This is a genomic window from Methylorubrum sp. GM97, from assembly GCF_024347855.1.
GTDB classification, from domain to species: domain Bacteria; phylum Pseudomonadota; class Alphaproteobacteria; order Rhizobiales; family Beijerinckiaceae; genus Methylobacterium; species Methylobacterium extorquens.
In genome coordinates, this window is the sequence record NZ_AP025942.1 from 4,594,366 (window position 1) to 4,649,823 (window position 55,458).

49 protein-coding genes and 2 pseudogenes (1 of these 51 only partly in view) are annotated in these 55,458 nt (G+C 70.5%); 30 read left to right on the plus strand and 21 right to left on the minus strand.

The genetic code is table 11. The features are described 5' to 3' along the window. From metC to MSPGM_RS21480, 4 genes are all read left to right on the plus strand, one after another. On the plus strand, positions 1–985 hold the 3' portion of the coding sequence (metC, locus tag MSPGM_RS21465) for a cystathionine beta-lyase (RefSeq protein WP_003606727.1). 203 nt of this gene lie to the left of the window's left edge; the window shows 985 of its 1,188 coding nt (coding positions 204–1,188); its start codon lies beyond the left edge, outside the window; it ends in the stop codon at positions 983–985. Positions 986–1,362: 377 nt separating this feature from the next. Beyond that, positions 1,363–2,535, plus strand: coding sequence for a zinc-dependent alcohol dehydrogenase (locus MSPGM_RS21470; protein WP_012605619.1), 1,173 nt, complete (start codon positions 1,363–1,365; stop codon positions 2,533–2,535). 71 nt (positions 2,536–2,606) lie between these two features. After that, positions 2,607–3,212, plus strand: a complete 606-nt coding sequence (locus MSPGM_RS21475; protein WP_003604873.1) for a hypothetical protein — start codon at positions 2,607–2,609, stop codon at positions 3,210–3,212. 21 nt (positions 3,213–3,233) lie between these two features. Then, positions 3,234–4,328, plus strand: a complete 1,095-nt coding sequence (locus MSPGM_RS21480; protein WP_003604872.1) for a hypothetical protein — start codon at positions 3,234–3,236, stop codon at positions 4,326–4,328. A gap of 238 nt (positions 4,329–4,566) precedes the next feature. On the opposite strand, the gene MSPGM_RS21485 is transcribed toward MSPGM_RS21480, so the two are convergent. Next, positions 4,567–5,163, minus strand: coding sequence for a pyridoxamine 5'-phosphate oxidase family protein (locus MSPGM_RS21485; protein ID WP_003604871.1), 597 nt, complete (start codon positions 5,161–5,163; stop codon positions 4,567–4,569). 425 nt (positions 5,164–5,588) lie between these two features. Here MSPGM_RS21485 and MSPGM_RS21490 point away from each other — a divergent pair, with 425 nt between their 5' ends. After that, positions 5,589–8,849 carry a PAS domain S-box protein gene (locus MSPGM_RS21490; RefSeq protein WP_003604870.1) on the plus strand — a complete coding sequence of 1,087 codons (3,261 nt, stop codon included), beginning with the start codon at positions 5,589–5,591 and terminating at the stop codon, positions 8,847–8,849. 94 nt (positions 8,850–8,943) lie between these two features. On the opposite strand, the gene MSPGM_RS21495 is transcribed toward MSPGM_RS21490, so the two are convergent. Both MSPGM_RS21495 and MSPGM_RS21500 read right to left on the minus strand, forming a co-directional pair. Further along, a complete protein-coding gene (locus MSPGM_RS21495) occupies positions 8,944–11,172 on the minus strand; it encodes a glycosyltransferase family 2 protein (protein ID WP_015857437.1) in 2,229 nt (742 codons plus the stop codon). A 108-nt stretch (positions 11,173–11,280) separates the two neighbouring features. Next, positions 11,281–11,658: a cupin domain-containing protein gene (locus MSPGM_RS21500; RefSeq protein WP_003607822.1), complete on the minus strand. Its 378-nt coding sequence runs from the start codon at positions 11,656–11,658 to the stop codon at positions 11,281–11,283. Positions 11,659–11,729: 71 nt separating this feature from the next. Between MSPGM_RS21500 and MSPGM_RS21505 the strand changes: the two genes are divergently transcribed. The 4 genes from MSPGM_RS21505 (at position 11,730) to MSPGM_RS21520 (ending at position 13,867) form a co-directional block, all read left to right on the plus strand. Next, positions 11,730–11,891, plus strand: a complete 162-nt coding sequence (locus tag MSPGM_RS21505) for a hypothetical protein (RefSeq protein WP_015857438.1) — start codon at positions 11,730–11,732, stop codon at positions 11,889–11,891. Positions 11,892–11,925: 34 nt separating this feature from the next. Next, positions 11,926–12,546: a protein-L-isoaspartate(D-aspartate) O-methyltransferase gene (locus tag MSPGM_RS21510; protein ID WP_015857439.1), complete on the plus strand. Its 621-nt coding sequence runs from the start codon at positions 11,926–11,928 to the stop codon at positions 12,544–12,546. 230 nt (positions 12,547–12,776) lie between these two features. Continuing rightward, a complete protein-coding gene (locus MSPGM_RS21515; protein ID WP_003607575.1) occupies positions 12,777–13,265 on the plus strand; it encodes an Hsp20 family protein in 489 nt (162 codons plus the stop codon). Positions 13,266–13,378: 113 nt separating this feature from the next. Continuing rightward, the gene (locus tag MSPGM_RS21520; RefSeq protein ID WP_209688709.1) at positions 13,379–13,867 is read left to right on the plus strand and encodes a hypothetical protein; all 489 of its coding nucleotides are present in this window, start codon (positions 13,379–13,381) and stop codon (positions 13,865–13,867) included. 62 nt (positions 13,868–13,929) lie between these two features. On the opposite strand, the gene mutL is transcribed toward MSPGM_RS21520, so the two are convergent. Further along, on the minus strand, positions 13,930–15,918 hold the full coding sequence (gene mutL, locus MSPGM_RS21525; protein WP_015857441.1) for a DNA mismatch repair endonuclease MutL: 1,989 nt from the start codon (positions 15,916–15,918) through the stop codon (positions 13,930–13,932). A 70-nt stretch (positions 15,919–15,988) separates the two neighbouring features. Then, complete coding sequence (locus MSPGM_RS21530; protein ID WP_003602406.1) at positions 15,989–17,215, minus strand: acyl-CoA dehydrogenase family protein; 1,227 nt, start codon at positions 17,213–17,215, stop codon at positions 15,989–15,991. Positions 17,216–17,354: 139 nt separating this feature from the next. On the opposite strand from MSPGM_RS21530, the gene MSPGM_RS21535 reads away from it, so the two are divergent. Both MSPGM_RS21535 and MSPGM_RS21540 read left to right on the plus strand, forming a co-directional pair. After that, positions 17,355–19,220, plus strand: coding sequence for an ABC-F family ATP-binding cassette domain-containing protein (locus MSPGM_RS21535; protein WP_003602407.1), 1,866 nt, complete (start codon positions 17,355–17,357; stop codon positions 19,218–19,220). A gap of 398 nt (positions 19,221–19,618) precedes the next feature. Beyond that, the gene (locus MSPGM_RS21540) at positions 19,619–20,647 is read left to right on the plus strand and encodes an alpha/beta fold hydrolase (protein WP_003602409.1); all 1,029 of its coding nucleotides are present in this window, start codon (positions 19,619–19,621) and stop codon (positions 20,645–20,647) included. An 86-nt stretch (positions 20,648–20,733) separates the two neighbouring features. On the opposite strand, the gene MSPGM_RS21545 is transcribed toward MSPGM_RS21540, so the two are convergent. Next, positions 20,734–21,450, minus strand: a complete 717-nt coding sequence (locus tag MSPGM_RS21545) for a dihydrofolate reductase family protein (protein WP_003602411.1) — start codon at positions 21,448–21,450, stop codon at positions 20,734–20,736. Between the two features lie 148 nt (positions 21,451–21,598). Between MSPGM_RS21545 and MSPGM_RS21550 the strand changes: the two genes are divergently transcribed. From MSPGM_RS21550 to MSPGM_RS21570, 5 genes and pseudogenes are all read left to right on the plus strand, one after another. Continuing rightward, positions 21,599–22,051, plus strand: a complete 453-nt coding sequence (locus tag MSPGM_RS21550; protein ID WP_003602413.1) for an OsmC family protein — start codon at positions 21,599–21,601, stop codon at positions 22,049–22,051. A gap of 69 nt (positions 22,052–22,120) precedes the next feature. Then, positions 22,121–22,558 carry a GlcG/HbpS family heme-binding protein gene (locus MSPGM_RS21555; protein ID WP_003602415.1) on the plus strand — a complete coding sequence of 146 codons (438 nt, stop codon included), beginning with the start codon at positions 22,121–22,123 and terminating at the stop codon, positions 22,556–22,558. Positions 22,559–22,926: 368 nt separating this feature from the next. After that, positions 22,927–24,524, plus strand: a pseudogene (locus MSPGM_RS21560) (peptide ABC transporter substrate-binding protein). Beyond that, complete coding sequence (locus tag MSPGM_RS21565) at positions 24,521–25,444, plus strand: ABC transporter permease (RefSeq protein WP_003602418.1); 924 nt, start codon at positions 24,521–24,523, stop codon at positions 25,442–25,444. The pseudogene MSPGM_RS21560 and the gene MSPGM_RS21565 overlap by 4 nt, the downstream one beginning before the upstream one ends. Then, the gene (locus MSPGM_RS21570) at positions 25,441–26,532 is read left to right on the plus strand and encodes an ABC transporter permease (RefSeq protein WP_003602420.1); all 1,092 of its coding nucleotides are present in this window, start codon (positions 25,441–25,443) and stop codon (positions 26,530–26,532) included. Before MSPGM_RS21565 ends, MSPGM_RS21570 begins: the two co-directional genes overlap by 4 nt. 7 nt (positions 26,533–26,539) lie before the next feature. On the opposite strand, the gene MSPGM_RS21575 is transcribed toward MSPGM_RS21570, so the two are convergent. Further along, positions 26,540–26,764 carry a hypothetical protein gene (locus MSPGM_RS21575; RefSeq protein WP_015857443.1) on the minus strand — a complete coding sequence of 75 codons (225 nt, stop codon included), beginning with the start codon at positions 26,762–26,764 and terminating at the stop codon, positions 26,540–26,542. 197 nt (positions 26,765–26,961) lie between these two features. Here MSPGM_RS21575 and MSPGM_RS21580 point away from each other — a divergent pair, with 197 nt between their 5' ends. Further along, on the plus strand, positions 26,962–28,440 hold the full coding sequence (locus MSPGM_RS21580; protein ID WP_015857444.1) for an MFS transporter: 1,479 nt from the start codon (positions 26,962–26,964) through the stop codon (positions 28,438–28,440). Positions 28,441–28,540: 100 nt separating this feature from the next. On the opposite strand, the gene MSPGM_RS21585 is transcribed toward MSPGM_RS21580, so the two are convergent. The 3 genes from MSPGM_RS21585 to MSPGM_RS21595 form a co-directional block, all read right to left on the minus strand. Beyond that, positions 28,541–29,131 carry a hypothetical protein gene (locus tag MSPGM_RS21585; RefSeq protein ID WP_003602427.1) on the minus strand — a complete coding sequence of 197 codons (591 nt, stop codon included), beginning with the start codon at positions 29,129–29,131 and terminating at the stop codon, positions 28,541–28,543. 139 nt (positions 29,132–29,270) lie between these two features. Beyond that, complete coding sequence (locus tag MSPGM_RS21590; RefSeq protein WP_003602429.1) at positions 29,271–29,969, minus strand: DUF1013 domain-containing protein; 699 nt, start codon at positions 29,967–29,969, stop codon at positions 29,271–29,273. Positions 29,970–30,200: 231 nt separating this feature from the next. After that, positions 30,201–31,139, minus strand: a complete 939-nt coding sequence (locus tag MSPGM_RS21595; RefSeq protein ID WP_043766535.1) for a LysR family transcriptional regulator — start codon at positions 31,137–31,139, stop codon at positions 30,201–30,203. A gap of 200 nt (positions 31,140–31,339) precedes the next feature. On the opposite strand from MSPGM_RS21595, the gene wrbA reads away from it, so the two are divergent. Next, positions 31,340–31,939 carry an NAD(P)H:quinone oxidoreductase gene (wrbA, locus tag MSPGM_RS21600; protein WP_003607417.1) on the plus strand — a complete coding sequence of 200 codons (600 nt, stop codon included), beginning with the start codon at positions 31,340–31,342 and terminating at the stop codon, positions 31,937–31,939. Between the two features lie 62 nt (positions 31,940–32,001). On the opposite strand, the gene MSPGM_RS21605 is transcribed toward wrbA, so the two are convergent. The 3 genes from MSPGM_RS21605 to MSPGM_RS21615 form a co-directional block, all read right to left on the minus strand. Further along, entirely contained in the window at positions 32,002–34,149 is a 2,148-nt protein-coding gene (locus tag MSPGM_RS21605; protein ID WP_015857446.1) for a protein-disulfide reductase DsbD family protein, read from the minus strand. 192 nt (positions 34,150–34,341) lie between these two features. Next, a complete protein-coding gene (mutS, locus tag MSPGM_RS21610) occupies positions 34,342–37,092 on the minus strand; it encodes a DNA mismatch repair protein MutS (protein ID WP_043708154.1) in 2,751 nt (916 codons plus the stop codon). A gap of 187 nt (positions 37,093–37,279) precedes the next feature. Continuing rightward, positions 37,280–37,597: a hypothetical protein gene (locus tag MSPGM_RS21615; protein WP_003606190.1), complete on the minus strand. Its 318-nt coding sequence runs from the start codon at positions 37,595–37,597 to the stop codon at positions 37,280–37,282. Between the two features lie 182 nt (positions 37,598–37,779). Here MSPGM_RS21615 and hrpB point away from each other — a divergent pair. Continuing rightward, positions 37,780–40,268: pseudogene (hrpB, locus tag MSPGM_RS21620) on the plus strand (ATP-dependent helicase HrpB). On the opposite strand, the gene MSPGM_RS21625 reads toward hrpB, so the two are convergent. Next, on the minus strand, positions 40,225–40,950 hold the full coding sequence (locus MSPGM_RS21625; protein WP_015857449.1) for a hypothetical protein: 726 nt from the start codon (positions 40,948–40,950) through the stop codon (positions 40,225–40,227). The pseudogene hrpB and the gene MSPGM_RS21625 overlap by 44 nt on opposite strands. A 196-nt stretch (positions 40,951–41,146) precedes the next feature. Here MSPGM_RS21625 and MSPGM_RS21630 point away from each other — a divergent pair, with 196 nt between their 5' ends. Beyond that, entirely contained in the window at positions 41,147–41,518 is a 372-nt protein-coding gene (locus MSPGM_RS21630) for a hypothetical protein (protein ID WP_003606819.1), read from the plus strand. Positions 41,519–41,530: 12 nt separating this feature from the next. Here MSPGM_RS21630 and MSPGM_RS21635 read toward each other — a convergent pair whose 3' ends face one another. Further along, complete coding sequence (locus tag MSPGM_RS21635) at positions 41,531–41,926, minus strand: VOC family protein (protein ID WP_003606818.1); 396 nt, start codon at positions 41,924–41,926, stop codon at positions 41,531–41,533. A 122-nt stretch (positions 41,927–42,048) separates the two neighbouring features. Here MSPGM_RS21635 and xerC point away from each other — a divergent pair, with 122 nt between their 5' ends. Together xerC and MSPGM_RS21645 are read left to right on the plus strand one after the other, a co-directional pair. Beyond that, the gene (gene xerC / locus MSPGM_RS21640; protein WP_003606817.1) at positions 42,049–43,146 is read left to right on the plus strand and encodes a tyrosine recombinase XerC; all 1,098 of its coding nucleotides are present in this window, start codon (positions 42,049–42,051) and stop codon (positions 43,144–43,146) included. A gap of 99 nt (positions 43,147–43,245) precedes the next feature. After that, a complete protein-coding gene (locus MSPGM_RS21645) occupies positions 43,246–43,380 on the plus strand; it encodes a hypothetical protein (protein ID WP_003606816.1) in 135 nt (44 codons plus the stop codon). Positions 43,381–43,461: 81 nt separating this feature from the next. Here MSPGM_RS21645 and MSPGM_RS21650 read toward each other — a convergent pair whose 3' ends face one another. Next, positions 43,462–44,058 (minus strand): histidine phosphatase family protein, encoded by a 597-nt coding sequence (locus tag MSPGM_RS21650; protein WP_015857450.1) that lies wholly within the window; start codon positions 44,056–44,058, stop codon positions 43,462–43,464. Positions 44,059–44,233: 175 nt separating this feature from the next. On the opposite strand from MSPGM_RS21650, the gene MSPGM_RS21655 reads away from it, so the two are divergent. Then, positions 44,234–45,238 (plus strand): polyphosphate kinase 2 family protein, encoded by a 1,005-nt coding sequence (locus MSPGM_RS21655; RefSeq protein WP_003605478.1) that lies wholly within the window; start codon positions 44,234–44,236, stop codon positions 45,236–45,238. A gap of 138 nt (positions 45,239–45,376) precedes the next feature. Continuing rightward, positions 45,377–46,066, plus strand: a complete 690-nt coding sequence (locus tag MSPGM_RS21660; protein ID WP_003605476.1) for an MOSC domain-containing protein — start codon at positions 45,377–45,379, stop codon at positions 46,064–46,066. 3 nt (positions 46,067–46,069) lie between these two features. On the opposite strand, the gene fabI is transcribed toward MSPGM_RS21660, so the two are convergent. From fabI to MSPGM_RS21675, 3 genes are all read right to left on the minus strand, one after another. Beyond that, complete coding sequence (gene fabI / locus MSPGM_RS21665; protein WP_003605474.1) at positions 46,070–46,897, minus strand: enoyl-ACP reductase FabI; 828 nt, start codon at positions 46,895–46,897, stop codon at positions 46,070–46,072. Between the two features lie 233 nt (positions 46,898–47,130). Then, complete coding sequence (locus MSPGM_RS21670; protein ID WP_003605472.1) at positions 47,131–48,075, minus strand: DnaJ C-terminal domain-containing protein; 945 nt, start codon at positions 48,073–48,075, stop codon at positions 47,131–47,133. Positions 48,076–48,226: 151 nt separating this feature from the next. Beyond that, on the minus strand, positions 48,227–48,769 hold the full coding sequence (locus MSPGM_RS21675; RefSeq protein ID WP_003605470.1) for an RT0821/Lpp0805 family surface protein: 543 nt from the start codon (positions 48,767–48,769) through the stop codon (positions 48,227–48,229). A gap of 85 nt (positions 48,770–48,854) precedes the next feature. Here MSPGM_RS21675 and pdxH point away from each other — a divergent pair, with 85 nt between their 5' ends. After that, positions 48,855–49,499, plus strand: coding sequence for a pyridoxamine 5'-phosphate oxidase (pdxH, locus tag MSPGM_RS21680; protein WP_003605469.1), 645 nt, complete (start codon positions 48,855–48,857; stop codon positions 49,497–49,499). Between the two features lie 48 nt (positions 49,500–49,547). On the opposite strand, the gene MSPGM_RS21685 is transcribed toward pdxH, so the two are convergent. Next, positions 49,548–49,931: a response regulator gene (locus MSPGM_RS21685; RefSeq protein WP_003605467.1), complete on the minus strand. Its 384-nt coding sequence runs from the start codon at positions 49,929–49,931 to the stop codon at positions 49,548–49,550. Positions 49,932–50,244: 313 nt separating this feature from the next. Between MSPGM_RS21685 and MSPGM_RS21690 the strand changes: the two genes are divergently transcribed. The 5 genes from MSPGM_RS21690 (at position 50,245) to MSPGM_RS21710 (ending at position 53,632) form a co-directional block, all read left to right on the plus strand. After that, on the plus strand, positions 50,245–50,967 hold the full coding sequence (locus MSPGM_RS21690; RefSeq protein ID WP_041358820.1) for an SDR family NAD(P)-dependent oxidoreductase: 723 nt from the start codon (positions 50,245–50,247) through the stop codon (positions 50,965–50,967). Continuing rightward, the gene (locus MSPGM_RS21695) at positions 50,960–52,105 is read left to right on the plus strand and encodes a hypothetical protein (RefSeq protein WP_015857453.1); all 1,146 of its coding nucleotides are present in this window, start codon (positions 50,960–50,962) and stop codon (positions 52,103–52,105) included. Before MSPGM_RS21690 ends, MSPGM_RS21695 begins: the two co-directional genes overlap by 8 nt. Next, positions 52,102–52,587 carry an NUDIX hydrolase gene (locus MSPGM_RS21700; RefSeq protein ID WP_261925908.1) on the plus strand — a complete coding sequence of 162 codons (486 nt, stop codon included), beginning with the start codon at positions 52,102–52,104 and terminating at the stop codon, positions 52,585–52,587. The genes MSPGM_RS21695 and MSPGM_RS21700 overlap by 4 nt, the downstream gene beginning before the upstream one ends. Then, on the plus strand, positions 52,584–53,039 hold the full coding sequence (locus MSPGM_RS21705; protein WP_003607658.1) for a TIGR02301 family protein: 456 nt from the start codon (positions 52,584–52,586) through the stop codon (positions 53,037–53,039). Before MSPGM_RS21700 ends, MSPGM_RS21705 begins: the two co-directional genes overlap by 4 nt. Positions 53,040–53,377: 338 nt before the next feature. Continuing rightward, positions 53,378–53,632 (plus strand): hypothetical protein, encoded by a 255-nt coding sequence (locus MSPGM_RS21710; protein WP_003604705.1) that lies wholly within the window; start codon positions 53,378–53,380, stop codon positions 53,630–53,632. 198 nt (positions 53,633–53,830) lie between these two features. On the opposite strand, the gene MSPGM_RS21715 is transcribed toward MSPGM_RS21710, so the two are convergent. Next, a complete protein-coding gene (locus MSPGM_RS21715; protein ID WP_015857454.1) occupies positions 53,831–55,396 on the minus strand; it encodes a hypothetical protein in 1,566 nt (521 codons plus the stop codon). Between the last annotated feature and the right edge of the window lie 62 nt (positions 55,397–55,458).

Here is a 55,458-nt window from a genome sequence, read left to right on the forward strand (position 1 = left end):
CGCCCTGTGCGAGGCGTGGAGCGAGATCGCGGGGGCGGCGGGCACGGTGCTGGCGCCGTCCGGCCTCTCGGCGCTGACGCTGGCGCTGATGACCTGCGTCAGCGCGGGCGACCACCTCCTCGTCACCGATTCCGCCTACCGCCCGACCCGCATCTTCTGCGACGGCGTGCTGAAGCGCTACGGCGTCGAGGTCGAGTACTACGATCCGCTGATCGGGGCGGGCATTGCCGGGCTGATGCGCGACAACACGCGGGCGGTGCTCGTGGAGGCACCGGGCTCGCAGACCTTCGAGATGCAGGACGTGCCGGCCATCGCCGAGGCGATGCATGCCCGCGGTGGCGCGGTGGTGATGGACAACACCTGGGCGACGCCGCTGCTGTTCCCGCCGCACGAGCGCGGCGTCGATCTCGCGGTGGAGGCCGGTACCAAGTATCTCAGCGGCGGCTCGGACCTGCTGCTCGGCCTCGTCTCGGCCAACGCCGCGTACTACCCGGCGCTCAAGCGCACCTACGAGCACTTTGCCAATTGCCCCGGCCCCGAGGACATCTTTTTGGGTCTCCGGGGACTGCGCACTATGGGTCTGCGCCTGCGCGAGCACGGCGCCCGCGGCTTGGCCATGGCCGAGTGGTTCCAGGCCCGCCCGGAGGTGCTGCGGGTGCTGCATCCGGGCCTGCCGGACGATCCCGGCCACGCGATCTGGAAGCGCGACTTCTCCGGCGCCTCGGGCCTGTTCGGGGTGATCCTCAAGCCGGTCTCGGAGGAGGCGCTCGCCGCCTTCCTCGACGGGCTCGAACTGTTCGGGATGGGCTTTTCCTGGGGCGGCTTCGAGAGCCTCGTCATCCCCTTCGACCCGACCGTCTACCGCACCGCCACCCGCTGGCCGCCGGACGGCTCGGCGCTCCGCTTCCATATCGGTCTGGAGGACCCGGAAGATCTGAAGGCGGATCTGGAGGCCGGGTTCGCGCGGATGGCGGCTGTGGGCTGAGGGCGAAACTTGATTGGCTTGGCTGCCTGAAGGACTGGTGAGGGTGGAGAGCAGGCATTCAACCAGACGGCCGCAAGGGACCGCATTGCCATCGGAAGCAGACGTTCGCTGTGACGCACAGGCGCGTGCCTAGTGTGGCAACGCCCACTCAAGTGTGCATTTGCGCTACATTATATCATTGCAAATAATGCCAAAGTTTCTGAGGGGCTTTCTGAAGACGTTCAGCCCCGTTAGGGCCCTTGATTACTGTCAAGGTGACACATGCAATAAAAGGTCATGCTCGTTTGGTCTTATGTTATAGAGGCAAATAAAAATTAGATTCAATGTATGGCCTGCAAGTTACTCGCAATAATTCCTATTTGTTGCGGAGAATTCCCATGAGAGCACTGGTCTGGCACGGCACTGAGGACATTCGCTGCGACACGGTCCCTGACCCCAAGATCGAGGACGAGCGCGATGCGATCATCAAGGTGACCACTTGTGCGATCTGCGGTTCGGACCTGCACCTCTACGACCACGTCATGCCCGGCATGGAGAAGGGCGACGTGATGGGCCACGAGTTCATGGGTGAAGTCGTCGAGATGGGAAAAGGGGTCAACGGCGCTCTCAGGAAGGGTGAGCGCATCGTTGTGCCGTTCACGATCATCTGTGGCGAGTGCGACCAGTGCAAGCGCGGCTACTTCTCCGTCTGCGAACGCTCGAACCGCAACAAGCATGTCGCCGACAAGGTCTTCGGACACACCACTGCGGGCCTGTTCGGCTACACCCACCTCACCGGTGGCTACCAGGGCGGACAAGCCGAGTACGTCCGCGTGCCCTTTGCCGACAAGACCCACATCAAGGTGCCGGAGCACCTGAGCGACGAGCAGGTGCTGTTCCTCGGTGACATCTTCCCAACCGGCTGGCAGGCGGCCGTGCAAGCCGACATTCAGCCGACCGATACGGTTGCGATCTGGGGCGCAGGTCCAGTTGGCCAGATGACATTGCGCTCCGCGCTCCTTCTCGGGGCCAAGCAGGTGGTCTGCATCGACAGCGTGCCCGAGCGCCTTGAGATGGCACGCGCGGGAGGGGCCATAACTGTCGACAACGCGCAGGAGAGCGTAGTCGAACGCCTCAATGAGTTGACCGATGGCAAAGGTCCAGAGAAGTGCATCGATGCCGTCGGTATGGAGGCGCATTCGCCGCGCGCTCTCGAACACGCCTACGACCGACTGAAGCAGGCCGTGATGTTGGAGAGCGACCGCGCCGCAGTCCTGCGCGAGATGATCTATGTCTGTCGTCCCGCTGGCATCATTTCGATCCCGGGTGTCTACGGCGGGCTTGTCGACAAGCTGCCGATGGGAGCCCTGATGAACAAGGGGCTGACCATCCGCACTGGGCAAACGCACGTGAACCGGTGGACGGATGACCTCGTCAAGCGCATCGACGACGGGCAGATCGACCCCTCCTTCGTCATCACCCATCGGGTCAGGCTCGATCAAGGGCCCGAGATGTACAAGACCTTCCGCGACAAGAAGGATAACTGCATCAAGGTTGTGCTTCGGCCCTGATTGGCTCCGTAGCTCGTCGCAGTGCGGCGGGCCTGCTCCTCCTCCCTCATTGCGGCACCGAGGAAGTCAGCATGTCCGATGCCATGTCTCAAGGCGACCGCGCGCGCGCGCCTGTACCCTACTCCCTGCCGAGTTACCTCACCTCGGACCCGCGCCGTCGACCGGATCCTGCAACCAAGCAGCTCGCCCACGGCCTAGGCTGGTTCTCGGTCGGCCTCGGTCTGACCGAAGTCGCGTTTGGCAGTGCCATTGCTCGCTGGCTCGGAATGCCGCGCGCGGCCCCGGTCATTCAGGCCTACGGGGTGCGCGAACTCATACAGGGTGCCGGGATCTTGGGCTCGCGCGATCCGACACCGTGGATCTCGGCGCGCGTCGCGGGAGATGCGCTCGATATCGCCACGATCCTGCCAGGGCTTGAAGGCAATAATCCGCGCAAGGACAATGTGCAGATCGCCCTTATGGCTTTGGCCGGCGTCACAGCCATAGACGTGATCTGCGCGCGAAATCTCTCGGAAGCACCTCTCACCCCGTCCCAGAAGGTCCGGCAGGATTACCGCCGCCGCAGCGGCTTTCGCCGTCCCGTGAAGGCAATGCGAGGTGCCGCACGCGACTTCAAGCCGCCACCCGACATCACCGGCCCGGAGGCGATGCGTCCCTGGACGCTGGCCAACGCTTGAGGTTGGAGGGACGCAAGCCCAATGCTGTCGGTCCTCGAACAAGCGTTGGGCGCGCTCGTCATGGGCCTCGTCCTCGCCGACATTTTCCTGACGGTCCTCTACGCGCGCATCGGGACAGGCCTGATCGCGGACAGGGTTGCCCATCTCACCTGGGCAATCTTCCGTCGTGCCGCCGGTAGGTTCGGGCAGAGGCGGGACGCTGTGCTCTCCTTCTGCGGCCCGGTCATCCTCATCGCCTACGTCCTGCTCTGGGCACTGGGGCTGACCCTCGGAGCCGGCCTGATCATCCACCCCGCGCTCGGGACCGCCGTTCGAGCGAGCACCGGGGAGACGCCGGCCGACTTCATGACCGCCCTCTATGCCGGCGGTAGCAGCATGGCGATCGTAGGAGCCAGCGACTTCAAGCCGGTCACGGACGCCTATCGCGTCCTCTATCTCGTGAACTCGCTCGTCGGGATGTCGGCGACGTCGTTGGTTCTTACATACGTCATGCAGGTTTACAGTGCGCTTCGGCAGCGCAACGCGCTCGGATTGAAATTGCATCTCTTGGCGGGTGAAACGTCGGATGCCGCCGAACTCCTGGCGCGGCTCGGGCCACAGGGGCAGTTCAGTTCAGGTTACAGCCACTTAGCCGACACCGCAGCATCCATGGCCGAAATGAAGGAGACGCACCACTTCTATCCTGTGCTGTTCTACTTCCGCTTCCGGCAGCCCTTCTACTCGGTCTCAGCACAGGCATTTATCGCTCTCGACACCGTGTCACTGATCCGCAGTGGGGTCGCAGACCGGCAGGCAGCATGGCTGAAGGAGACCGCCGCCGTGGATGCAATCTGGCGCGTTGCCATACTGCTCGTTGTCACGCTCGAAACGACATTTCTGCCCGGGAGCCTGCCGGCCCCAGCTGATGTGAACAACGCTGAGAGCGAGGCATGGCGCGCCCGCTTTGCAGAGGCTCTTAGGCGACTCTCGGCAGCTGGGGTGGAGACGACACCCGATGAGGCAAGATTGGAGACTTACCTCGCGCTGAGGGCACAATGGCAGCCGCATATCGCACGACTGGCACCCGCGATGGCCTACCGCATCAACGAATTTGAGCCCGGCGGCCAGAAGCGCTGATGATGCGCCGTGGTCCGGGAAGTGGGTGAACTCTTCCCGTGGAATGGGGCGGCACTCTGGAGCGTCGGCTCCCTTGAAGCTCCAGAATTCATTGCAACGACCAAGCCTCTCCGTCTCGCCGGCAGAGGCCCCGGAGGTCCGCTGTACCTCCCTCAGCAGCCCTTCGTTGGTAGCATACTGAATGGCTTCTCAGGGTCGAAAGCGGCCCCTGCAGAACCAATCTGACTGGGTTGGGACCCTAAGGCGCAACCCACGTCCCCATCCAACCCTCGCCCTCCCGGGAAAAAACCGCCCGCCGGTGCCCGCGCCGGTCGAGGTAGAGCAGGTCCAGCCGCTCGGCCGTGAACACCACCGCGCAAAAATTCTCGCGGCCGAGGCGCGCGTCCGGGTCCTCGTCGGGCATGGCGTAGGCGTCGCCCCTGGCGAGCGCGGTGCCGGGGGCGGGTTCGACCCCGTAGCAGACCCGGCTCATGGTTAGCGCGGCGGCCCAGGCGGCGTCGGCGAGCGCGTCGTCAAGGTGCAGGCGTGCCCGCCCCTCGACGCGGAGCTGGAGCTTGGCTCGGCCGTCGTAGACGTGGAGGGCGGCCAGCCCGTTCTCGGCGATCTCCCGCGCCTTGTCCGAGCGCTGGTCGCAGTGGAAGCGCAAGGCGCCCGCCCCGGCCTCCGCCGCGCGCAGGACCACGGTGCGTAGCCGCGGACGGCCCGCCGCATCGACGGTCGCGAGAGATGGCGTGTGGAACGGGCTGTGCCGGTGTCCCACGCCGTCGGCGAGGCAGCGCCAGCCCTCGGCGCGGAAGCCGTCGAGGTCGTCGTAGAAGGAAGGCAGTGCGTCCACGAAAGGCTTTCCTTAGGCGTCATGCCGGGTTGCAGGAAGCCTGACCGGGCGGCTCTTGCCTGCCTCGGATGCTGACGCTGCGGGTGCGCCCGCGCAAGGTGCTTGCAACCGCGCATGCGTCCTCAAAGCCGTCGCAGCGAACCGACGCGAGCAACGGGTCGATCGAACTTCTCGGCCGGCTGCCTTGGCATCGCCACCGGTTCGCGCCATGGCATGGGTCCGGGAGGTTCTCGTTTCAGCTTCCTGCACCCAGCGATGGCACGGCTGGCTGGTTCCCGCGTTGAACGCTGTCGAACATACGGTCCCGCTTTTCCCTTGCCCCATTCCTTGCCCCTGCCCGCCCGCCCGAGACCTCTCCCTTTGCCCGTCCTCCGATCCCTTCCGCGTTCCGGCGGACGGCATCCGTCGTGCCGGAGGCGCACCGCGTGAGCGACGGGCCCTTCTTCCTCGACGGCGGCGGCGAGGCCGGCGCGCTGATCCGAGGGATCGACTGGGCGGCGACGCCGCTCGGGAGCCCGGAGGCGTGGCCGGCGGCGCTCAAGACTCTGGTCGGCGTGATGCTCGGCTCGCAACAGCCCATGCTGATCGTTTGGGGCGAGGCGCACGTCACCCTCTACAACGACGGCTACGCACCGATGTGCGGCGCCCGCCACCCGCGCGCGCTGGGGCAGGCGTTCGACGAGGTGTGGCACGACATCTGGGACCAGGTGGGGCCGATCCTGTCGCGGGCCTATGCGGGCGAGGGCACGCATATGGATGACATCGCCCTCACGATGCATCGCAACGGCTACCCGGAGGAGACCCACTTCGCCTTCGGTTATACGCCGGTGCGGATCGAGGACGGCACGGTCGCGGGCATGTTCTGCGCCTGCTCGGAGACCACCGCCTCGGTGCGGGCCGGCCGGCAGATGCATGCCGAGCGCGAGCGCTTCGCGCGGCTGTTCGAGCAGTCGCCGAGCTTCGTCGCGGTGCTCGACGGGCCCGACCACGCCTTCGCCTTCGCCAACGCCGCCTATCGCCAACTCATCGCCCATCGCGACGTTCTCGGTCGGCCCGTGCGGGAGGCTCTGCCGGAAATCGAGGGCCAGGGCTTCTTCGAGCTGCTCGACGACGTGTTCTCCACCGGCCGCACTCACACGGCGCACGGCGCACCGGTGACGATCCTGCGCGTGCCCGGCGGCATGCCGGAGCGGCGCTTCCTCGATTTCGTCTACCAGCCCATGCGGGACGCGGCCGGGACGATCACCGGCGTGTTCGTCGACGGCTCGGACGTGACCGAGCGGATCACCGGCAATGCGGCGCTCGCCGAGAGCGAGGCGCGCTTCCGCACCATGGCGGACGACGCGCCGGTGATGATGTGGGTGACCGGCCCGGACGGCGCCTGCCAGTATCTCAACCGGCGCTGGTACGACTTCACCGGCCAGAACGAGGCGCAGGCCCTCGGCCTCGGCTGGCTCGAGGCGGTGCATCCGGACGATCGCGGCTGGTCGGGCGACACTTTCCTGCGGGCGAATGCCCGGCACGAGGGCTTCAGCCTCGAGTACCGCCTGCGCCGCCGCGACGGCGTCTACCGGTGGGCGATCGACACCGCGAGCCCGCGCTTTGCCGCCGACGGGAGCTTCCTCGGCTATATCGGCTCGGTGGTCGACATCGAGGAGCGCCGCGCCGCCGAGCTCGCGCTCGCCGAGAGTGAGGAGCGCCTGCGGCTCGCCGTCGAGAGCGGCGAGATCGGCCTGTGGGACTTCGATCCGCGGGCCGGCACCCTGTTCTGGCCGCCGCGGATCAAGGCGATGTTCGGGCTGGCGCCTGACGCGGACGTGACCCTCGACGACTTCGCCGACGGCCTCCACCCGGACGACCGGGCGCGGGTCACCGCCGCCTTCGCCGCCGCCCTCGATCCCGTGGCCCGGGCCTTCTACGACGAGGAGTTCCGCGCGATCGGCCGCGCCGACGGCACGGTCCGCTGGGTCGCGGCCAAGGGGCGCGGCGTGTTTGACGCGGAGGGCCGCTGCCTGCGCGGCGTCGGCAGCGCCATCGACATCACCGCGCGGAAGGCGACCGAGGAGCGTCTCGTCGAGGCCACCCGCCGCCTCGACGCGGTGCTCGACAACGCGACGCAGGCGATCTTCATGATGGATGAGCGCCAGCACTGCGCCTACATGAACCGCGCTGCCGAGCGGCTGACCGGCTACAGCCTGGACGAGACGCACGGCAAGGCGCTGCACGACGTCGTCCACCATACCCGGCCGGACGGCAGCCCCTATCCGCTCCACGAATGCCCGATCGATCAGGCCTTTCCCGAGAACAACCAGGAGCAGGGCCAGGAGATCTTCGTCCACCGCGACGGCTCGTTCTATCCCGTCGCCTTCACCGCGAGCCCGATCCGCGACGAGGGCGGCACGCCGATCGGCACGGTGATCGAGGCGCGCAACATCGAGGGCGAGCTGCGTGCCAAGGCGCAGTTGGAGGCGTTCAACGCGAGCCTGGAGCAGCAGGTCTTGGCCCGCACCGCCGAGCTGATGCGGACCGAGGAGGCCCTGCGCCAGAGCCAGAAGATGGAGGCGGTGGGCCAGCTCACCGGCGGGCTCGCCCATGACTTCAACAATCTGCTCACCGGCATCACCGGCTCGCTCGAACTGCTGCAGACCCGCCTCGCGCAGGGGCGGATCACCGAGATCGACCGCTACGTCAACGCCGCGCAGGGCGCCGCCAAGCGCGCGGCGGCGCTGACCCACCGCCTGCTCGCCTTCTCGCGGCGCCAGACCCTGGACCCGAAGCCCACCGACGTGAACCGGCTGGTGATGGGCATGGAGGATCTGCTCCGCCGCACCATCGGCCCGTCGATCACCCTCGAAGTGGTGGCCGCGGGCGGGCTGTGGTCGGTGCTGGTCGATCCGAGCCAGCTCGAGAACGCGCTGCTGAACCTCTGCATCAACGCCCGCGACGCGATGCCGGATGGCGGGCGCATCACCATCGAGACCGCCAACAAGTGGCTCGACGACCGCGGCGCCAAGGAGCGCGACCTCGATCCCGGCCAGTACCTCTCGCTCTGCGTGACCGATTCCGGCACCGGCATGAGCCCGGACGTCATCGCCAAGGCGTTCGACCCGTTCTTCACGACGAAGCCGATCGGCCAGGGCACGGGCCTCGGCCTGTCGATGATCTACGGCTTCGTGCGCCAATCGGGCGGGCAGGTGCGGATCTACTCGGAGGTCGGCCAGGGCACGACGATGTGCCTCTACCTGCCGCGCCATTACGGGGCGGCGGAAGAGCCGGAGGCGGCGCCGGATCTGGCCGCCGCGCCCCGCGCCGAGCAGGGCGAGACGGTGCTGATCGTCGATGACGAGCCGACGGTGCGGATGCTGGTCACGGAGGTGTTGGAGGATCTCGGCTACACCGCGATCGAGGCCGCCGACGGCCCGGCCGGCCTCAAGGTGCTGCAATCGGACGTGCGCCTCGACCTACTGGTCACCGATGTCGGGCTTCCCGGCGGCATGAACGGGCGCCAGGTCGCCGATGCGGGCCGTGTCCTTCGGCCGGACCTGAAGGTGCTGTTCATCACCGGCTACGCCGAGAACGCGGCGGTGGGCAACGGCCACCTCGAGCCTGGCATGCAGGTCATCACCAAGCCCTTCGTGATGGAAGTGCTGGCCGCGCGAATCAAGGAGATGATCAACTCGCGGTGAGGGGGACAAGTCTCTGTTTTCGTGGGCGGATCGATGCCGAATGCCCCCTCTCCCCGCACGCGGGGAGAGGGAGGAGCTGAGCCGGCGCTCGAAACTAAAACCGCGCCGGATCGAGCTCGAAGGTCGGCGGCAGTGCCTCGAACCACTCGCTGTAATAGGGGTCACGCGGGATTGCCTCCGCCCAGCGCGCGCGGAAGCGGGCCTGCTCGTCCGCCGCGACGGTGCGGGCCCGGTTGCGGCTCTCGTAATGGTAGAGCTCGACCTCCGCGCAGTAGACGCTGCGCAGGCCCCGCTCCCACAGCCGCAGGCAGAGATCGACGTCGTTGTAGTTGACGGCGAATCCCTCGTCGAAGCCCCGGATCGCCTCGAACTCGGCCCGCCGCACCATCACGCAGGCCCCCGTCACCGCGAGGTAGTTGCGGTTGCCCGCGGTCGAGAAGAAGTGGCCGGGGTCTTCCCGCGGGTAGGAGCGGCGGGGATGGTCCGGCGTCGCGTCGATCACCGTGACGCCGACATGCTGCAACTCGCCGGTCTCGAACAGGAGCTTGGGGCCGACCGCGCCGACGCCGGGGATCTGCAGAAGCGCCAGCATCGCCTCGATCCAGTCGGGGCTGATGATCTCGATGTCGTCGTTGAGGAAGATCAGCACCGCGCCCGTGGCCGCACGGCTCCCGAGATTCATCTTGGCGGCGACGTTGAAGACCGGCTGGTCCCAGGTGACGGAGCGGGCATCGTACCGCTCCAGCGCTTCTTTCGTCGTTGGCCGCAGGTCGCCGTTATCGACCGCCACGATCTCGATCGCCTCGTAGGTGGTCCGCTCGCGGATGCTGGCGAGGCAAGCGGCCAGGAGATCGACGGTGCGGCCGCGGACCTCGCTGTCGCGCCCGGCGGTGGGGATCACGATCGAGACCAGGGGCCGCTCCTTGAGCGGCCGGCGCAGGTGGAAGCTGCCGGCAAAGGCGGTGGGGCGCACGCTCGCGAGCCCGCCGGTGCGCCGCGCCCGGTCCTCCAGTGCCCGGACCGCGGCGGCGACCACGTAGCCCTTGTTGTCCATGGCCTGGGCGGTCGAGCCGGGGATTGCGCGCCAGTGGTAGAGCACTTCGGGCACGTGGTGCACGCGGGCGACGTGCTCGGTGTAGCGCAGGACGAAATCGTAATCCTGCGCGCCCTCGCATTCCGCCCGGAAGGCGCCGATGCGGGCGACGATATCCATCCGGTAGAGCGCCAGATGGGCCGTGTACATGCAGGCTTCCAGGGTCTCGGGCGACCAGTCCGGCTTGAAGAACGGCTCGTAGCGCTCGCCGTCCACCGTGATCTTGTCCTCGTCCGAGTAGAGGAAATCGATCTGCGGATCCGCGTTCAGGGCGGCAATGAGCGCGTAGAACGCGTGCGGCGGGATCGCGTCGTCGTGGTCGATCAGCGTGAGCCAGTCGCCGGTGGCCAAGGCGAGAGCATCGTTGCTCGCCGCGACGATGCCGCCGTTCTTCGATCGCCGATGCAGCCGCACCCGCGGCTCCTCCGCCGCCAGCGCGTCCAGCATCGGCGCGATATGGGGCGCGCTCGACGCGTCGTCGCAGAGGCACAGCTCCCAATCGGGATAGGCCTGCGCCCGGATGCTCGCGATCGCCGCCTCCAGATAGGGTTTGGGCGTGTTGTAGACCGGCATGACGATGGAGATGCGCGGCCGCACGCGAAAGCCCGCGATCGCCGCCCGCATCGCCTCCAGGCTCGGCAGGGCCGGGCGCTCGATCGTCTCGATCCAGGCGGCGTAGGAGGCCGCCGCCGGGCGCGGCCGGGCGCTGTCCCAGAATGCCCGCCACAGGGCGGCGGGCGGGCGGCTGACAGCGAGGCGCCCGAGGCGCCCGAGCAAGGCCCCGCCCCTCCTCTCCTCCTCCGGCAGCCGCGCCCGCAACCGGCGGGCGACGGCGAGGGCGGCGGCGGGGCCGCGCAGCGGTTCGAGGGTCGCCCGCGAGAGGCGGAACCGCCCGCTCGCGGCGAGCGGATCGAGCCGCAGGCCCCGCACCCGGCGCGGCAGGCGGACGAGGTCGTCGATCCCCCCGTCCTCCCGTAATTCGAGCCGGACCGCCTCGTCCTCGCGAAAGCCCGAGCCGTCATCGACGTAAAGGAGCGGTACCGGCTTCGTGTGGCCCAGCCCTTCGAGGTCGGCACGGATGCGCACCCAGCCCCCCGCGAGCCGGAACGGAAACAGCCGTCCGCCGCGGGGATGGGTCAGCCGGAATTGCGGATCGGAGCCGGTGGAGCGCCAGACGCCCTCCCCCTCCGGCTCGATCTGTCCCTTCGGTTCGATGCGGCACGCGATCATGAGGCAACGCGTTAGAGCGCCTTCCGACGCAGTGGCAACCGGTTCGTTGGAATGCGCGTCGAATCAAAGATCGAGAGCCACCGGCCTGATGCAGTCCGGTTGGCGGCGTCAGCGCGGCGCGCAGTGAACCGCGAGCCAGATCGTCGGATTCTGGGTGCGTTCGACGCGATGCCGGCGATGCGCCGGGATCAGTAGGTGATCGCCCGCCGACAACAGACGCGGCGCGGGCTCGTCGGCGAAGCGGAGTTCGGCGCTGCCCTGAAGCACCGCGACCCACTCGTCCTCGTCCTGATCGTACCAGAAGCCCGGCGGGCTCGCTTGGCCCGTCGAGACGATGCGCTCGACCCGCAGGCCGGGACGCGTCAGCAGGGTCTCGAAGCGTTCTTCATCCGCATGCGCCGGCAAGCCGGCGAACAGGTTGGGACAGGGGATCATGTCGATGTCGCTCTCCCGGCCGACGAGGCGCCGCCGGACCTGGTCGGACACCGCGCGGCGTTCTTGCGCGTTGAAGCAGGGAAGGCCGCGCGTCCCGCGCCGCCGCAGCTTGCGACGGATCGATGCCCGAGACCAAACCCGCCCCGCTCCCCCCGGCCACCGAGGATGCCGGCCTGCCGACGCCGCCGAGCCCCGGCCGCCTGCCGCCGCCGAACCTGCCGCCCTCGCCCTCCACGGAAGACGGCGCGTCCGATGCCGGGACGGACGGCGCCGACACGGAGTGAGACGGTGCCGGACCACGCCGCGGCCCGAACCCGGATGGTCGAGACGCAACTGGTCGCCCGCGGCATCCGTGACGCGGCCGTCCTCGATGCGATGCGGGCCGTGCCGCGGGAGGCCTTCGTGCCGGACGCTCTGGCGGGGGAGGCCTACGACGACGGGCCGCTGCCGATCGGGGCGGGGCAGACGATCTCCCAGCCCTACATCGTCGCCCTGATGATCGAGGCGCTGGCCCTGCGGCCCGGCGACCGGGTGCTGGAGGTCGGCGCCGGTTGCGGCTACGCAGCGGCGGTGCTGGCGCGGATGGGCGCGCAGGTCTTCGCCATCGAGCGCCACGCGGCGTTGGGCGAGGCCGCTCGCGCGCGCCTCGCCGCACTCGGGCTCACGGTGTCTCTGCGCGTCGGCGACGGCCATGCGGGCTGGCCGGAGGCCGCGCCCTTCGACGCGGTCCTCGTCTCTGCGGCGGGCTCCACGATCCCCGAGGCGTTGAAGGCCCAGCTCAAGCCTCGTGGCCGCCTCGTCATCCCGGTCGGCCCGCCCGGCGGGCAGACGCTGCTGCGGCTGACCCGGCGCGGGCGGGACCGGTTCGAGAGCCGCGATTTCGGCCCGGTCTCCTTCGTGCCGCTGCTGCGAGGCGTGGGGACGGCGGACCCCGTGTGACGCGCAGGGTCTCCCGCCATGTCTGCAATGCGTTGCGGTGAACGGGGTCCCCCTTTGAGCCCGCGCATCGCCCGCCGATCGAAACCCGCCAGAAATTTCAAAAAATTGGGAACCGGACTCCTTTGGCCGCGTTACGCGCGTGCGAGGCCCAAATCGGGCTCGCTTATGGGGCGCCGGATGCAGGTGTCCGGCGGCCCTCGTCATCACGTTGCTCCAAGGAGGATGTGGTCATGAGGACCTTCGACTTTTCTCCCCTATACCGGTCCACCGTCGGTTTCGACCGGTTGTTTTCCCTGCTCGACCAAGCCGAGACCTCGGCTGCATGGCCGCCCTACGATATCGAGAAGGTGTCCGAGGATGCCTACCGCATCACCATGGCGGTCGCGGGCTTCGCGCAGGACGAGATCGAACTCACCCAGCACGACACCACGCTCCTCGTCACGGGCCAGAAGAAGGCCCAGGAGGGCGAGCGCCAGTATCTGCACCGGGGCATCGCTGGCCGCACGTTCCGCCAGAGCTTCAACCTGGCCCAGCATGTGCGGGTCACGGGCGCCAGCCTGGATAACGGCCTGCTGACGGTTGAGCTGAAGCGTGAGGTGCCGGAGGCGTTCAAGCCGCGCCGGATCGCCATCGGCGGCACAGGGACCGCCATCGGGCAGGACAACGCGTCGGCCGAGAAGACGCCGGCTCAGGTCGAGGACCTGTCCAAGGCCGCTTGACCCTCGGCGCACGCCACACACGAGCCAGCATCCCCGGAGGCTGCGCGCCTTCGGGGACCGCTTCCTTTTCGCACGAAAACCCCGTGCTTTCAGGGAGATGACCCGTGACGACGATGGACACGCATTCCGCCCATTCCGGCCCCATGAACCCGGCCGGCACCCCGGCCGCCTCGTTCGAGGCATGGCAGGCGCTCGTCGCCCCCGGCGACGTGTTCCGCCATCCGCGCGAGGTGCTGGCCCACCCGCTCTTGTCGCGCGCGGATAAGCGCGCGATCCTGGCCTCCTGGGCGTCCGATGCCTGCGCCCTCGAGAATGCGCCCGCTTTGCGCTGCCTTGCCGGCTGCAGGGCCGAGCCGGTGCCGGTCGATACCGTCCTCGCCGCGCTCGGCACGCTCGACCGGGGGCCTCCCTCGGCGAGCACGGCCCATTCCGGCAGTCCGGCCTGGCCCCGGCGCCCGCGGCGCGCATCGAACCGGCACCGGTTTTTTCGCCCCGGTCGCCGGGACGATGACGACGATCCGCCGCCCTGCCCGGCGGCGGTGATGCCCCGCCCGCGCACACCCCCGAGCGCGGCGGCCCTGGCCGTCGCCATCCCGGCCTGACCGCGGGGCGGCGTCCTGCCGGCTTTACGCTCGAGCCCGGCGTCTTCCTGAGGAGGACGCCGTCACCGCCGCCCGAACAGCCGCTCGATATCGGCGAGTCCGAGGCTCACGAAGGTCGGGCGGCCGTGGTTGCACGAGCCGGAGAGCGGCGTCGCCTCCATTTCGCGCAGCAGGGCGTTCATCTCCTCGGGCTTGAGGCGGCGGCCGGCGCGGATCGAGCCGTGGCAGCTCATCCGCGAGAGGATCGCGTCGAGGCGTCGGCTCACCGGATCGGGATCGCCCGCGCCGGCCGGGCCACCCTCCTCGACACCGCTGGCCGCCAGCGCGTCGAGCACGTCGAGCACGAGCCCCTTTACCGAGCCGCCCGCCAGCGCCGACGGCACGGAGCGCACCAGCACGGCGCCGGGGCCGAACGCCTCCAGGGTGAGGCCGAGCCGCTCCAGCTCGGGCGCCGCCTCGACGAGGCGGTCGGCCTCCTCGGGCGCCATCTCGACCACGTCGGGGATCAGGAGCCCCTGGGCGAGCACGCCGCCGCCGGCCCGCTCGCGCTTCAGCCGCTCGTAGACGAGCCGCTCGTGGGCGGCGTGCTGATCGACCAGCACGATCCCATCGCGGGTCTGGGCGACGATGTAGGTCTCGTGGATCTGCGCGCGGGCGGCACCCAGCGGGTGGGTCTCGGGATGGGTCTCGGCCTCCGAGCCCGCCTCCGGATCGGGCCGCAGGTCGGCGCCGGGCGGGGCGAGGTCGGCGGAGAACAAAGCCTGCGGCGTCTCGGCAAAGCCTGGATGGTCCTCGGTGAAGGCCGGGCGCGGCGCCGGGCGGTAGCCCGCGGGTGCGGCCACCGAGGGGCCGGAGAACAGGCGGCTCGCCGGGCGGGGGTTCAGGGCGCTGGCAGTGGAGGCGCCCGAATGCACGGCGAACCGGCCCACCCCCGCCGCCATCGGCGGGGCGCCCCCCATGCCGGTGCCGGCCCGCAGCGCGTCGAGGGCGGCCTGAGTGCCGGTGCTGGAAGAGCGCGCCCCGGCTCGGCGCAAAGCCTCGTGGATCGCGCTGACGATCAGCGCCCGCACCAGCCCCGGCTCGCGGAAGCGCAGCTCGGTCTTGGCCGGGTGCACGTTCACATCGACGAGGGCGGGATCGCAGATGAGATGGAGCGCGAGCACCGGGTGGCGGTCCGAGCTCATGGTGTCGGCATAAGCCCCGCGCACGGCCCCGAGCAGGAGCCGGTCGCGCACCGGGCGCCCGTTGACGACGAAGTGGATGTGGCTCGCCGCCCCGCGGTGGAAGGTCGGCAGGCCGACATGGCCGGCAAGCGCGAAACCCTCGCGGGCCATGTCGACGGGCACGGCATTGCCGGGGAAATCGGGGCCGAGCACGGCCCCGAGTCGGCGTAGCAGGGCCGCCGGGCCCGGCTCGCTCTCGGCGGGAAACACCGTCGGGCTGCCGCTCTCGGTCCGCAGGGTGAAGCGGATCTGCGGCTGCGCCACCGCGAGCCGGCGCAGGATTTCGGAGACGGCGGCCGTCTCGGCCCGGTCGGTCTTCAGGAACTTCAGCCGGGCCGGGGTCGCGGCGAACAGCTCGGTGACCTCGATGCGGGTGCCGCGCGAGGCGGGCGCCGGGCGCACCGGCCCCTTGACGCCGGAATCGAGGGTGAGGCTCACCCCCTCGCCGTCGGCGGTGCGCGAGGTGATCGTGAGCCGCGAGACCGCGCCGATCGAGGGCAGCGCCTCGCCGCGAAAGCCGAGCGAGCCGATCCGGGTCAGGTCGCCGTCGGGCAGCTTCGAGGTCGCGTGGCGCTCGACCGCGAGTGCGAGGTCGTCGGCTCCCATGCCGATGCCGTCGTCGATGACGCGGATCAGGCGGCGCCCGCCACCCTCGATCGCCACCTCGATGCTGCGCGCGCCGGCATCGATCGCGTTCTCGACCAGTTCCTTGACCGCCGAGGCCGGCCGCTCGACCACCTCGCCCGCGGCGATGCGATCGACCAGGATTGGATCGAGGCGGCGCACATGCGCGGGCGGCGGATCGCGAAGTTCGGGGGCGGCGGACATGGCCCGCGAAATATAGGCGGCCTGCCGCCCGCCCGATAGGCGCGCGGACCCGGTATCCTCACCCCCCGGTTCACCCCCGCGGCAGCATCCGGTCGCTGATGATGCGGCGCTGGATCTCGCTGGTGCCCTCGAAGATCGTGGTGAGGCGCGCATCGCGCCAATAGCGCTCGACCCGCCGCTCGGTGGTGTAGCCGTTGCCGCCGTGCAGCTGCATCGCCTGGTTCGTCACCCGCACCGCCATCTCGGTGGCCAGCAGCTTTACCTGAGCCGATTCGCTCTCGGCGGGCAGGCCCTCGTCGAGGAGGTGGGCGACCTGTTGCCAGTAGGCGCGGGCCTGGGCCACCTCGGCGGCCATGTCGGCGAGCGCGAAGCGCAGGGCCTGGAACTGGCCGATCGGCTGGCCGAACTGCTCGCGCTCCTGAAGGTAGGCGGTGCAATCCTCCACCGCGGCGCGGGCCACGCCGACCGCGCGGGCGGCGGTGTGGACGCGGGCGATGTTGAGGCCGCGCTGCACCGAGGCGAAGCCGCCGGAATCCGCGTCCGCCCCCTCGTCGCCGTAGAGGCCGGTGAGCCGGTCGCGCTCAGGCACCCGCACGCCGTCGAGGTTCAGCTCGAAGGTGAGGAAGCCGTGATAGCCGATCTTGTCGATGACGGTGCCGGTCATGCCCTTCGGGAAGGTGCCGGGCTCCTTGACCACGAGGAAGGGCTCGAGGCCGGCCGAGCGCGGCTCGCCGGGCTCGGGGTCGCGCACGCGGGCCAGCACCTCGATGAAGTCGGCGCCTTGAGCGAAGCCGGCCCAGCGCTTGGTGCCGGTGAGCACCCATTCGTCGCCCTCGCGCACCGCGCGGGTCTGCACGCCGGCCAGATCCGAGCCGGCGGTGGGTTCGGAGAGTGCAATCGAGCCGATCCACTGCCCCTTGGCGGATTTGGCCAGCAGCGCCCGGCGGCTTTCGTCGTCGAGCGTCTGGGTGCCGAGGCCCTGGCCGCGGGCCAGGATCGAGCCGGTGGAGAGCCACGCTCGGGCGAGTTCTTCCGAGATCAGGCAGTACTCGAACACGCCCAGCCCCATCCCGCCATACTCGGCGGGGATGGTGATGCCGAACCAGCCCTTCTCCGCCATCGCGTCGATGAGCGAGCGGGGCATCTCGCCCTTCTGCGGGTCGAGTTCGTCGGCGAGCGGCAGGATCACGTCGCGGGCAAACGCCCGGGCCTCCTCTTGGAGCGCGGCGCGGCGGTCGGTGCGCCAGGGCGAGAGCAGCTCCGGCGGGCGCGGCGCCTTAAATTCTGGCTTGGCCATGGTTCCTCCGCGTCTTTTTTGCCGTTGTTCGTCCGAGCCGAACGCTCAAGCTGGCAAAACGTTCGCGCGGGCCCCGCGGAAGGCCTGCGCGGGGCCGCCGCTCTTGCGCTGAAGCTCGCCCGCCCCCAGAACGCGGCTCATGCTGCGCGTCAACGATCTCACCTACCGCATCGGCGAGCGGGTCATCCTCGATTCGGCGACCTTCGCGATTCCCGACCGGGCGCGGGTCGGGCTCGTCGGCCGCAACGGGGCGGGCAAGACCACCCTGTTCCGGGCGATCCTCGGCGAGTTGCCGACCGATGCCGGCGCGGTCTCGCTGCCCAAGGGCATGCGCATCGGCGCGGTGGCGCAGGAAGCGCCCGCCGGCCCCGAGACCCTGCACGAGGTCGTGCTCGCCGCCGACACCGAGCGCTCTCGGCTGATGCAGGAGGCGGAGCACGCCGACGGGCTGCGCCGCGCCGAGATCGAGACGCGGCTCGTCGATATCGGCGCCCATTCTGCCCCGGCCCGCGCGGCGGCGATCCTGCACGGCCTCGGTTTTGACGCGGCAGCGCAGGGCCGTCCGTGCTCGGACTTCTCCGGCGGCTGGCGGATGCGGGTGGCGCTCGCTGCGGTGCTGTTCTCCGAGCCCGACCTGCTGCTTCTCGACGAGCCGACCAACTACCTCGATATCGAGGGCACGCTCTGGCTCTACGACTACCTCGAGAAGTACCCCCGCACGGCCGTCATCATCAGCCACGACCGGGAATTGCTCGACACATCCGTCGATCACATCCTGCACCTGGATCGGGGCAAGCTCACGATCTACCGCGGCGGCTATACCAGCTTTGCCCGTCAGCTCTCCGAGAAGCGGGTGCTTCAGGCGAAGGCGAAGGCCAAGCAGGAGGTCGAGCGGGCGCATCTGCAGAGCTTCATCGACCGCTTCAAGGCCAAGGCGACCAAGGCGCGCCAAGCTCAGTCGCGGATGAAGCGGCTCGCCAAGATGGAGCCCATCGCCGCGCTCTTGGAAGACGACGTGCCGGTGATCCACCTGCCGAGCCCGGAAAAGCCGCTCTCGCCGCCGATCGTGGCGATGGAGCGCGTCCAGGCCGGCTACGGCGAGCGCATCGTGCTCTCGGGGCTCAACCTGTCACTGGCCCCCGACGACCGGGTGGCGCTCTTGGGCGCCAACGGCAACGGCAAGTCGACCTTCTGCAAACTGATCGGCGGGCGGCTGCCCCCGCTCGCGGGCGAGATGCGGCGCTCCTCCAAGATGGAGGTCGCCTATTTCGCGCAGCACCAGCTCGACGAGCTGCGCCCGTCCGAGAGCGCGGTGGCGCATGTGCGCGACCGCATGCCCGACGCGCCCGAGGCCAAGGTGCGCTCGGCCGCCGCTCGGCTGGGCTTCCCGGCGTCAAAAGCCGACACGCCGGTGGAGAAACTCTCCGGTGGCGAGAAGGCGCGACTGTTGATGGGGCTCGCCGCCTTCGACGGGCCGCACTTGCTGATCCTCGACGAGCCGACCAACCACCTCGATATCGAGAGCCGGCAGGCTTTGGTGGAGGCGATCAACGATTACGAGGGGGCGGTGATCCTCGTCTCCCACGACCGCTTCCTGATCGAGGCCTGCGCCGACCGGCTCTGGATCGTCGGCGACGGCTCGGTGAAGTCCTTCGACGGCGACATGGACGATTACCGCCGTCTCGTGCTCGCCGGCCCGGAGCGGGTGGACACGTCCGGCGAGGGCACCGGGGGGCAGAAGGCCGAGGCGCGCCGCTCGGCGGTGGAGCGCCGCGCGGCTCTGGCGCCGCTGCGCAAGCGCCTCGACGGCATCGAGGCGCGCATGGCCAAGCTCTCGGCGGCGATCGAGAAGATCGACGCGGCCTTGGCCGACGGCACCGCCTTCCTCAAGGACGCGGCCAAGGCCGGCGACATCGCCCGCATGCGTGCCGAGGCGGCCGAAGCCCTGGCCAAGGCCGAGGAGGAATGGCTGGAGGTGAGCGGCGAGATCGAGGCGGCGGCCTGAGGCTAGGCCGCGAACCTGTCCCAAGCCCGCCAGTTCGAGCGCGGCTTATGGGCAGGGCCATCGCTCCTCATGCTGAGGTGCCGAGCGATCGCCCGGCCTCGAAGCACCCCGGAACGGTCGATCCCCCAGCGCGGCTCGATCGGGCAAGCGTCGCGGCGTGCTTCGAGGCTGCTCGCGCAGCATGAGGAGCATCCAGATTGCCGGACCAAGCTGGGTAAACTGTCTCTCGGACGGGCTCGCGCGCGGCGCCTTGCGAACCGGCATCCGGTTCCTTCCCCCTTCGCTCGCCTGCAAGCTTAACGGGAGGCCGCCGCGGCGTGAGCCGTGGGTGGCCGGTGATCGGGGCAACGCCGGCCCCTGCCCCGCGTTGTCCGACGCGAGAGCGGAACGGAGAAATCATGCGCGGCACGAGCCATCCCGTGACACGAAAGAGCGGAAAGGCCCTCGCGCTGCTGCCGCTGGCGGCGGCCGGCGCCTGGATCGCCTGGAGCCATCTCGGGCTGAACCGGGCCGGCCCCCTGCCTCCGGCCCTGCCGGGGCGGCGCAGCACCCTGCGCACGCGGGCGGGCCGGGTGAACCTCTACGCCGCGGATGCGCAGGGCGGACGGCCGCTGCTCCTGATCCACTCGGTCAACGCGGCGGCCAACGCCTACGAGGTCAAGCCGCTCTACGAGCATTACCGGGGCCACCGCCCCGTCTACGCGCTGGAACTGCCGGGCTTCGGCCACTCCGAGCGGGCGGACCGGATCTACACGCCCCGGCTGATGACCGACGCGATCCTCGACGCGGCGGCCGAGATCGCCGGCCGCCACGGCGGCGGGGCGCTCGACGCGATCGCGCTCTCGCTGCCGTGCGCCTATCTCGCCCGTGCCGCCTTGGAGCGACCGGACCTGTTTTCGACGCTCGGCCTGATCAGCCCGACCGGCTTCGATGCCCGCCTTTCCGGGTACGGGCCGGCGGACACCAACCGCGGCAAGCCGCTGGCCCGAGGGCTCGCCGCCTTCCCGCTCTGGGGCCGCCCGCTCTTCGACGCGCTGGTGAGCCGGCCGAGCATGCGCTTCTTCCTGGAAAAGACCTGGGGCAGCCGCGACATCGACGAGGGCCTGCTCGCCTACGACCAGCTCTCGGCCCGCCAGCCAGGCGCCGAGCACGCGCCGTTCTCATTCCTCTCCGGCTACCTGTTCCCCGACGATACGACGCGGGTCTACGAGGCTTTGCGCCTGCCCGTCTTCATGGTGCACGGGGCGCGGGGCGACTTCGTCGATTACCGCTATGTCGGCGAGGTGGCGGGCCGCCCGAACTGGACGATCCTGCGGCTGCCGACGGGTGCCTTCCCGCATTTCGAGAACCGGGCGGCGGTGACGAACGCCTACGACGCCTTCCTCGCCGCCCATCCCGAAGCGCGGGGTCATACCAAATCCGGTTGATCCCTTCGGGATGGCGGATTTGGACGCCGCTCAGGCGCCGCGCGGGCTTGCTGATACGGTCTTCGCTTTGATCAAGCGAACCCGTATCAGCCGACCGCTTCGATCCGGTAGCGCAGCCAGACGGTGCCGTCGTCGAACGGCGCGCAGGCGGTGCGGGTGAGGCGGCGGCGCGAGCCCATGGAATCCCCCTCCCCGCCCTCGAAGTCGAACAGGGCCGGCGTGCCGAGCACGCCGTCGACGGCGGGCGCGATCAGCAGGCTGAGTTCGTCCACGAGCCCGGCCTTCAGCATCGAGCCGTTGATGCGCCCGCCGCCCTCGACCAGCAGCCGCTCGATGCCGAACAGGCGCTTGAGCTTGGCCAGCGCCAGGGCGAAATCGACCTCGCGCTCACCGGCGATGATGTAGGATTGGCCGCCGGCCTTCAGGCGGCGCAGGCGGTCGTCCGAGGCCTGTCCCGTCGTCAGCACGATGACGTGATCGCCCTCGATGTCGTTGCGTGCACCCCAATCCATCGCGCCGCGGGCATCGAGCGCCACCGCGTAGCCGGACGCATCGGTGCGGGCGACGTGATCCTCGCGGGAGACAGGCTCCTCGGGCGGAACGGAGGCGAGCGGCTTGGCGCTGTCGGCGTAGCCCTGCATGGTGATGCGCCCGCACATCCAGGCGTCGCCCTGCAGCTGCTTGTGGACCTCCTCGTAATGCGAATCCGCGTCGATGGTGGTCCAGCGCCGGACCTTGATGCGCCCATCGACCGAGGTGGTCATGTGGCACAGGACGTAGGGGCGCTCCGATGTGTCGGTCATGGCGTCAGGGTTCCTGCTCTCGATTGTGGAGGCGGAACTAGACCGGCCGTCCATCCGGGCCAGGGCGCGCCGCCGCGGCGACGCGCCGCCGGCTTGGCCGAAGGCGCCCGCGCCGGATAGGCTGCTGCCGACGGATCGGGAGGCGAGGATGGCGACCTACACCGCGGATGTCCGCTGGGCGCTGGCGGCGGGCGAGGACTTTTCCGCGGGGCGCTACAGCCGCGGCCACACCGTGCGCTTCGATGGCGGCGTCGAACTCGCGGGTTCGGCCTCGCCGCACGTCGTCGGCAAGTGGGCGGTGGCGGCGGCGGTCGATCCCGAGGAGATGCTGGTGGCGGCGCTCTCGACCTGCCACATGCTGAGCTTCGTCCACGTCGCGAGGCTCGCCGGATTCGTCGCACAGGCCTACCGGGACCACGCTGAGGGCAGCATGGAGGAAATCGCGCCCGGCCGGCAGGCGGTGACGCGGGTGGTGCTGCATCCGCGCATCGAGTGGACCGGCGCGGCGCCCGACGCGGAGCGGCTCGCCGCGCTCCACCATGAGGCGCACGAGACCTGCTTCATCGCCAATTCCGTGCGGACCGAGGTGACGGTCGCCTGAAGGCGCGCTTGGCGAAACCGGCTCCGCCGGTGCATGTCCTCGACAACGCGATCCTTCGAGGACATCCGGATGACCGACCTGACGCTCGCCGCCGCCCAGACCCTTGTGGCGACCGCCCTGAAGACCGCCCGCGAACGGAATCTCAAGCCGCTGGCGGTGGTCGTCTACGACGCCCGCGGCGCCCTCAAATGTCTTGCGGCCGAGGACGGCACCTCGCTGCGCCGCGCGGAAGTGGCCCGCGGCAAGGCCAACGGCGCGCTGGCGCTCGGCCTCGGCTCGCGGGCGATCGCCAATCGGGCCGAGGAGCAGCCGCATTTCGTGGCCGCCGTGAGCCACCTCGTCGGCCCGGACGCTCTGGTGCCGGTGCCCGGCGGCGTGCTGATCCGCGATGCCGACGGCCGCCTGCTCGGCGCGGTCGGCGTCTCCGGCGACACCTCCGACAACGATGAGATCTGCGCCCTGGCCGGCATCGAGGCGGCGGGGCTGAAGGGGGAGACGGGGGCGTGAGCGCCTGACGGCCGTGTTCGGAGGCGCGCACCGCGTGTCCCCTCTCCCCAACCGAAGTCGGGCTTGCCCGACTTCGGCGACCGCTAATCGGATCCCGGGCAAGCCCGGGATCCGGCGGGGAGAGGCCGCCCTGCACCTTGTCGTGCAGGGCGGAAGCGAAGGCGAAGCCGGAGCGAGGGTGAGGGGGTATCCCCGGATGAGACGCATCCGGCACCGCCCCCTCACCTTCGGCTGCCGCCTCGTCGCGCCGACGACAGGGTCGTCGCGACCCTCTCCCCGCAAGCGGGGCGAGGGGATGCGTCGGGAGAAGGCTCGCCTGTCCGTGAGCCGCTTGGCGCCGTGGCACCGCCGTAGCGTTGCCTGAGCCCATGAACCTCCCCCGCCGCACCCTCCTCCAGACCGGCGCGGCGCTTGCTGCCGGGCTCGTCCTCCCCGCTCCCGCGCGGGCGGCCTCCCCCGTCTACCGCCGCGGCAACGACGCCGACCCGGAAACACTCGATCCGCACAAGACCTCGACGGTGGCCGAGGCGCATCTCCTGCGCGACCTGTTCGAGGGGCTGCTGACCTACGACAACCGCGGCACGATCATTCCCGGCATGGCCGAGCGTTGGACCGTCTCCGACGACCGCCTCACCTACCGCTTCCATCTTCGTCCCGACGGGCGCTGGTCGAACGGCGATGCGGTCACGGCCGACGACTTCCTGTTCTCGCTGCGCCGCATCCTCGATCCGAAGACGGCGGCGAAATACGCCGAGGTGCTGTTCCCGATCCGGGGAGCGGCCGCCGTCAATGCGGGTGAGCAGCCGCCGGAGACGCTGGGGTGACGGCCCCCGATCCCCGCACCCTGGAGATCGGGCTCGTCGAGCCGGTGCCCTACCTCCTCGAACTTCTCACGCACCAGACCTCGCTGCCAGTCCACCGCCCCTCGCTGGAGCGCTGGGGCGACGTCTTCGCGCGGCCCGGCAACCTCGTCTCGAACGGCCCCTACGCCCTGGTCGATTGGGTACCGAACGACCGCATCACCCTGACGAAAAACCCGCATTACCGCGACGCCGCCGCGATCCCGATCGAGCGGGTCGACGTCATCCCGACCCCCGACCTCGCTGCGGCGGTGCGGCGTTACGCGGCCGGTGAGATCGATTCCCTCTCGGACCTGCCCGCCGACCAGATCGCCTCGCTCAAGAGCCGCTTCGGCCCCCAGGTGCAGCTCGGACCGGGACTCGGCCTGCTCGCCATCGCCTTCAACCTGCGCAAGAAACCCTTCGACGACGCGCGGGTGCGCCGGGCCCTGTCGCTGGCCATCGACCGGGAGTTTCTGGCCGAGATCGTCTGGGGGCAGACCATGGCCCCGGCCTATTCGTTCTGCCCGCCGGGCCTCGACAACGCCCTGCCGCCTCCGCTCCTGCCGGGGCGCGAGGATGGGCCGATCGACCGCGAGGAGGAGGCGTTGCGGCTGCTGGCGCAAGCCGGCTACGGGCCGGGCAACCCGCTCACGGTCGAGTACCGCTTCAACGTCACCGACAACAACCGCAACACCGCGATCGCGCTCGCCGATGCGTGGCGCGGCATCGGCGTCGTGACCCGCTTCGTCTCCACCGACGCCAAGACCCACTTCGCGTATCTCCGCGACGGCGGCCCCTTCGACCTCGCCCGGATGTCCTGGGTCGCCGACTATTCCGACCCGCAGAACTTTTTGTTTCTGCTCCGCACCGGCAATGACGGGTTCAATGCCGGGCGCTGGTCGAACGCAGCGTTCGACGGGCTGCTGACCCAAGCCGCAGGGGAGCGCGACGTTCAGGCCCGCGCGCGGATGCTGTTCGACGCCGAAACCATCGTGCTCAACGAACTGCCCTGGGTGCCGCTGCTGCATTACCGCTCGAAGGCGCTCGTCTCGCCGCGGCTGCACGGGATGCACCCGAACATCCGCAACGTCGCCCCCACCCGCTATCTCCGGCTCGATCCATGATCCCGCTGATCCTGCGCCGGATCGCCCAGAGCCTGCCGACCCTGTTCCTGGTGGTGGCGGGCAGCTTCTTCCTGATCCGGCTGGCACCCGGCGGCCCGTTCGATCTGGAGCGGCCGCTGCCGCCGGCGGCGATGGAGAACCTGCGCCGGGTCTACGGCCTCGACCAGCCGCTGATCGTGCAGTTCGGGCGCTATCTCCTGAGCCTGCTGCGGGGTGATCTCGGCCCCTCCTTCACCTTTCGCGATCTCACCGTCACCGACCTGTTCGCGCGGGGGCTGCCCGTCTCCGTGACGCTCGGCGGCCTCGCGCTTGTCCTGGCGTTGGCCCTCGGCCTCGCGCTCGGCAGCCTCGCCGCCTTCAACCGCAATGGGCTCGCAGACCGGCTGGTCGGACTCGCCGCCTCGCTCGGGCTTGCGGTGCCGAACTTCGTCACCGCGCCCCTGCTCCAGATCGTGTTCGGCCTCGGCCTCGCTTGGCTCCCCGTCGGCGGATGGGCGGACGGCGCGCCGCAAAACCTCGTCCTGCCGGTGCTCACCCTGGCTTTGCCCCACGCGGCCGGCATCGCCCGGCTCACCCGCGCCTCGCTCGGCGAGGTGCTGATCCAGCCGCATATCCGCACGCAGCGCGCCATGGGGCTCTCGCGCGCCCGCATCGCTCGGCACGCGTTGCGCGGGGCGCTGCTTCCTGTGGTCGCGACCCTCGGACCGCTGGCGGCGGGGCTGATGACCGGCTCGGTGGTGGTCGAGACCATCTTCGGCCTGCCCGGCATCGGCCGCTACTTCGTCGAGGGGGCGCTCAACCGCGACTACACCCTGGTGATGGGCACGGTGATTCTGGTGGCGGTGATGGTGATCGTCTTCAACCTGATCGCCGACCTCATCGCCGCCGCCCTCGACCCGCGCGTGAGGCTGTCGGCATGAGCCTGACGCTCGCTCGCCGCCTCGCCCGCGACCGCCCGGCGCTTGTGGCCCTTGCGAGCCTCGTGCTGATCGCCCTGGCCTGCTTCGTCGGCCCGCGACTCACCGGGCACCCGCCCGAGCGGATCTATCCGGATTTCGTCCGGGTCGCCCCGAGCCTTGCCGCCCACCCGCGGCCCGACGCGGTGCGGCCGGCCCTCACGCGCCTCGCCTTCCGGATGCGGCTGACGCTGGAAGACGTGGCGCAGGACGGCGACCGGGTGCGCATGACGCTGACGGCGCCAAAACCGATCGACGCGCGCTCCCTCCGTCTGCTGCCCCGCTCCGGCCTGTTCGGCGAGGCTCAGGTGCTGGAGCGATCCGCGGATGGACGCCGGCTCGTGGTCGAGGCGCCGCTCCGACGGCTGACCTTCCTCCTCGGCACCGATGCGCTCGGGCGCGATCTCCTCAGCCGCTGCCTCGCCGCGGGGCAGGTCTCCTTGCTGATCGGGCTGACCGCGGCGCTCGCCGCGCTTCTCATCGGCGTCGCCTACGGCGCGGTCTCCGGCATGGCCGGGGGCACGGTCGATGCGCTGATGATGCGCCTCCTCGACATCCTCTACGCCCTGCCCTTCGTCTTCTTCGTCATCATGCTGCTGGTGTTCTTCCGTGCCGGCCTGTGGCTGGTGCTGGTGGCCGTGGCAGCGGTCGAGTGGCTCGACATGGCCCGCATCGTCCGCACCCAGACCCTGAGCCTGAAGGACCGCGATTTCGTCCGCGCGGCCTCGGCGCTCGGGGCGGGCACGGTTAGGATTCTCGTCCGCCACATCGTGCCGAATACGCTCGGATCGATCATCGCGGCGGCGACCCTGCTGGTGCCGCGGGTGATCCTCCTGGAAAGCTTCCTCTCGTTCCTCGGTCTCGGCGTGCAGGAGCCCGACACCTCCTGGGGCGTGCTGATCGCGGAAGGCGCCCGCGCGCTCGAATCCGCGCCGTGGATGCTGGCCGCGCCCGCGGGCTTCCTCGTGGTCACCCTGGTGGCCCTGAACCGGCTCGGCGACGGCCTCGGCGAGGCGCTCGACCCGCGGCTGTCCGCCGCCGAGGCTCGCTGAACCCGCCTCAGCGAGCCTCGGCCGGCAGATAGCCCTGGTAGACGATGCGCACCGTGCGCCGCTCGCCGGGCATCTCCGAAACGGGAATGGCCTTCGATCCGCGCAAGACGGGGGTGGGCTCGATCAGGCCGGGCTCTGCCGCAGCCGGGGTGGGCGGCGCCTTGGGGCGCAGCGCCCAGCGCTCGGCTCCGCCGGCGCTCGCCAGCGTGGAGACTGCGAGGACGGCCCCCATGGAGGCCAGCCCAGCGGCGAGCGGCGGAAGCAAGGATTTGACGGAAAGCTGCGCGAAAAAATTCATAGCGGGTGGCCCGGCGAACGGGGACATTCCGCAACCTGAAGCGTTTCCGAACGCCAATATGCCCTGCCCTCGGTCCGCCGCCGGGTGGGACTTGCGAACAATTTTGCCGAGTCAGGGTAAACGGAGGGTCCATGACGAGCCGAGCGGAAGGTCAGGCCGGGGCCGCGGCGCCCGAGCGCGTCGCAACCGGCACGGTCGTCGACACCGACATCGCCGCCCGGCTCGACCGCCTGCCCTTCGGCCGCTTCCACACCCTCGTCATCGTCGCGCTCGGCATCACCTGGGTGCTCGATGGGCTCGAAGTGACCTTGGCCGGCGCCCTCGTCGGCGCGCTGCGCAAGGCGCCGATGTCCTTTACCGAGTTCGATGTCGGCTTGGCGGCGAGCTCCTACCTCGTCGGCGCGGTCGTCGGCGCCGTCGGCTTCGGCTGGCTGACCGACCGGATCGGGCGCAAGAAACTGTTCTTCATCACGCTGTTCCTCTACCTCATCGCCACCGCGGCCACGGGCCTGTCGTGGAATATCTGGAGCTTCTGCCTGTTCCGCTTCCTCACGGGAGCCGGGATCGGCGGCGAGTACACCGCGATCAACTCGACCATCCAAGAGCTGATCCCGGCCCGGGTGCGCGGCTGGACCGACCTCGTCATCAACGGCTCGTTCTGGATCGGCGCCGCGCTTGGCTCGTTCCTGTCGATCGCGCTCCTGCGCCCCGAATGGATCGACCCGTCCTATGGCTGGCGCATCGCCTTCTTCGTCGGCGGCGGCATCGGCCTCGTCATCCTGCTCCTGCGCACTTGGATCCCCGAGAGCCCGCGCTGGCTCGTCACCCATGGCTATGCCGCGGAGGCCGACCGGGTGGTGACGGGTATCGAGAAGCGCTTCACGGATGACGGCATCACCCTGCCCCCGCCCGACCCGTCGCGCCGCCTCAAGCTCAAGGTCCGCAGCCACACCCCGCTCGCGGAGGTCGCCAACGCCCTGTTCGTCACGAACCGGCGCCAGACCATGGTCGGCCTCGCGCTGATGATCGCCCAGGCCTTCTTCTACAACGCGCTGTTCTTCACCTACGCGCTAGTGCTCGAGCGCTTCTACAACGTGCCCGGCGGCGATGTCGGCTGGTATCTCCTGCCCTTCGCGCTCGGCTCCTTCCTCGGCCCGCTGCTGCTCGGCCGGCTGTTCGACACCGTGGGCCGGCGCCCGATGATCGCCTTCACCTACGGCATCTCGGCGGTGCTGCTCGTCGTGGTCGGCCTCGTCTTCCGCGCCGACATGCTCGGCCCCTGGGGCCAGACCGCGGCTTGGATGGCCGTGTTCTTCTTCGCCTCCGCGGCGGCGAGCTCCGCCTACCTCACGGTGGCCGAGACCTTCCCGCTGGAGATTCGCGCGCTGGCGATCGCCGCCTTCTACGCCCTCGGCACCGGCATCGGCGGCGTCTCGGGGCCGCTCCTGTTCGGCGCGCTGGTGGAGACGGGCTCGCGCGACCTCGTCCTGGTCGGCTACTTCATCGGTGCGGCCCTGATGGCGGTGGCTGCCATCGTCGGCTGGATCTGGGGCACGGCGGCCGAGGGCAAGTCGCTGGAGGACGTGTCGAAGCCGCTGGCCGCGGCGTAAGGCTTGCACAGGCGCCGTTCGATCGCGTGTGCATCCCCTCTCCCCGCGTGCGGCGAGAGGGGGAGCGCGGCGGGCTACGAGCCGATCGACCCCTTGAGGCTCAGGTCGGCCCGGAGCGTGGTGTCGAACCCTTCCGACGCAGCCAGATCGCCGAGGCCACCGCCAGGGCGTCGAGCGGGAGGGTCACGGCGCCCTGGCGCTTGCCCCACAGTTCCAGCCCGCCGAAGCCGACGCGGCGGATCTCGAGCCACGCACCGAACGGGAACACCGTCTGGTTGCCCTCGCCGGGGCCGAAACACTCCTCGAAGGCCAGCGGATCGACCATGATCGCGTCGTACTTGGCGAGGTGGCTGGCGATCGCGACCTTCGAGCGGAACGGGCCGCGGTCGCGGCGGAACGAGGCGAAGCAGGGCTCGAACTCGGTGAGCGTCACCCACAGCTTGCCGCCGATGCGCAGGTAGGGTGGGTTCGGACCCTCAACGCCAAAGTTCTCCGGCCCCCAGCCCGCTTCGCTCATCAGGGATTCGGCGAGCGTCACCGGCTCGGCCGTTGGGGCTGCGGGCGGCCGCTCGTCCAGGACCCCCGGGGGGTCGGCGGGCAGGCCGGTTTCAGTCAGGCCGGCCTCGACCAAGCCGCCAGGGTTCGAGCTGCCCGGGTGAGAGCCGCTCTCGGTCACGCCACCGTGGATCATGCCACGTCCTCGCGCCTGCCGCCGCTCCGCGGGAGCGACCGGCACGCATTATCCCGCATCTAGTGCGGGCGGGCGAGAAATTTTTTTCACAAACAGCACTGCGCGCGTGACGCAGGCGCCCGACCGACGAGCGAGACGATCACACCTCGTCGTCGTCCTCGTCGATGCGGCTCATGCCCTTGAGCTTGGCGAAGACCGCATCGGCGTTGAGATCTTCTTCCTCTTCCTCTCGCTCCGCGGCGGCCGGGGCGGTCGAAACCTCGGTCGGCAGGAGCTTGGCGCCGCCATCGGTCGGCAGCACGGCGGGGCGGTCCTTGGCGGCGCGCTGCACCTCGAAATCGAGGTCGATCTGCGAGCACAGGCCGAGCGTCACCGGGTCCATCGGCTGGAGCGAGGCCGAGTTCCAGTGGGTCCGCTCGCGGATCTGCTGGATCGTCGCCTTGGTGGTGCCCACCAGCCGGATGACCTGCGCGTCCTTCAGCTCCGGGTGGTTGCGGATCAGCCAGAGGATCGCGTTCGGCCGGTCCTGACGACGGGACAGCGGGGTGTAGCGCGGGCCCTTGGTGGTGCGCTTGACCTCGGGCAGCTTCACCTTCGAGACCGCGACCTTGAGCCGGTAATGCGGCGCCTTCTGCGCCTTCTCGATCTCGTCGCGGGTGAGCTGGCCGGTGGTGATCGGGTCGAGGCCCTTGATGCCGGCGGCGACTTCACCGTCGGCGATGCCCTTCACCTCGAGCGGGTGCAGCTTGCAGAAATCGGCGATCTGTTCGAAGGCGAGCGAGGTGTTCTCGACGAGCCACACGGCGGTCGCCTTGGGCATCAGCGGACCTTGGGACATCGGACAAAGCTCCAGACGGTCAGAGTGCGCGGCAGGGAAACGGGCGGGATGCCGGAATGGCTTCCCCGCGGCCTCCGGCCCGGTCAGGCCCGAAGGATCCCATGTCGCGATGAATGAGGGGATCGCCTCTTATACAGGCGGGACCGGCCGTTGCGCAATTGCGTTGAGCGCCCTCGCGCGACGGCGCGTCAGGGCTCCGCGATGCGAACGGGGCCGCGCCGGTCGAGCGTTTCAGGACGGCGTTCCTGGCACAGCCTCAAGCCGAGCGCTCACCCTGCTGCTTGGATCGTCCCCTTGGCGCCCTTCCAGGACCGGGCGCAACGGCGCGACCTCGGCGGCGACATGGTCCATGAAGGCGCGCACCCGCGCCGCGTGGCGCAGGTCCGGGTGGGTCAGGAGCCAGAGTGAACCGGCGAGCTCCGGCTCCGGCCCGGAGAGACGGCGCAGGGATGCGAGCCGGTCGCCGCGGTAGCAGGGCAGCGGCCCGATGCCGACGCCCTCCACGATCGCCTCGCACAGCCCCTGCACGCTGTTGAGGCGCAGCGCGACCCGCTCCGGCCCGGCGCGGGCGGCGACGAAGCGCGCGAAGAGGCCGCCGGCCACCGCCTCGCTTGGGCTGACCCAATCGGCGTCGCCGCTATCCGTCTCGCCGTCCGCGTCCTCGCGCGCAGGCCCGTAGACCGCCCAGGCGATGGTGCCGAGCCGGCGCCCGACGAGGTTCGGCGGCGGGTCGTGGGTGGCCCGCAACGCCACGTCCGCATCGCGGCGGGACAGGTTCAGCGCCTCCTCGGAGGTGACGAGTTCGATCTGGACTTGTCGGTAGCGCGCCCGGAATCGGCCGAGTATCGGCATCAGGAAATCGGTCACGAGCGTCGCCGCAGCGGTGACGCGCAGAAGCCCCGAGGGCGTCTGCGCCCGATCGGCGACCTCCCGGTCGAAGCGGGCGACCTCCTCCTCCATCCGCGCAGCCGCCGCGGCCATCGCCTCGCCCGCCGGCGTCGGCACGTAGCCGGAGCGGTGGCGCTCGAACAGGCGCGCACCGAGTTCCGCCTCGACCGCCGCGAGGCGGCGGAAGGCGGTGGAAGGGTTGATGCCGAGATGCGCTGCGGCCGGAGCCAGCGCGCCCCGGTCGGCGATGGCCTGCACGAGGCGGAATTCGTCCCAGGCCATCGGCACCGCGCCCTCCTCCGTCCCTCGCTTGCAGAACTGCAAGAATGATCTTGCACGGCAGGGCATTTCTGCAAACAGCGCGAACCTTCATAGGAGTCGCGCATTCGACGCTCGGGCCGATTTGAGCGCGTCGCCTCCGCCCGAGGGCGGAAGGCCCATTCCGGGGCGACGCGCCGGGCCCGCGAACAGGAGAGACGACGATGGCGAAGGTTCTGGTGCTCTACTACTCGTCGTGGGGCCATGTGGAGCAGATGGCCAAGGCGGTGGCCGAGGGCGCCCGCGAGACCGGGGCCGAGGTCGCGCTCAAGCGCGTGCCGGAACTGGTGCCGGACGAGGTCGCCAAGCAGTTCCACTACAAGCTCGACCAGGAGGCGCCGATCGCCACCGTCGAGGAACTGGCCGATTACGACGCGATCATCTTCGGCACGCCGACCCGCTACGGCAACATGGCGTCGCAGATGAAGCAGTTCATCGACCAGACCGGCGGCCTGTGGGCCAAGGGTGCGCTGGTCGGCAAGGTCGGCTCGGCCTTCACCTCGACCGCCTCGCAGCACGGCGGCCAGGAGACCACGCTGACGAGCTTCCACACGGTGCTGTTCCACCACGGCATGGTGGTGGTGGGCCTGCCCTACAGCTTCGCGGGGCAGAACGGCGTCGAGCAGGTGAAGGGCAACTCCCCCTACGGCGCCACCACGATCGCCGACGGCGACGGCTCGCGCCAGCCCTCCGAGGTCGAACTCGACGGCGCCCGCTTCCAGGGCCGCCACGTGGCCGGCATTGCGGCCAAGCTCGCGGGCTGAGGCGCGGATTTCTCCTCTCCCCGCTTGCGGGGAGAGGGGATGAACGGGACTGCTCGTGAGCCCTACTGCGCCGCCGCGACGTCCTTCTGCCCGATGGCCGCGAGCACGATCCCCTCGGTGAGGATCTGCGGCAGCACCTGCGCCTCGCCCTGGCCGCGATAGACGAGGTAGAGCGGCACGCCGCTGCGGCCGTGGCGCTCCAACAGGCGGGTGATCTCCGGGTTCTGGTTGGTCCAGTCGCCCTTCAGGTACACCACTTGGCCCCCCCGGAACGCTGCCTGCACGCCCTCGCGGGCCAGCACCGTGCGCTCGTTGACCTGACAGGTGATGCACCACGCCGCCGTCATGTCCACGAACACCGTGCGTCCCTCCGCTCTCAGCGCGTCGAGGCGGGCCTGCGTGAAGGCCTCCTCGCCCTGTGCCAGAGCGGTGCGCGCCGCGGCGCGGTCGCCGTCGAGGATGGCGACGAGGCCCAGCGCTGCCGCGAGCGCCGCGACGGCCGCCACCCGGCCGAAGCCGGTGCCGAGCCGGCCCGCCCCGCGCGCCCGTTCCCAGGCCCAGGCGGCGAGCGCCACGAGCACGAGGCCGGTGAGCCCCGCGAGCAGCCCGTTGGGTCCGACCTGCTGCGCCAGCACCCAGACGAGCCACGCCACCGTGGCGTAGACGGGAAAGGCGAGCGCGCCCTTCAGCACGTCCATCCAGGCGCCGGGCCGCGGCAGCAGACGCAGCGCCTGCGGGACCAGCGTCAGACCTAGAAACGGCAGGGCGAGCCCAAGGCCGAGGCTCGCGAACACGGTGAGCGCGGCGAGCGGCGACTGCGTCAGCGCAAAGCCCACCGCCGCGCCCATGAACGGCGCAGTGCAGGGCGTCGCGACCAGCGTCGCCAGCACGCCGGTAAAGAACGAGCCCTGGTAGCCCGCCCGCCGGGTCAGCCCGTCGCCGAGCCCGACGATGCCGCCGCCGAGATGCACCGCGCCCGACAGGCTCAGGCCCATGGCGAACAGCCCGTAGGCCAGCAGCGCCACCACCACCGGCGACTGGAGCTGGAAGCCCCACCCGATCCCGGCGCCGCCCGCCTTCAGCGCGATCAGCAGCCCGGCCAACCCGAGGAAGCTCGCGAGCACGCCCGCCGTGTAGGCGAGCCCGTGCAGCCGCACGCGGGTGGCGGATTCGCCCGCCTGCCGCACGAGGCTCAGCACCTTGATCGAGAGAACCGGGAAGACGCAGGGCATCAGGTTGAGCAGGAGGCCGCCGATGAGCGCCAGCCCCGCGGCGCTCCACAGCGTCAGGGTCTCCTCTTCCGCCGGGGCGGGCGGCGTCTCGGGCGCGGCGGGAATGGCCGCGGCCGCCGTCGGCGCGGGGGCGGGTTCCGGGCCCAGCGCGTAGGCCTTGCGCGTGCCGTCCTCGGTGAGGGCGAGCACGCCGGCGAGCGCCTCGGGTGCCACCTTCGCATCGCCCGGCGTCAGGGTGAGATGCAGGCCGGCGGCATCGACGGCGAGATCCTGCGGCGCGGCGTTGTCGAGCGCGCCCTCGGCATAGGGGAAGAAGGCGGCTTCGGTCACGCCCGCGAGGCCCGGCCGGTCGAGATGCAGCACGAGCCGGTCGCCCGCGCGGGTCGTGCGATACGAGCCGGGCGCGGCTTCGGGCAGAGCTTCGGGAAGGGCGGCGCGGGCGCGAGCGAACAGGGCGGCCTGCCCCGAAGCCGGCTCCGCAGAGGCCGCCACCGGCAGATCGAGGCTCAGCTCCGCCGAGCCCGGAATGCAGATCTCCTCGCAGACGAGGTAGGAGAGCGTGCCGGAGAGCCGCACCGTCTCGCCGGCTCGGGCGCTCTCGGGCACGGCAAGCGGCACGAGCAGCGTGACGGCGCCCTCGTAGCCGAAATTCATCAGGGTCTGGACCGGTATGCGCTCCGGGACCGGCCACTGCACCGGACCGACCGTGAAGCCCTCGGGCAGACGCCACGCCATCTCCGGCGGCAGCCCGGAATCGCCGGGATTGCGCCAGTAGACGTGCCAGCCCGGCTTCATCGCCATGTGCAGGCCGAGCGTCACCGTGCGGCCGGGCACCAGCGCCTCGCTCTCGGCGACAAGGCGCGCGCGCACGAGATCCTTGGCCTTCACCGCCGTCATCGCCCCCTGCGCGCCGGCAAGGCCAGGGGCGGCAAGGCCGGCGGCGAGCGTCAGGAGGAGGGCGAGGAGGAGACGAAGCATCGATCTGTTTTCCGAGCGGCCCAGTACCCCTCCCCGCAAGGACGCTAAGCCCCGGGCAAGCCCGCGACCGCGAAGGGGGAGAGACCGGTTGGGCCGGAGCGGGCCGGCTGGCATCAGCGCGGCTTTATAGCAGATCGTCTCCGCCCCGTGAGCCGCGCGGGCCCGCGGCCTCGAACCGCGCCCGCGCCGCCCTTACTCCGCAGCCCGCTCCTTTTTCAGCCGGTAGAGCGCGTCGAGCGCCTCGCGCGGCGTCAGCGCATCGGGATCGATGCGGTCGATCAACTGGCCGAGCCGGTCGTCCGGCTCGGGTTTCACCGGCTCCGGCGGCGGGGGCGGTGCGGCGGCGAGGCTGGCGAAGAGCGGCAGGTCGTCGATCTTGCGGCGGGCGGGGCGCTCGCGCTCGGAGGTTTCGAGCCCTTTCAGGATCGCGCCGGCCCGCGCCACCACGCTCGGCGGCAGACCGGCGAGGCGGGCGACCTGGAGGCCGTAGGAGCGCTCGGCCACGCCCGGCACCACCTCGTGCAGGAACACCACGTCGCCGCGGTCCTCGGCCACCTTCAGGGTCGCGTTGTCGAGGCGCGGCAGGCGCTGGCTCAGCGCCGTCAGCTCGTGGAAGTGGGTCGCGAACAGAGCCCGGCAGCCGTTCTTCTCGTGCAGGTGCTCCAGGCAGGCCCAAGCGATGGAGAGGCCGTCGAAGGTCGCGGTGCCGCGGCCGATCTCGTCGAGCACCACGAGCGACCGGCGCGTCGCCTGATTGAGGATCGCGGCGGTCTCGACCATCTCGACCATGAAGGTCGAGTGGCCGCGCGCGAGGTCGTCGGCCGCGCCGACGCGGGAGAACAGCCGGTCCACCACGCCGAGCCGGGCGGAGGCCGCCGGCACGAAAGCGCCCATCTGCGCCAGCACGGCGATCAGCGCGTTCTGGCGCAGGAAGGTCGATTTGCCGCCCATGTTCGGGCCGGTGACGAGACGGATGCGCCCGGCCTCGTCGCCGGACAGGTCGCAGGCATTGGCGATGAACGCCTCGCCGGCCTTCATCAGCGCGGCTTCCACCACCGGATGGCGCCCGCCCTCAATCGCGAAGGCGAGGCTGTCGTCGATGACCGGCCGGGTCCAGGCGAGTTCGACCGCGAGCTCGGCGTGGCTCGCTGCCACGTCGAGGCCCGACAGCGCCTCGGCGATGTCGGCGATCGCCTCCGCCCCCTCGCTCACCCGCGCGCTCAAGGCATCGAACACCGCGGATTCGAGCGCCAGCACCCGGTCGGAGGCGCCCGCGATCTTCGATTCCAGCTCGCCGAGTTCGACGCTGGTGAAGCGCATCGCATCGACCATGGTCTGGCGATGCACGAAGTCCTGCATCAGGCCCTTGAGGCAGGCCTCGCCCACCGCCTGCGGCACCTCGATGTAGTAGCCGAGCACGTTGTTGTGCTTGATCCGGAGCGTCCGGCAGCCGCTGGCCTCGGCATAGCGCGCCTGAAGCGCGGCGATGACTTTTCGCGAGTCCTGGCCCAGCAGCCGGGCCTCGTCGATCTCGGCGTGGTAGCCCGCGCGCACGAAATTGCCGTCGCGCCGGTTGAGCGGCAGGTCGTCGGCGAGCGCCCGAGCCAGTTCCTCGGCCAGCGCTCGGTCGGCCTTTTCGAGGCGGCGGGCGAGACGGGTCAGCCCGTCCGGCAAATTTTCTTCCGCGCGAAGCTGCTCAGCGATCGTCGCGGCGGCGTCGAGCCCGTCGCGCAGGGCGGCGAGGTCGCGCGGGCCGGCCCGGTTCAGTCCGATGCGGGAGAGCGCGCGGGCGATGTCGGGGGCGGCGTGCAGCGCGTCGCGCAGATGCGCCCGCAGCGCGCCGTCCTCGGCCAGGAACGCGACGGCGTCGTGCCGCCGTCCGATCTTGGTCAGGTCAGTCAGGGGCCCGGCCAGATGCTCGGCGAGCAGCCGGGCGCCGCCGGCCGAGACCGTGCGGTCGATGGCATCGAGCAAGCTGCCCTTGCGCTCGCCCGAGAGGGTGCGGGTGAGTTCGAGGTTGGCGCGGGTGGCCGCGTCGATGGCGAGCGTCGCTCCCGTCGCCTCGCGGCTCGGCGCCGAGAGCGGCACCCGCGTGCCGAGCTGGGTGCGCTCGAGATAGAGCAACGCCGCCCCGGCCGCCGCAATCTCCGCCCGGCTGAAATTCCCGAACCCGTCGAGGGTCTTGACGCCGAACTGCTCGCGGATGCGCCGCTCGGCCGAAGCGGGTTCCAGTTCGCCCTGGGCCAGCGGCACCACCGCCGCCTTGGTCTCGCGCCACAGCTTGGCCAAGGCCGGATCGGCGTGGATGACCTCCGAGAGCACGATCTCCCGCGGTTCGTGCCGGGCGATCGCGGCGGCGAGTTCCGAGCTCTCCACCTCGCTCAGCGAGAACCGGCCGGTGGAGATGTCGAGGGCGGCGAGTCCGTAGGCCTCGCTCGTGTCGGAGACCTTGCGCCGGCCGATGGCGAGCAGCAGGTTGGCCCGCGTCGGGTCGAGCAGGCGGTCCTCGGTCAGCGTGCCCGGCGTGACGAGGCGGATCACCTCGCGCCGCACCACCGATTTCGGCCCCCGCTTCTTGGCTTCCGCGGCGTCCTCGGTCTGCTGGCAGACAGCGACGCGGTGGCCCAGCGCGATCAGCCGATGCAGGTAGTCGTCGGCCCGCTCCAGGGGCACGCCGCACATCGGGATGTCGGCGCCGCCGTGCTTGCCGCGCTTGGTCAGGACGATCCCGAGCGCGCGCGAGGCGATCTCCGCATCCTCGAAGAACAGCTCGTAGAAGTCCCCCATCCGGTAGAACAGCAGGCAGTCCGGATTGGCGGCCTTGATCTCGATGTACTGCGCCATCATCGGCGTGGCGCCGGGGATGTCGAGGGGCGAGGAAGTCACCGTATCCGCCGCCTGGGCACGCCGTTCGAGGGGTTGGGAACGCTGGGGTCTGGACATGAAGCCGAGGCTAGCAGCCCCGCTTGCGCCGGGCACCGCCGGGCAACCGTGAAGTCCGTGGACAAGTGGGCGCTCTCCCCAGCCGTCGCAAGCGACGGTGGTGCCGGGGTCGACGGGCGAACGAAAAAGGCCCGCCCGGCATCGCGCCGGACGGGCCCCTTCTCATGTCGCGTCGAGGCCGAAGCGCTCAGTAGCGCGGGCCGCCCGTGGTGGTGCCGAGCTGCTGCTGGTAGCCGGGCCGCTCCGGGTTGCGGGCGTTCGGGTCGCCGTGATGGTGGGTGTTCATGCGGCGGCGATGGCGCTCGGCCTTGGTCGAGTGGTGGTGGCCGAGCACGCTGTGATGGGGGCGGTGCCAGTGGTCATGGTGCTGGTCGCGCACGGTCTCGGCCGTCTGGCCGGCGATCAGGCCGGGGGCCGGCATGGCAGGGGCGGCGGAGGCCGACACCACTCCCAGACCGAGGCTGCCGAGCAGCGCGCCGGCTGCGAGTGTCAGGGCTATGCGCATCGTCGTCTCTCCGTTGCGTGCATGGACCGCACGCTGAGCCCACAAGTCGCATCTTGCCCGCTCGTTCCGGAGAAATCCCAAGATATGTTAACAAATTTTCGTGGGCGTCGCGGACAGCGATGAGTGGTGCGGGGCGGCGGTGATGGTTGCGCCCCGGCCCGAACCGCGGCACCTCGCGGACCATGTCCTCCCCTATCCCCGCACTTCCGATCGAGGCCGCCCTTCCCGCCCTGCGCGCGGCCCTGTCCGGGCGATCCTCCGCCGTGCTCGTGGCCCCGCCAGGCGCCGGCAAGACCACGCGGGTGCCGCTGGCTCTGCTCGACGAAGCGTGGCTCGGCGCCCAAAAAATCATCCTGCTGGAGCCCCGGCGGCTCGCCGCGCGCGGTGCGGCCGAGCGCATGGCCGCCACCCTCGGTGAGCGGGTCGGCGACACGGTGGGTCTGCGCGTGCGGCTCGGCTCCAAGATTTCGGCCCGCACCCGGATCGAGGTCGTCACCGAGGGCGTGTTCACCCGGATGATCCTCGACGATCCGGAACTGGCCGGGATCGGCGCGGTGCTGTTCGATGAGTTCCACGAGCGCTCCCTCGATGCCGATCTCGGGCTGGCCTTCGCCCTCGACGCGCAGGGCGCGCTGCGGGAGGATCTGCGCATCCTTGTCATGTCGGCCACCCTCGACGGCGCCCGCGTGGCGGGGCTTCTCGGCGATGCACCCGTGGTGGAATCGGAAGGACGCGCCTACCCGGTCGAGACCCGCCATCTCGACCGCGACCCGAACCAGCGCATCGAGGACGCGATGGCCGCCGCGATCCTGCGGGCGCTGCGGGCCGATCCCGGCTCGGTGCTCGCCTTCCTGCCGGGGCAGGCTGAGATCCGGCGCACCGCCGAGCGGCTGGAGGGGCGGCTGCCCGACGACACCGACCTCGCGCCCCTCTACGGCGCCCTCACCCAGGGCGAGCAGGATCGGGCGGTGGCCCCCGCACCCCCGGGGCGGCGCAAAGTGGTGCTGGCGACCTCCATCGCCGAGACCTCGCTGACAATTCAGGGCGTGCGTATCGTCGTCGATTCGGGGCTGGCCCGCGTGCCGCTCTACGAGCCCGGCAACGGCATGACTCGGCTCGTCACCGCGCGGGCCTCGCGTGCCTCGGTCGATCAGCGCCGGGGCCGCGCCGGCCGCACCGAGCCGGGTGTCTGCTGGCGGCTCTGGCCCGAGGCGGCGACCGCGGCGCTCGAACCCTTCGCCCGGCCCGAGATCCTCTCGGCGGATCTGGCCGGGCTGACCCTCGACTGCGCCGCCTGGGGCGTCACCGACCCCACCGCCCTGTCCTTCCTCGATCCGCCGCCGGCGCCGGCCCTGGCCGAGGCGCGGGCGATGCTGGCCGATCTCGGCGCCCTCGATTCTGACGGGCGGCTCACGGAGACCGGCAACACCCTGCGCAGCCTGCCGCTGCCGCCCCGGCTCGCCCGAATGGTCGCCCGCGCCGCCGAATCCGGTCACGCCCGCATGGCGGCCGATCTCGCCGCCGTGCTGGTCGAGCGCGGCCTTGGAGGCGACGCCGTGGATCTCGCCGAGCGCCTCGACCGCTTCCGCCGCGACCGCGGGGGCCGGGCCGCCGACATGCGCCGCCTCGCGGAAGGCTGGGCGCGGCAGGCGGCCAAAGCGGCCGATGCCGTCGAGCCCGATCCCCTGATGGCCGAGCCCGGCGCCCTGCTGGCGCTAGCCTATCCCGACCGGGTGGCGCGGGCCCGGGGCCGGGAGGGCGCCTTCCTGATGGCGAACGGCCGCGCCGGCCTCGTCGATCCGGTGAGCCCGCTCGCCCGCGAGTCCTTCATCGTCGTCGCCGACCTCACGGGCGCGGCGGCCTCCGCGCGGATCCTGTCCGCCGTGGCCATTGCGTCCGAGGCCATCGACGCCTTGTTCGCCGACCGGATCGGCACGGTGCGCAGCGTCAGCTTCGATAAGGAGGCGCGGGCCCTGCGCGCCCGCGAGGGCCGCCGCCTCGGCGCCGTGACGCTCGACGAACGCACCCTCCCCGTCCCCGCCGATGGGGAGGCGGCGCGGGTGCTGGCCCGCGGCATCGCCGGGCTCGGCCTCGACCGCCTGCCCTGGACGCCCGCCCTGGCGCAGTGGCGCACCCGTGTCCGCTTCCTCCACGGAGCCCAGGGAGGGGCGGAGGGCGGCGAATGGCCCGACCTCTCCGACGAGGCCCTGGCGGCGAGTGTCGAGGAATGGCTGGCCCCGGCCATCGTCGGGCGGACCTCGCTCGCAGCGATCACCGCCGACGATCTCGGCCAGGCCCTGCAGGGTCTGCTGCCCTGGACGCTGCGCGCCCGCCTCGAGACGGAGGCGCCGAGCCATGTCGAGGTGCCGACGGGCTCGCGCATCCCGGTCGATTACGAATCGGGCCCCGAACCGGTGCTCGCGGTGCGGGTGCAGGAGCTGTTCGGCCTCGACCGGCATCCCGCGCTCGGCGGGGGCGGGTGCCACTGGTGCTCCACCTGCTCTCGCCGGCCCACCGCCCGATCCAGATCACCCGCGATCTGCCGGGTTTCTGGCGCGGCTCTTGGGGCGCGGTGCGCTCCGAGATGCGGGGCCGCTATCCCCGCCACCCCTGGCCGGAAGACCCGCTCAGCGAGGCCCCGACCCGGCGGGTGAAGCCGAAGGGGACGTGACTGCGGACGCGACGGGCGATGTGACGGGCAACGTGGCGGATGCTTGGGGCATCAGCCAGATCAGGAGCCGGTGGGTCGGCCAGGAGATCAGGAGCGGGATGACGACCACGAGGCCCGCGAACCACGCCCAGGCCGGCAGGAATGTCTGCGCGGCGGTGTCGCTCATGCCCCAGACATAGTTGATGTTGACCGGCGTCAGCCCCGGATCGGGCCGCGGCGGCGGCATCAGGAAGAAGCAGACGAACAGGAGGATGACCGCCAGCGCCGACCACGCGCCCCAGGCGCGCCGGTCGTAGCCGAGCCGCCAGACGAGGAACACCAGCAGGAACGGCAGCCAGCCGTGGAACAGCGACAGGCCCCGCAGGAACGGCGAAGTCTCCGCGTTGAACATGTAGGCGGTCATGCCGGTGAGCGGAGTGCCCGCGGCCTGCGCCAGGAAATCGACGGCCCAGAGCAGTTGCGGCGCGAGGATGCCGGCGGCGCAGATCGAGACGAGAAGCGCGCTCTCCGCCCAGATGCCGACGAGGGTCAGGATCAGGGCGATGTCGCAGAAGTACAGGAAGTTCGTCGGCCCGTAATGGGTGAGATAGACCGGGAGCAGCACCGCCATGAAGGCCGAATAGGCGAGCTTGAGGCTCAAGGGGATGCGCGACGGGATCGGGCCGCGACCTCGCCCGATCATGCTGGTATCTGCCGCCGCGCTGCCGGCAGAACCTCCGGAAAGACCCATTGTCGCCCCCTGTCGTTTCCGGCTTGACCGTGGACGAGATTCGCTCCCGAGAGCGTGAGGGAACGCACGCGACCTGTCGCGTCCGGCGCGATCGCCGGATCGGGCGGGATGCGGTGCCGTTCTGAAGTGCTGTGAGGGAGAACATTCGATGCGCTCAGGGGCCGCTTCCGTCTTCTTCCCCCTGTTCGGGCTCGTGCTCACGGTCGGCGCGGCCGATGCGCAGACGCCGCCCGAGCCAGGCGCTGCCCGGCCGCTGGTGATCCCCCAGGTCGAGGGCGAGCGCCAGGGCAAGGTGCTGGGCCGGGCGCTCGCCTGCGGCGCGGAGCGCGAGCGGGTCGATCGGGTGCTGAGAGCCGGCCGCGAGCGCATGATGGCGGCGGTCGGCCGGGCGCTCACGGAGGAGCGCTACGCCCTGGCGCTCGACGACGCGATGCGTCTGGAGACGAGCCTGCCTGCGCCCTCTTCGATCGCGTGCGAGAAGGCGCTGGCCGGGCTCGAACGCCTGGAGAAGGCGCCGTAGACACCCAAACGATCAGGCGAAACGGCCGCCCTTCTGGATCACCTCGATCTTGTAGCCGTCCGGGTCGGTGGCGAAAAAGAAGGTCGCGAGCGCGGTGTCGCCGTGCTTGAGGGTTTTGACCGGCGTGACCGGAAGCCCCTCGCGCTCGAAGCGGGCATGCTCGGCCTCGGCATCCTCCACCACGAAGGCGAGGTGACCGTAGCCGTCGCCGAGATTGTAGGGCTCGGCGCGGTCCTTGTTGACCGTCAGTTCGAGTTCGAACGGCGAGGATGGGTCGCGCAGGTAGAGCAGCGTGAAGTCCGGAAAGTCGAACCGGTCGGCCGGCTCCAGGCCGAAGGCGCGGGCATAGTAGTCCCGCGAGCGCGCCTCGTCGCGGACGCGGATCATGGTGTGGACGGGCTTGGCCATCGGCCCTCTCTCCCCGGTACGGATGTTGTGTGGATGAGCGCCCATCTGGCGCAGTCCGGCCGGGCGGAAAGGGTTTTTGCCGTTTACCCGTCGTCAACCTTACCGGGTGCTTGCTGCCGGCAATGATGCGCACCGCGTCCCTCACCGCCGTCGATCCCGAAGCCCTGCTGCCGCCGGGCGACGCCGCCCTGCGCGCGGCGATGCGGGGCTGGCGCGAGGCGCTGGCGCGGGAGCGGCGCATGGCCGCCAACACGGTCGAGGCCTACGAGCGTGACCTGCGCCAGTTTCTGATCCATCGCGCCGCCCGCTCCGGCACGCCCACCATCGCCGGGCTGATCGCCCTGAAGCCCCGCGACCTGCGCGCCTTCATGGCCGCGCGCCGGGCCGAGGGGATCGGTGGGCGCTCCCTGATGCGGATGCTGGCGGGTCTGCGCTCCTTCGCCCGCTTCCTCGAACGGGAGGGACACGGCAGCGTCGCGGCGCTCGGCGCGGTGCGCTCCCCCAAGGTCGAGCGCCGCCTGCCGCGCCCGCTTCCCATTTCCGCCGCGCTGGCGATGACCGCGCCCGAGACCCGCCCCGACGACGACCGCGCCCCGTGGGTGCTCGCCCGCGACGCGGCGGTGATCGCCCTCCTCTACGGCTCGGGCCTGCGCATCTCGGAAGCCTTAGGGCTCACCGCCCGCGACGCGCCGATGCCGGGCATCGACGAGGTGCGGGTGACGGGCAAGGGTGGGAAGGTCCGCGCCGTGCCGGTGCTGCCGGCGGTGGCCGAGGCGGTGGCCGCCTACCTGTCGCTGTGCCCGCACCCCCTCGATCCGGAGGGGCCGCTCTTCGTCGGCGTGAAGGGCGGGCCGCTCTCGCCGCGAGTGGTCCAGTACGCGGTTTCCGCGCTCCGCGGCGCGCTCGGCCTGCCCGAGAGCGCGACCCCGCACGCCCTGCGACACTCCTTCGCAACCCATCTGCTCGCCCGCCGGGGCGAGCTGCGGGCGATCCAGGAATTGCTCGGTCACGCCTCGCTCTCGACCACGCAAATCTACACCAAGGTCGATGCCGCCCGCCTGATGAGCGCCTTCGAGGACGCCCATCCCCGCGCCCGGCGGCTGCCGCCCTCGGAACCGCCGTCACCGCGTTCCGAAACCGTTGATGCAGAGCAAGGCACGAGCGCCCGATCCGGCTATGCTGTCCGGCAGGACAGGCCGGTGGAGCGTAGAAATGCGTGAGTTTGCTCCGTTCACCTTGGTCTTGCCGCGATTGAGTGGCGGATTGTCATCAACCAAGCGGTCGCAAGCCGCCGTTTCAGCAGCCCCAAGGAGTGTCCGATGCGCGTGAGCGGAATCTGTCTCGCGATCCTGCCGGTCCTCGCCGTTCTGGCCGTCACGGCCACGGTGAAGACGCTCCTCCTCCCTGTTACCGCCGTGCGCCTGCTTGCCCGCGGCCGCGCCGCGCGGGCCTGACTGGGCTCGGACGACCCCTTCGAGGGAAGCGCTCGACGGGCCCGCACGGCCCTTCGAGCGCTGTCCCCCAAAAGAATCCCGTCAAGCCCAGCGCCAGCCGCCGGGTTCGATGACGAGGATGCTGCCCTGGCGGATGCCGAGCCGCGGGGCGGCGTAGATGTCGAGATGGCCGGCGACGACCAGCAGCGCCCGTGCGACGCCGCCATGGGCGACCATCACGGTCGGGCGGCGTAGCTCCGCCACCACTTCCTCCACCCGCGCCTCGACCATCGCGTAGCTCTCCGCCCCCTCCCCGCGCGGCTGGTAGCCCCAGCGGTCGCGGTCGCGCGCGGCGGCGCCTGCGGGATCGCGCCGCCGGATCTCGGCCCAGGTCCGGCCCTCCCAGGCGCCGAAGCCGATCTCCCGCAGCCGCATATCGGCCCGGTAGCCCCCCGCGGGCAGGCCGATGCCGGTGCGCAGGATCTCCATCGTCCGGCGGGTGCGGGTAAGCGGGCTCGCGACGTAGTCGGCGGTGGGCAGTTCCGCTCCGGCGATTCGGCGCAGGCGCGCGGCCGCCTCCGCCGCGTGGGCGAGCCCGTTGGCGTTGAGATCGGTATCGCGGTGGCCCTGAAGGCGCCCCTCCGCATTCCAGTCGGTCTGGCCATGGCGCACGAACCAGATCGTCGGCACTCCGCTCATGCGGCGGCTCCGACGCGACCGGCGCATTCCCTTAAAGACCTTGCCCTTGAAGACCCCGACGCGCCGGATCGGGAACGGCGAAGGCGGCGCATCTGTTGGGGCTCCAAGCTTATCCCTTCCTTGCGGGTCCGCGATGGCGGCCTCGCAATCGGCTCGTGAGCAGGTAATCTTCGGCATGGCGCGCAAGAACGGCAAGGACGGCAAGAGCGCCGGGAGTGAAAAAAGCCTCGAGAGCGACAAAACGGCGGAGACACAACCGCAAGCGGCGTGGCCCGACCATCCGCCTTCCTTCGCCGGCTGGGCCCGCGCGGCGATCGCGGGCACGGGCACCGCGCCGAGCCTGTCCCCCCATCTCCACCCGGTCCTGCCGCCGGCCGCGCCCGGCATCGTCACGGTCGAACCCGGCCAGAGCGTCAACCTCGCCGCGATCGATCCCGACGCCACCGGCGGTCTCGAGAAGGCGGCGGCCAAAGCCGAACTCGACGCGCAGCGCGTGCGCATCCGGGCGCTGCAGGAGAAGCTCTACGCCGAGCATCGCCGCTCCCTGCTCGTGGTGTTCCAGGCGATCGATACCGGCGGCAAGGACGGCACCATCCGCAACGTGCTCGAGGGGGTGAACCCGCAGGGCTGCCGGGTCTGGTCGTTCAAGGTGCCGAGCACAGAGGAACTCGATCAGGATTTCCTCTGGCGCTACCATCTGCGCACGCCCGGCCGCGGCCTGATCGGCGTGTTCAACCGCAGCCATTACGAGGACGTGCTCGTAGTGCGGGTGAAGGGCCTGGTGCCGGAGGAGACGTGGCGCGAGCGCTACGGGATCATCAACGATTTCGAGCGGCTGCTGACGCTCTCGGGCACGGTGATCCTCAAGTTCTTCCTGCACATCTCCAAGGACGAGCAGAAGGAGCGCCTGGAGGCCCGCCTCGCCGATCCGGAGAAGCACTGGAAGTTCGACCCGGCCGACCTCGTGGAGCGCAAGAGCTGGGACGCCTACCAGACGGCCTTCAACGACGCGCTCGCCCGCTGCTCGACGCCCTACGCCCCCTGGCACGTGGTGCCGGCCAACCGCAAATGGGCCCGCAACGTCATGGTCGCGCGCACCATCGCCGACACGCTGGAAGCGATGGACCCGCGCTTCCCCGAGCCGCGCAAGGGGCTGGACGGTATCAAGGTGCCGGATTGAGTCTTTTGCGCAGGGCCGGTTTCAGATCCCTTTCCACGCATCACTGCCCGAATGGTCTGCGTAGGCTGCGGTTGACGGCCTGGGGGCCCGCCGGGTTCGAGGGGCTGTGGGGATTGTTCGGACGAGGGTGAGCAGGACATGCGGGTCGCGCTTCAGGCCGTGCTGACCGGGCGCGTCGCGCCGCTGGGGGCGAAGGGCGCGGCGAGCGCCATCGCCAAGACCCCCGTGCTGGAGCCGGTCGTGGTGGGGACGCTCGGTCTCGCGGGCGACGAGCAGGCCGACCGGCGCGTCCATGGCGGCCCGGAAAAGGCCGTGCACCACTACGCCCTCGACCATGCCGCCGCGTGGCGCGGCGATCTGCCCGGCCTGCCCGATCTGCTGGAGCAGCCTGGTGCCTTCGGCGAGAATTTCTCGACCCACGGCCTCACCGAGCACGATGTCTGCGTCGGCGACCTGTGGCGGGTGGGGAGCGCCCTGCTTCAGGTCTCGCAGGCGCGCCAGCCCTGCTTCAAGCTGAACCTGCGCTTTGGTGTGCCGGACATGGCCCGGCGGGTGCAGGCGAGCGGGCGCACCGGCTGGTACTACCGGGTGATCGAGACAGGCGTCGTCGCGGCCGACAACGGGCTCGAACTCGTCGAGCGCCCGCATCCGGACTGGCCGCTGTCGCGGCTCCTGCACCACTTTTACGTGGATCGCCTCGACGCGGCGGCCTTACGGGCGATTGCCGGCCTCGCGCCCCTCACCGAATCCTGGCGGGCGCTCGCCGCCCGCCGGCTCGCGAGCGGCGCCGTGGAGGATTGGCGCCGACGGCTCGGGGAAGAGGGATGAACCCTATTCCCGCTCGCGGGTGATGTCCGGCGCGTCGGGGTTCTTCATGCCGACGACGTGGTAGCCGGCATCGACGTGGAGGATCTCGCCGGTCATGCCGCGGGACATGTCGGAGAACAGGTAGGCTGCCGTCTCGCCGACCTCCTCGATGGTCACGGTCCGGCGCATCGGCGCGTTGTACTCGTTCCACTTGAGGATGTAGCGGAAGTCGCCGATGCCGGAGGCTGCCAGCGTCTTGATCGGCCCGGCCGAGATCGCGTTGACGCGGATCTGCTTCGGCCCGAGATCGGCGGCGAGGTAGCGCACGGAGGCTTCCAGCGCGGCCTTGGCGACACCCATCACGTTGTAGTGGGGCATCCACTTCTCGGCGCCGTAATAGGTCAGGGTCAGCATTGACCCGCCGTTGCGCATGATCTTTTCCGCGCGCTGCGCCACCGCCGTGAACGAGTAGCACGAGATCAGCAGCGACTTGGTGAAGTTCGCCTCCGAGGTCTCGAGATAGCGCCCCGTCAGCTCGTCCTTGTCGGAGAAGGCGATGCAGTGGACGACGAAATCGATCCCGTCCGGGAACACCTCGGCGGTCGCGGCGAAGGCGGAATCGATCGAGGCGGGATCGGTGACGTCGCAATGCCCGACGACATGCGCGTTCAACTCGCGCGCCAACGGCTCGACGCGCTTCTTCAGCGCCTCGCCCTGGTAGGTGAACGCCAATTCCGCCCCGTGCGCGGCAGCGCTACGGGCGATACCCCAGGCGATCGAGCGGTTGTTGGCCACTCCCAACACCAGCCCGCGCTTGCCCGCGAGCAGCCCGCCCGGCTTCTGTTCCGACATGCGTCACCTTCGCTTCGGCCGCGCGGGCGCCTCTTGAGGGACGGCCCTGCGCCGGGGGCTTCCTTAGCCGAGGGTTGCCGGAGGGGGAAGCCTCAAGGCGCGCAGGATCACCTCAGGGCGATCCCGGTGTCCTCGTTCGGGCTCTCGAGGACCCTCCGCCCATCCGCGAACAGTGCGAACCCTTAGGATTCGCTCCGCTAGACGCCGAGGTCTACCCTATGGGGCGGCGTCCTTTACGCCGTCCCGGCCTTGGCCTCGCGGCGGCGGCGGGCATACTCGGTCAGGGCCGCGTCGTCGCTGGCCGGCAGGACGATGGCGGTGGTCGCGAACAGGTCGCCGCGGCTGCCGTCCTTCTTCGGCAAACCCTTTCCGCGCAGGCGGAAAGTGCGGCCGGAACTCGTCATCGCCGGCACCTTCATCTCGACCGCGCCGGTCAGGGTCGGCACACGCAAGGCGCCGCCGAGCACCGCGTCCTCCAGCGGCAGATCGACGGTGGCGCGCAGGTCCGCGCCGTCCACCTTGAACACCGGGTGGGGCTGGATGCGGATGGTCAGCAGCGCGTCGCCGGGCTCGCCGCGGGGACCGCCCGCGCCGCCGAGACCCCGCAGGCGGATGGTCTGGCCATCGACGACGCCCTTGGGGATCATCACGTCGACATCGCGCCCGCCCGGCAGGCCGATGCGCATCTTGTCCTCGCCCGCGACCTGTTCGAGCGTCACGCTGAGTTCGGCCGCGACATCTTCGCCGCGGATCGGCCCCCCGCGCCCACCCGGCCCGGCGCCGCCCGCGCGGAACGCCTCACCGAAGATGTGGCTGATGAAGTCCTCTCCGACGCCGCCCGGCCCGGCTCCGCCAGCACCGCCGCGTCGCTGCGTGAAGCCTTCGAAGTCGAAGCCGCCGCCACCGCCGCCGCGTCCGCCGCCGAACCCGGAAAAGCCCTCGAAGCCAGTCGCGCGCGGCTTGCCTTCGGCGTCGATCTCGCCGCGGTCGAACTGCGCGCGCTTCTCCTTGTCGCCGAGGATCTCATAGGCGGTGTTCGCCTCCGAGAAGCGCTCGGCGGCCTTCGGCTCTTTGTTGCTGTCGGGGTGGTACGCCTTGGCGAGCTTGCGGAAGGCCTTCTTGATTTCGGCCTCGCTCGCGCCCTTGGGGACACCCAGAACGTCGTAGGGGTTTCGCATCGGCATTCTTTTGAGGGGGTCGCAACCGAATAGGGATACGGCCTCTGCCGCACGGGTTCAACGTGGGAAGGGCGTTGCGGCTCTGCAACAGCCGATGAGGCCCCGTTCACCGATCCGCGATCACTTTATCGTCCGGCCGTCCGCGAAAGCCTCAGGACCGGGCCTGGGGGTTGGAGGCGCGCAGCCGCTTCAGCTCCCACTCGCCGCCGGACGGCTTGCAGCCGGTGCCGCGCACGAAGCGGTTATTGGCGCCGCCCACCACCGTCGCGAGGAAATCGCGGCAGATCTCGTCGCCGGCGACATAGGGCAGACCGGTCGGGTTGATGGTGCCGCGCATCGCGGTCTCCGGGTTGTCCCACTTCACCGGGCGCCCGTTGCCCTGCGGATCGAGGGCGACGGAGAGCGCGGCGTGGGCGCGGCGCCAATCCTCGCCGTCGAGGTCGCGCCCGAAGCTCGCGGGCCGCTTCGGAATGCTGCCGGTGACGAGCGGCTCGGGCGCGGCCGGCGCCTCCTCCGCCTTGAAGGACAGGATCGGCCCGCTGCAGCCGCCGCAGGAGAGGGCGGCGAGGCCGAGGGTCAGCAGACCCGCAATCCGGGCTGCGAGGCCGCGTCGCGGCGCGTGTCCACGGGTCGAACCGGCCCTCCCTTCGGCGGAGAGCACGATGACGAGGCCTTTACACGGACGCAGACGCATTACACCTGAACTCGAGACAGACGGGGGTCCGACGGCGTTGCTGCCCAACGTCGGTGCCCCCGACCCGGCTGCCACAGGGAAGAAAATGGCCATCGATCGGTTAAGAAGGGGTGATGCGGACGCGCCTTCGGTCCATCCGGAGGACTTCACCTTGTCGTGCGACCCCTGGGCGCTGTTCGCCGCGTGGATGGCGGAGGCGGAGGCGTCCGAGCCCGTCGACGCCAACGCGATGGCGCTCGCTACCGCCGATCCGGACGGCCTGCCCGACGTACGGGTGGTGCTGCTGAAGGGGTTCGATCCGCGCGGGCTCGTCTTCTACACCAACGCCGAGTCGGCCAAGGGCGGGCAGCTTCTCGCCAACCCGCAGGCGGCGACGGTGCTGTACTGGAAGTCTCTCGGCCGGCAGATCCGCAGCCGCGGCCCCGTCTCCCCGGTGACGCGCGAGGAGGCCGACGCCTATTTCGCGAGCCGCCACCGCGACAGCCGCATCGGCGCCATCGCCAGTCAGCAATCGCGCCCGCTCACCGACCGCCCGACCCTGATGGCCGAGGTCGCCGCCCTGTCGGAGAAATATGAGAACGGCCCGGTGCCGCGTCCCGAGCACTGGCTCGGCTTCCGCATCGCCCCGGTGCAGTTGGAGTTCTGGCAGAACGGCGCCTACCGCCTGCACGACCGGGTGCGCTTCACCCGCAACGGCGACGGCTGGACCCGCGCGCGGCTTTATCCCTGATTTTGATGCCCTGATCTCGATGCCCGGATCGCGGAGGATCGGGGTCGCTCAGGGCATCACCGAGCGGATCGCCGCGACCAGGCACTCCTCCGTGTAGGGCTTGCGGATGAACAGGCCGTCGGTCGGTATGTCGCCGGGCGAGGGCCGCACCTTGCCGGAGGTGATGACGATGCCGATGCGCGGCCAGCGCCGGTCGATGCAGGCGGCGAGCTTGATGCCGTCGATGCCCAGCGGCATGTCGATGTCGGTCACGACGACGCACACCGTCCCGCCCGCCTCCTGCTCTTGGTCGAGCATGCGGATCGCCTCGTTGCCGTTGGTGGCCTCGCGCACGGTGAAGCCGGCTTCCACGATCAACTCGACCGCGGCGCACCGGATCACGGCATCGTCCTCCACGACAAGGACGGTCGGCCTCGCGTCCGCCCCGCTCACGGCTGTCGCATCCCTCGTCCGATCATGCGTCTGATCCCCCGGCACGATCCCTCGAATCCGCGACCCCTCCCCGGGGTTGCATGAAGGCCGGCGCGGAACAAGCGTGCGAGACGAGCGGGGCCGTACGGCACCGGCTCTTCCGGAGGCGCGGGACCGCATCTCCGGCACCTTTCGCAATGCAGCGCGGCCCTGGATTTCCGGCGGGGCGCGGCTTATCCCTTTGCGAAGACCCAGCTTGGCCCGCTCACCCGCGGTGCGCGGGGCGGGCAGCGAGGAACCGGCTTTGGCCTCATCCAACGATCGTCGACGGGTGCTGCTGCTCACCGGCGCCAGCCGGGGCATCGGCCACGCCACCGTCAAACGCTTCTCCGCCGCGGGCTGGCGGGTCATCACCTGTTCGCGCCACCCCTTCCCCGAGAATTGCCCCTGGGAGATGGGTCCGGAGGACCACCTTCAGGTCGATCTCTCCAACGCGGCGGACACGGTGCGCGGGGTGCGCGAGGTCGCCGAGCGGCTCGCCGCCGAGGGCGGCCTGCTGCACGCGCTCGTCAACAATGCCGGCATCTCGCCGAAGGGCCCGGAGGGCGAGCGGCTCGGCGCGCTCACCACGGAATACGAGGACTGGGCCCGCGTCTTCCAGGTCAACTTCTTCGCGCCGATCCTGCTGGCGCGGGGGCTGTGCGACGAACTGACCCGCGCGCGCGGCTCGATCGTCAACGTCACCTCGATCGCCGGCTCGCGGGTCCACCCCTTCGCGGGCGCCGCGTATGGCACTTCGAAGGCCGCACTTGCCGGCCTCACCCGCGAGATGGCCGCGGATTTCGGGCCGCTCGGGGTGCGCGTCAATGCGATCTCGCCGGGTGAGATCGACACCTCGATCCTCTCGCCCGGCACCGACAAGCTGGTGGAGCAGATTCCGCAGCGCCGGCTCGGCACCCCGGACGAGGTCGCCAAGGCGATCTACTTCCTCTGCATCGAGGCGTCGTCCTACGTGAACGGCGCCGAACTTCACATCAACGGCGGCCAGCATGTCTGACCGCCGGGCGGTTCTCGCCGCCCTGCTGTCGCTGACCGCCCTCCCAGTTCTCGCGGCGGAGGATGGGAGCCGGGTCGAACCGGTCGCGCTGCCGTTTGCCGTTAAGGCGATGCGCGGCCCCGGCAGCGACGTGGCCCTTTCCGTGGCGACCTCCGGATTGCTGCCGGTCGCCCGCGCCCCCGCAGGCGCCAGCGCCGACCCGAAGGCCACGGGCAACACCGCTCCGCCATCCGTCGTCGTGGTCTGGGGCGAGGGCGGCGGCGCCGTTCTCAGCCTCGACGGCGACCGGTTGCGCACCACGCTGATCGGCGCCGAGGCGATCGAAGGGTTTGCCGCCGCCGAGACGCCGCGCGGGGCCGTGCCGGGCTCGCGCCGTGCCCTCGACGGGCCGCTCAGCGCCTATCTCACCGGGCCGACCCGCGCGCTCGGCGGCGCGCCGGGCCAGGGGACCGTGCTGACCTTGCGTGAGCGCCAGCCGGTCGGCGTCACCGCCGAGCCGAAGGCCGTGCCGGTGACGACCCAGACCCTGGCGCCGGGGGACGGCCGGGTCTTTGCCGGGCGCACGCCCCAGATCACCCGTCTCGACGGCCGCCCGGCGGTGGCCGCCGTGACCGCGCAGGGGCCGGCCGTTTCCGGCCTTGCCGTCGCGGCGAAGGGCACGGACGGCGTCTGGACGCTCCGGGCGCAGACGCCGCCGCAGGCGGGCAAGGGGCCCGAAGGCGCGCCGCTGGCGCTCGCCGCCGTTGCCGACTTCACCGGCACCGGCCAGCCGCAGATCGCCGCGATCCGCGCGCCCGACGGCGAGGGCGTGCTCCAGCTCTGGCGCATCGCCGACGGGACCTTGAGCCTCGCGGGCGAAGCGCCGGGCTATGCCGGCCCGGCGGCGGGCGAGGCGGCGGATCTCGCCGCTCCCGTTCCCCGCGGCGGTGGCGCTCCGCCCGATCTCGCCCTGCCGGTGGCGGGCCGTGGAGCCCTGGCAGTGGTGTCGCTGAAGGGCGGCAGCCCCGTCGAGCGGGTACGCCTGCCCCTACCCGCCCCGGCCGCCCACGGCGTCGCCGTGCTCGACGCGGGCGGAACCGCCAAAACAATCCTCGTCGGCCTCGCCGACGGGCGCCTCGTCGCGGTCTCCGCGCCGTGAGCGATCCGGGACAGGAGGATGGGCGGCTGTTTCCGGCGCGCCCGCTGATCGGCGTTTCGGTCGCGGTGATCCGCGACGGCCGCGTGCTGCTCGCCGCCCGCGCCAACGAGCCGATGCGCGGTGTCTGGACCCTGCCCGGCGGCCTCGTGGAGGCCGGCGAATCCCTCGCCGCGGGGGCGTTGCGCGAATTGCAGGAGGAGGTCGGGTCGCTCGCCGAGGTGGTCGGGCCGAGCCTGACGCCGACCGAGATCATCCTGCGGGACGAGGCCGGCCGCATCCGCTACCATTACGTGATCCATCCCCACGCCGCCCTGTGGCGCGCCGTCGAGCCGGCACCCGGACCGGAAGCGCTCGCCGTGCGCTGGGCCAGCCTCGACGAGGTCGCGGGCCTGACCACCACGCCGGGGTTGATCGAGACCCTGCGCGAGGCGTTCTCCCGCATCCGGTCGGCGACAGACGGTTCGGCAGAAGGCTTGGCATGAGAACGAGACTTGCCCGCCTGATCCTGGCCGCCCTGCTCGCTCTGACCCCGGCGGCGGAGGCTTTTGCGCAGCAGCGCTCCGGTACAGCCCGATCCGCGCCGAAACCGCCGGAGAAGGAGAAGGAGCCGCCTCCCCCGGCGGAGCCGCCGCCCGCGCCCTACGACCGCGACCTGATGCGGCTCTCCGAGATCGTCGGTGCGCTCGCCTTCCTGCGCACGCTGTGCGCCGCGCCGGACGCCGCTGAATGGCCGGCGCGGATGAAGGCGATCCTCGACAGCGAGGGGATCACGCAGAGCCGCCGCGACCGTCTCGCCGGCGCGTATAATCGCGGTTTCCGCGGCTACAGCCTGACCTATCGGGTCTGCACCCCCGCCGCGAATGAGGCCGCCCGCCGTTTCGTCGCCGAGGGTGAGCGGCTTTCGCACGCCATCGCCGGGCGGTTCGGCGGTTAATATCTATCCGGCTTGATCGCATCGGGTCGGCGTCTCCGGTGCCTCGTCAATCGTCCGAAGGCCGGCGGCCGCTTTTTGGGGCGATGCGCTAGCGCCCTGTTTTGAAACGCATTCTTCTGCTGGGCCGGTTTCCCTTTCACCAGAATCCGCCCTGAATTCGGCCGCGAGATCGCGTTTGTGGCGGCTGTGCCACACTCCGGAGGCCTTGCGAAATTCCTTCGCAATTGCGCCTCCGCGTTAACCTCTTCGCAATTCCCTGCTTCCCGGCCCGTGAAGGCTGCCGTATCGTGCCGATGTCTTGCCGGCACTGTTCCGGCCGAGAAACGAAGCCGCCCGCCATGATCCACGATGCCGACACCGCAACCTTCGATGCCGACGCGGAGAGCAAGCGCCTTGCGCTCGGCCTCGTGACGGAAGCATTCGCGGAGGGCTGCCTCGACGGGATCGACGGCGACTGCATGGCCCAGGCGGCCCTGTTCGCGGCGTTCCAGGAACTGGTCGCCACCTATGGCGAGGACGCCACCGCCCGCTACGCCGAGACCCTGCCCGAGCGTATCCGCGGCGGCGGGTTCACCACGACGCTTCAGCACTGATCGGTGGCCTGAGGCGGAGGCGTCAGCCGAATTCATTGAACCGCAACGCGAGCGGTCCCTACCGATCGTGCCGGCGCTCCGGATCGCTTCGGCTTCGCCTCGCGGTGACGACGAGGCGGGCCTCGTACCGGCAAAGCTCCGTTCGATGTGCAGCGTCCCGAAGGCCTGAAACCGGCCTTCGGGACGTTTTCTTGTCGTCTACTTCAATTGATCCCGGCAGGGCTTGAGAGCCTCCAGAGCCTTATCCGGCGCGGTGATGTCGAACGTGACGGCGTCCTCGCCGTCTCTCTCGACGCTGAGTTTCGACGTCGTTTTGACGAGCTTCAGGATATCTTCCGGATCGTTGGATCGGAGCAGGAGGGATCTAGGATCGAGGACGATCCAGTTCAGGCCGGAATACAGGTAAAATTCCCCCGTCCGGAGCGTGGCCTTGACCTCTTGGTCCTTGGTCCAGTTCCAGCCGGAAAATTTGAGTTCCAGGGTTGTGAGCTTCAGGTTCCTGTCGGGGATCGAGACGAAGGCGACGATCGTGGCGAATCTCTTGCCGTCGGCGCGCGGGGGCTTGTTCTCGTAGTGGATGGCGCAGGAGACGCCGTCCGGTGGGGCAAGCTGGACCGTCCACCCGTCCACGACGGTGGTTTGCACCGAAGCGGGGGGCGTCGCAGGAGCCGCCGGAGCCGGGCTTGGGGCGGCCGGGCTTGCGCCCGCGGCCTTGTCGGTGGCAGCCTGGGCGATCGTGAATGGCTGCGGCACATCGAGCGTCCGCCCGCTCAGCTTATCGCGCAGGGTATAGACCAGCACGTAATTGCCCGGCGGAAAGCCGTCGAGGTCGAGGCTGAGGTTGAGGAAAAAGTTCGGCTCGCCCTCCGCGCGTTTCACGGTCACGTCGCGGTCGATCATGCTCTTCTGGGTCGCGAGGGCCTTGCCCTCGGCCGTGCGGACCTCGAAATCGACGATCACGCCGAAACCGATCTGATCGCTTCCGATCGACTGCGTGGCCTCGCCCACCGGCTCGATATAGGTCAGGAGCGGCTCGCCGGGCTTGAAGACGTTCGAGGGCCGGGCTTCGACATCGCCGAAATCGGCGGCCTTGCGGGCGACGTACAGCGCACGCCGGGTGGCGTAGGGCTTCGCAGGCGCGGGCTGGGCGGCCGCCACCGAGGGCGACAAGCCGGCCGCCGCGGGCTCGGACTTCATCTCGACTTTCGGTTCCGGCTTCGTCTCGGGTTTGGCGGCCGTCTTGCCGCCTGACCAGAAGTTGCTGCTCCCGCCGGTCTCGGCCGGAACCCGGACGCTCTTCATGATGGTGTCGAGCGCCGCTTCGTTGGCCTGGCGCTGATCCTCGGATCCCCAGATCGTCATGAGGAGCGCGCGGTCCCGGCTCGCGTCGAGGGTCACGAGATCGACGATCGTCTTTCCGTATTTGTCGGTGGTGCGGTAGCGCTGAACCCGGGCCGGCGTGCCGCCGAAATCCATCGCCTGCTCGACCGGCTTGATCGAGAGGTTGACCTTCTGCTTGCGCAGGAAGCTCACCTTGTCCTTGACGAGGCTGTCGCGGTCCGCCCGCGTTTCGAAGCCCACCTCGAAGGAGACGTCGCCATCGGGCGAGGTCGAGACGACCTCGGTGTCGCGCACCTCGGTCTTCCAGTCGTCGGGGATCGTCAGGGTGACGGCCGGATTCTTCTCCGGCAGGACGATCTCCTTCGCCCAGGCCGCGCCTGCGCCCGTCAAGGCGAGCAGGCTCCCCAGCGCGACGCCTCGCATCGCCCATGCCGCATGGCTGTGCCATGACCGCATGGCAACGGTCGACACTTCACCTTTTCCGG

What these genes read in the sequence shown, in the direction of transcription:
- xerC (WP_003606817.1), top strand. Translation starts at nt 42,049, where the DNA reads ATGATGCGCACCGCGTCCCTCACCGCCGTCGATCCCGAAGCCCTGCTG.
- pdxH (WP_003605469.1), top strand. Translation starts at nt 48,855, where the DNA reads ATGGCCATCGATCGGTTAAGAAGGGGTGATGCGGACGCGCCTTCGGTC.
- MSPGM_RS21635 (WP_003606818.1), bottom strand. Translation starts at nt 41,926, where the DNA reads ATGGCCAAGCCCGTCCACACCATGATCCGCGTCCGCGACGAGGCGCGC.
- MSPGM_RS21675 (WP_003605470.1), bottom strand. Translation starts at nt 48,769, where the DNA reads ATGCGTCTGCGTCCGTGTAAAGGCCTCGTCATCGTGCTCTCCGCCGAA.
- MSPGM_RS21535 (WP_003602407.1), top strand. Translation starts at nt 17,355, where the DNA reads ATGCTGCGCGTCAACGATCTCACCTACCGCATCGGCGAGCGGGTCATC.
- MSPGM_RS21625 (WP_015857449.1), bottom strand. Translation starts at nt 40,950, where the DNA reads ATGATCGGGCGAGGTCGCGGCCCGATCCCGTCGCGCATCCCCTTGAGC.
- MSPGM_RS21530 (WP_003602406.1), bottom strand. Translation starts at nt 17,215, where the DNA reads ATGGCCAAGCCAGAATTTAAGGCGCCGCGCCCGCCGGAGCTGCTCTCG.
- MSPGM_RS21605 (WP_015857446.1), bottom strand. Translation starts at nt 34,149, where the DNA reads ATGCTTCGTCTCCTCCTCGCCCTCCTCCTGACGCTCGCCGCCGGCCTT.
- MSPGM_RS21615 (WP_003606190.1), bottom strand. Translation starts at nt 37,597, where the DNA reads ATGCGCATAGCCCTGACACTCGCAGCCGGCGCGCTGCTCGGCAGCCTC.
- MSPGM_RS21695 (WP_015857453.1), top strand. Translation starts at nt 50,960, where the DNA reads ATGTCTGACCGCCGGGCGGTTCTCGCCGCCCTGCTGTCGCTGACCGCC.
- MSPGM_RS21555 (WP_003602415.1), top strand. Translation starts at nt 22,121, where the DNA reads ATGACCGACCTGACGCTCGCCGCCGCCCAGACCCTTGTGGCGACCGCC.
- MSPGM_RS21550 (WP_003602413.1), top strand. Translation starts at nt 21,599, where the DNA reads ATGGCGACCTACACCGCGGATGTCCGCTGGGCGCTGGCGGCGGGCGAG.
- mutS (WP_043708154.1), bottom strand. Translation starts at nt 37,092, where the DNA reads ATGTCCAGACCCCAGCGTTCCCAACCCCTCGAACGGCGTGCCCAGGCG.
- MSPGM_RS21595 (WP_043766535.1), bottom strand. Translation starts at nt 31,139, where the DNA reads ATGGCCTGGGACGAATTCCGCCTCGTGCAGGCCATCGCCGACCGGGGC.
- MSPGM_RS21495 (WP_015857437.1), bottom strand. Translation starts at nt 11,172, where the DNA reads ATGATCGCGTGCCGCATCGAACCGAAGGGACAGATCGAGCCGGAGGGG.
- MSPGM_RS21645 (WP_003606816.1), top strand. Translation starts at nt 43,246, where the DNA reads ATGCGCGTGAGCGGAATCTGTCTCGCGATCCTGCCGGTCCTCGCCGTT.
- MSPGM_RS21590 (WP_003602429.1), bottom strand. Translation starts at nt 29,969, where the DNA reads ATGTCCCAAGGTCCGCTGATGCCCAAGGCGACCGCCGTGTGGCTCGTC.
- MSPGM_RS21630 (WP_003606819.1), top strand. Translation starts at nt 41,147, where the DNA reads ATGCGCTCAGGGGCCGCTTCCGTCTTCTTCCCCCTGTTCGGGCTCGTG.
- MSPGM_RS21575 (WP_015857443.1), bottom strand. Translation starts at nt 26,764, where the DNA reads ATGGGGGCCGTCCTCGCAGTCTCCACGCTGGCGAGCGCCGGCGGAGCC.
- MSPGM_RS21705 (WP_003607658.1), top strand. Translation starts at nt 52,584, where the DNA reads ATGAGAACGAGACTTGCCCGCCTGATCCTGGCCGCCCTGCTCGCTCTG.
- MSPGM_RS21570 (WP_003602420.1), top strand. Translation starts at nt 25,441, where the DNA reads ATGAGCCTGACGCTCGCTCGCCGCCTCGCCCGCGACCGCCCGGCGCTT.
- fabI (WP_003605474.1), bottom strand. Translation starts at nt 46,897, where the DNA reads ATGTCGGAACAGAAGCCGGGCGGGCTGCTCGCGGGCAAGCGCGGGCTG.
- MSPGM_RS21545 (WP_003602411.1), bottom strand. Translation starts at nt 21,450, where the DNA reads ATGACCGACACATCGGAGCGCCCCTACGTCCTGTGCCACATGACCACC.
- mutL (WP_015857441.1), bottom strand. Translation starts at nt 15,918, where the DNA reads ATGTCCGCCGCCCCCGAACTTCGCGATCCGCCGCCCGCGCATGTGCGC.
- MSPGM_RS21540 (WP_003602409.1), top strand. Translation starts at nt 19,619, where the DNA reads ATGCGCGGCACGAGCCATCCCGTGACACGAAAGAGCGGAAAGGCCCTC.
- MSPGM_RS21660 (WP_003605476.1), top strand. Translation starts at nt 45,377, where the DNA reads ATGCGGGTCGCGCTTCAGGCCGTGCTGACCGGGCGCGTCGCGCCGCTG.
- MSPGM_RS21585 (WP_003602427.1), bottom strand. Translation starts at nt 29,131, where the DNA reads ATGATCCACGGTGGCGTGACCGAGAGCGGCTCTCACCCGGGCAGCTCG.
- MSPGM_RS21475 (WP_003604873.1), top strand. Translation starts at nt 2,607, where the DNA reads ATGTCCGATGCCATGTCTCAAGGCGACCGCGCGCGCGCGCCTGTACCC.
- MSPGM_RS21520 (WP_209688709.1), top strand. Translation starts at nt 13,379, where the DNA reads ATGGACACGCATTCCGCCCATTCCGGCCCCATGAACCCGGCCGGCACC.
- MSPGM_RS21710 (WP_003604705.1), top strand. Translation starts at nt 53,378, where the DNA reads ATGATCCACGATGCCGACACCGCAACCTTCGATGCCGACGCGGAGAGC.
- MSPGM_RS21505 (WP_015857438.1), top strand. Translation starts at nt 11,730, where the DNA reads ATGCCCGAGACCAAACCCGCCCCGCTCCCCCCGGCCACCGAGGATGCC.
- MSPGM_RS21655 (WP_003605478.1), top strand. Translation starts at nt 44,234, where the DNA reads ATGGCGCGCAAGAACGGCAAGGACGGCAAGAGCGCCGGGAGTGAAAAA.
- MSPGM_RS21670 (WP_003605472.1), bottom strand. Translation starts at nt 48,075, where the DNA reads ATGCGAAACCCCTACGACGTTCTGGGTGTCCCCAAGGGCGCGAGCGAG.
- MSPGM_RS21470 (WP_012605619.1), top strand. Translation starts at nt 1,363, where the DNA reads ATGAGAGCACTGGTCTGGCACGGCACTGAGGACATTCGCTGCGACACG.
- MSPGM_RS21715 (WP_015857454.1), bottom strand. Translation starts at nt 55,396, where the DNA reads ATGCGAGGCGTCGCGCTGGGGAGCCTGCTCGCCTTGACGGGCGCAGGC.
- MSPGM_RS21650 (WP_015857450.1), bottom strand. Translation starts at nt 44,058, where the DNA reads ATGAGCGGAGTGCCGACGATCTGGTTCGTGCGCCATGGCCAGACCGAC.
- MSPGM_RS21515 (WP_003607575.1), top strand. Translation starts at nt 12,777, where the DNA reads ATGAGGACCTTCGACTTTTCTCCCCTATACCGGTCCACCGTCGGTTTC.
- MSPGM_RS21510 (WP_015857439.1), top strand. Translation starts at nt 11,926, where the DNA reads ATGGTCGAGACGCAACTGGTCGCCCGCGGCATCCGTGACGCGGCCGTC.
- wrbA (WP_003607417.1), top strand. Translation starts at nt 31,340, where the DNA reads ATGGCGAAGGTTCTGGTGCTCTACTACTCGTCGTGGGGCCATGTGGAG.
- MSPGM_RS21480 (WP_003604872.1), top strand. Translation starts at nt 3,234, where the DNA reads ATGCTGTCGGTCCTCGAACAAGCGTTGGGCGCGCTCGTCATGGGCCTC.
- MSPGM_RS21580 (WP_015857444.1), top strand. Translation starts at nt 26,962, where the DNA reads ATGACGAGCCGAGCGGAAGGTCAGGCCGGGGCCGCGGCGCCCGAGCGC.
- MSPGM_RS21565 (WP_003602418.1), top strand. Translation starts at nt 24,521, where the DNA reads ATGATCCCGCTGATCCTGCGCCGGATCGCCCAGAGCCTGCCGACCCTG.